50 protein-coding genes and 3 pseudogenes (1 of these 53 only partly in view) are annotated in these 56,850 nt (G+C 68.7%); 20 read left to right on the top strand and 33 right to left on the bottom strand.

The features are described 5' to 3' along the window. From HH310_RS39775 to HH310_RS39760, 4 genes and pseudogenes are all read right to left on the bottom strand, one after another. Positions 1 to 253 carry the 5' portion of a hypothetical protein gene (locus HH310_RS39775; protein ID WP_169180937.1) on the bottom strand. The gene continues 134 nt to the left of window position 1, outside the view, so the window shows 253 of its 387 coding nt (coding positions 1-253); it begins with the start codon at positions 251 to 253; the stop codon falls past the left edge of the window. Positions 254 to 338: 85 nt separating this feature from the next. Then, positions 339 to 809, bottom strand: a pseudogene (locus HH310_RS39770) (DsrE/DsrF/DrsH-like family protein); the annotation flags it as partial. Between the two features lie 32 nt (positions 810 to 841). Beyond that, a complete protein-coding gene (locus HH310_RS39765; RefSeq protein WP_169180936.1) occupies positions 842 to 1,156 on the bottom strand; it encodes a TusE/DsrC/DsvC family sulfur relay protein in 315 nt (104 codons plus the stop codon). Between the two features lie 7 nt (positions 1,157 to 1,163). After that, a pseudogene (locus HH310_RS39760) lies at positions 1,164 to 2,403 on the bottom strand (NAD(P)/FAD-dependent oxidoreductase). Between the two features lie 246 nt (positions 2,404 to 2,649). Between HH310_RS39760 and HH310_RS39755 the strand changes: the two are divergent. From HH310_RS39755 to HH310_RS39730, 6 genes and pseudogenes are all read left to right on the top strand, one after another. Next, the gene (locus HH310_RS39755; protein WP_169180935.1) at positions 2,650 to 3,162 is read left to right on the top strand and encodes a pyridoxamine 5'-phosphate oxidase family protein; all 513 of its coding nucleotides are present in this window, start codon (positions 2,650 to 2,652) and stop codon (positions 3,160 to 3,162) included. Between the two features lie 241 nt (positions 3,163 to 3,403). After that, complete coding sequence (locus tag HH310_RS39750) at positions 3,404 to 3,970, top strand: hypothetical protein (RefSeq protein ID WP_169180934.1); 567 nt, start codon at positions 3,404 to 3,406, stop codon at positions 3,968 to 3,970. 78 nt (positions 3,971 to 4,048) lie between these two features. Beyond that, positions 4,049 to 4,948 (top strand): universal stress protein, encoded by a 900-nt coding sequence (locus HH310_RS39745; protein WP_169180933.1) that lies wholly within the window; start codon positions 4,049 to 4,051, stop codon positions 4,946 to 4,948. Positions 4,949 to 5,030: 82 nt separating this feature from the next. After that, positions 5,031 to 5,426 carry an Hsp20/alpha crystallin family protein gene (locus HH310_RS39740; protein WP_169180932.1) on the top strand — a complete coding sequence of 132 codons (396 nt, stop codon included), beginning with the start codon at positions 5,031 to 5,033 and terminating at the stop codon, positions 5,424 to 5,426. Positions 5,427 to 5,654: 228 nt separating this feature from the next. Further along, positions 5,655 to 6,653, top strand: a complete 999-nt coding sequence (locus tag HH310_RS39735; RefSeq protein WP_169180931.1) for an Acg family FMN-binding oxidoreductase — start codon at positions 5,655 to 5,657, stop codon at positions 6,651 to 6,653. After that, a pseudogene (locus HH310_RS39730) lies at positions 6,650 to 7,912 on the top strand (universal stress protein); the annotation flags it as partial. The gene HH310_RS39735 and the pseudogene HH310_RS39730, both read left to right, overlap by 4 nt. A gap of 66 nt (positions 7,913 to 7,978) precedes the next feature. On the opposite strand, the gene HH310_RS39720 reads toward HH310_RS39730, so the two are convergent. Continuing rightward, entirely contained in the window at positions 7,979 to 10,360 is a 2,382-nt protein-coding gene (locus HH310_RS39720; RefSeq protein WP_169180929.1) for a phosphoketolase, read from the bottom strand. A gap of 85 nt (positions 10,361 to 10,445) precedes the next feature. Then, entirely contained in the window at positions 10,446 to 11,030 is a 585-nt protein-coding gene (locus HH310_RS39715; protein WP_169180928.1) for a DoxX family membrane protein, read from the bottom strand. A 155-nt stretch (positions 11,031 to 11,185) separates the two neighbouring features. Between HH310_RS39715 and HH310_RS39710 the strand changes: the two genes are divergently transcribed. Beyond that, positions 11,186 to 13,780, top strand: coding sequence for a cation-transporting P-type ATPase (locus HH310_RS39710; protein WP_169180927.1), 2,595 nt, complete (start codon positions 11,186 to 11,188; stop codon positions 13,778 to 13,780). Positions 13,781 to 13,816: 36 nt separating this feature from the next. Here the strand turns inward: HH310_RS39710 and HH310_RS39705 are convergent, their stop codons facing one another. From HH310_RS39705 to HH310_RS39680, 6 genes are all read right to left on the bottom strand, one after another. Beyond that, complete coding sequence (locus HH310_RS39705; protein ID WP_169180926.1) at positions 13,817 to 14,683, bottom strand: universal stress protein; 867 nt, start codon at positions 14,681 to 14,683, stop codon at positions 13,817 to 13,819. Positions 14,684 to 14,697: 14 nt separating this feature from the next. Continuing rightward, positions 14,698 to 17,358 carry a GNAT family N-acetyltransferase gene (locus tag HH310_RS39700; RefSeq protein ID WP_169180925.1) on the bottom strand — a complete coding sequence of 887 codons (2,661 nt, stop codon included), beginning with the start codon at positions 17,356 to 17,358 and terminating at the stop codon, positions 14,698 to 14,700. 96 nt (positions 17,359 to 17,454) lie between these two features. Beyond that, the gene (locus HH310_RS39695; protein WP_169180924.1) at positions 17,455 to 19,875 is read right to left on the bottom strand and encodes a cation-transporting P-type ATPase; all 2,421 of its coding nucleotides are present in this window, start codon (positions 19,873 to 19,875) and stop codon (positions 17,455 to 17,457) included. 1 nt (position 19,876) lies between these two features. Beyond that, the gene (locus HH310_RS39690) at positions 19,877 to 20,110 is read right to left on the bottom strand and encodes an SHOCT domain-containing protein (protein ID WP_169180923.1); all 234 of its coding nucleotides are present in this window, start codon (positions 20,108 to 20,110) and stop codon (positions 19,877 to 19,879) included. An 85-nt stretch (positions 20,111 to 20,195) separates the two neighbouring features. Then, positions 20,196 to 22,079, bottom strand: a complete 1,884-nt coding sequence (locus HH310_RS39685) for an amino acid transporter (protein WP_211193231.1) — start codon at positions 22,077 to 22,079, stop codon at positions 20,196 to 20,198. A gap of 104 nt (positions 22,080 to 22,183) precedes the next feature. Continuing rightward, positions 22,184 to 23,467 (bottom strand): GAF domain-containing protein, encoded by a 1,284-nt coding sequence (locus HH310_RS39680; protein ID WP_169180922.1) that lies wholly within the window; start codon positions 23,465 to 23,467, stop codon positions 22,184 to 22,186. Between the two features lie 158 nt (positions 23,468 to 23,625). Here HH310_RS39680 and HH310_RS39675 point away from each other — a divergent pair, with 158 nt between their 5' ends. Beyond that, positions 23,626 to 24,555, top strand: coding sequence for a universal stress protein (locus tag HH310_RS39675; protein WP_169180921.1), 930 nt, complete (start codon positions 23,626 to 23,628; stop codon positions 24,553 to 24,555). 117 nt (positions 24,556 to 24,672) lie between these two features. On the opposite strand, the gene HH310_RS39670 is transcribed toward HH310_RS39675, so the two are convergent. Both HH310_RS39670 and HH310_RS39665 read right to left on the bottom strand, forming a co-directional pair. Then, entirely contained in the window at positions 24,673 to 25,545 is an 873-nt protein-coding gene (locus HH310_RS39670; protein ID WP_169180920.1) for a universal stress protein, read from the bottom strand. Then, positions 25,542 to 25,742 carry a DUF1918 domain-containing protein gene (locus HH310_RS39665; protein ID WP_169180919.1) on the bottom strand — a complete coding sequence of 67 codons (201 nt, stop codon included), beginning with the start codon at positions 25,740 to 25,742 and terminating at the stop codon, positions 25,542 to 25,544. Before HH310_RS39665 ends, HH310_RS39670 begins: the two co-directional genes overlap by 4 nt. Before the next feature lie 471 nt (positions 25,743 to 26,213). Here HH310_RS39665 and HH310_RS39660 point away from each other — a divergent pair, with 471 nt between their 5' ends. Then, complete coding sequence (locus tag HH310_RS39660) at positions 26,214 to 26,591, top strand: hypothetical protein (protein WP_169180918.1); 378 nt, start codon at positions 26,214 to 26,216, stop codon at positions 26,589 to 26,591. A gap of 49 nt (positions 26,592 to 26,640) precedes the next feature. Here HH310_RS39660 and HH310_RS39655 read toward each other — a convergent pair whose 3' ends face one another. From HH310_RS39655 to HH310_RS39645, 3 genes are read right to left on the bottom strand one after another with little or no spacing between them, the layout of a single operon-like run. Beyond that, entirely contained in the window at positions 26,641 to 27,150 is a 510-nt protein-coding gene (locus HH310_RS39655; RefSeq protein WP_169180917.1) for a flavodoxin family protein, read from the bottom strand. A gap of 13 nt (positions 27,151 to 27,163) precedes the next feature. Then, positions 27,164 to 28,057, bottom strand: a complete 894-nt coding sequence (locus HH310_RS39650) for a class I fructose-bisphosphate aldolase (RefSeq protein ID WP_169180916.1) — start codon at positions 28,055 to 28,057, stop codon at positions 27,164 to 27,166. A 51-nt stretch (positions 28,058 to 28,108) separates the two neighbouring features. Then, on the bottom strand, positions 28,109 to 29,584 hold the full coding sequence (locus HH310_RS39645; RefSeq protein ID WP_169180915.1) for an AAA family ATPase: 1,476 nt from the start codon (positions 29,582 to 29,584) through the stop codon (positions 28,109 to 28,111). A gap of 135 nt (positions 29,585 to 29,719) precedes the next feature. Here HH310_RS39645 and HH310_RS39640 point away from each other — a divergent pair, with 135 nt between their 5' ends. Then, positions 29,720 to 29,995 (top strand): DUF1876 domain-containing protein, encoded by a 276-nt coding sequence (locus tag HH310_RS39640; RefSeq protein WP_169180914.1) that lies wholly within the window; start codon positions 29,720 to 29,722, stop codon positions 29,993 to 29,995. Positions 29,996 to 30,006: 11 nt separating this feature from the next. Here HH310_RS39640 and HH310_RS39635 read toward each other — a convergent pair whose 3' ends face one another. Genes HH310_RS39635 through HH310_RS39625 form a run of 3 tightly spaced genes read right to left on the bottom strand, consistent with a single transcriptional unit; the run spans position 30,007 to position 32,922 of the window. Continuing rightward, positions 30,007 to 30,969: an Acg family FMN-binding oxidoreductase gene (locus tag HH310_RS39635; RefSeq protein ID WP_169180913.1), complete on the bottom strand. Its 963-nt coding sequence runs from the start codon at positions 30,967 to 30,969 to the stop codon at positions 30,007 to 30,009. A 2-nt stretch (positions 30,970 to 30,971) separates the two neighbouring features. Further along, positions 30,972 to 31,949, bottom strand: a complete 978-nt coding sequence (locus tag HH310_RS39630) for an Acg family FMN-binding oxidoreductase (protein ID WP_169180912.1) — start codon at positions 31,947 to 31,949, stop codon at positions 30,972 to 30,974. A gap of 10 nt (positions 31,950 to 31,959) precedes the next feature. Beyond that, positions 31,960 to 32,922, bottom strand: a complete 963-nt coding sequence (locus tag HH310_RS39625; protein WP_169180911.1) for an Acg family FMN-binding oxidoreductase — start codon at positions 32,920 to 32,922, stop codon at positions 31,960 to 31,962. A 254-nt stretch (positions 32,923 to 33,176) separates the two neighbouring features. Between HH310_RS39625 and HH310_RS39620 the strand changes: the two genes are divergently transcribed. Further along, complete coding sequence (locus HH310_RS39620) at positions 33,177 to 33,407, top strand: histidine kinase dimerization/phospho-acceptor domain-containing protein (RefSeq protein WP_169180910.1); 231 nt, start codon at positions 33,177 to 33,179, stop codon at positions 33,405 to 33,407. On the opposite strand, the gene HH310_RS39615 is transcribed toward HH310_RS39620, so the two are convergent. After that, on the bottom strand, positions 33,397 to 35,025 hold the full coding sequence (locus HH310_RS39615) for a GAF domain-containing sensor histidine kinase (RefSeq protein ID WP_169180947.1): 1,629 nt from the start codon (positions 35,023 to 35,025) through the stop codon (positions 33,397 to 33,399). The two genes, HH310_RS39620 and HH310_RS39615, sit on opposite strands and share 11 nt — an antisense overlap. Before the next feature lie 179 nt (positions 35,026 to 35,204). Between HH310_RS39615 and HH310_RS39610 the strand changes: the two genes are divergently transcribed. Next, the gene (locus HH310_RS39610; RefSeq protein ID WP_169180909.1) at positions 35,205 to 35,849 is read left to right on the top strand and encodes a response regulator transcription factor; all 645 of its coding nucleotides are present in this window, start codon (positions 35,205 to 35,207) and stop codon (positions 35,847 to 35,849) included. Between the two features lie 28 nt (positions 35,850 to 35,877). Further along, a complete protein-coding gene (locus HH310_RS39605; protein WP_169180908.1) occupies positions 35,878 to 36,747 on the top strand; it encodes an alcohol dehydrogenase catalytic domain-containing protein in 870 nt (289 codons plus the stop codon). Here the strand turns inward: HH310_RS39605 and pflA are convergent, their stop codons facing one another. Together pflA and pflB are read right to left on the bottom strand one after the other, a co-directional pair. Beyond that, on the bottom strand, positions 36,748 to 37,482 hold the full coding sequence (gene pflA, locus HH310_RS39600) for a pyruvate formate-lyase-activating protein (RefSeq protein WP_169180907.1): 735 nt from the start codon (positions 37,480 to 37,482) through the stop codon (positions 36,748 to 36,750). Continuing rightward, the gene (gene pflB / locus HH310_RS39595) at positions 37,479 to 39,707 is read right to left on the bottom strand and encodes a formate C-acetyltransferase (protein ID WP_169180906.1); all 2,229 of its coding nucleotides are present in this window, start codon (positions 39,705 to 39,707) and stop codon (positions 37,479 to 37,481) included. The genes pflA and pflB overlap by 4 nt, the downstream gene beginning before the upstream one ends. Positions 39,708 to 39,878: 171 nt before the next feature. On the opposite strand from pflB, the gene HH310_RS39590 reads away from it, so the two are divergent. Then, positions 39,879 to 40,721 (top strand): universal stress protein, encoded by an 843-nt coding sequence (locus tag HH310_RS39590; RefSeq protein WP_169180905.1) that lies wholly within the window; start codon positions 39,879 to 39,881, stop codon positions 40,719 to 40,721. Positions 40,722 to 40,738: 17 nt separating this feature from the next. Here HH310_RS39590 and HH310_RS39585 read toward each other — a convergent pair whose 3' ends face one another. From HH310_RS39585 to HH310_RS39565, 5 genes are all read right to left on the bottom strand, one after another. Continuing rightward, positions 40,739 to 41,491 (bottom strand): FAD:protein FMN transferase, encoded by a 753-nt coding sequence (locus HH310_RS39585; protein WP_169180904.1) that lies wholly within the window; start codon positions 41,489 to 41,491, stop codon positions 40,739 to 40,741. A 29-nt stretch (positions 41,492 to 41,520) separates the two neighbouring features. Then, the gene (locus tag HH310_RS39580) at positions 41,521 to 41,988 is read right to left on the bottom strand and encodes an FMN-binding protein (RefSeq protein ID WP_169180903.1); all 468 of its coding nucleotides are present in this window, start codon (positions 41,986 to 41,988) and stop codon (positions 41,521 to 41,523) included. Positions 41,989 to 41,996: 8 nt separating this feature from the next. After that, complete coding sequence (locus HH310_RS39575; RefSeq protein WP_169180902.1) at positions 41,997 to 43,394, bottom strand: ferredoxin reductase family protein; 1,398 nt, start codon at positions 43,392 to 43,394, stop codon at positions 41,997 to 41,999. Positions 43,395 to 43,517: 123 nt separating this feature from the next. Further along, positions 43,518 to 44,717, bottom strand: a complete 1,200-nt coding sequence (locus HH310_RS39570; RefSeq protein WP_169180901.1) for a HAMP domain-containing sensor histidine kinase — start codon at positions 44,715 to 44,717, stop codon at positions 43,518 to 43,520. Then, positions 44,714 to 45,370: a response regulator transcription factor gene (locus tag HH310_RS39565; protein WP_312034628.1), complete on the bottom strand. Its 657-nt coding sequence runs from the start codon at positions 45,368 to 45,370 to the stop codon at positions 44,714 to 44,716. Before HH310_RS39565 ends, HH310_RS39570 begins: the two co-directional genes overlap by 4 nt. An 80-nt stretch (positions 45,371 to 45,450) precedes the next feature. Here HH310_RS39565 and HH310_RS39560 point away from each other — a divergent pair, with 80 nt between their 5' ends. Continuing rightward, positions 45,451 to 45,939 carry a DUF2231 domain-containing protein gene (locus HH310_RS39560; RefSeq protein ID WP_169180900.1) on the top strand — a complete coding sequence of 163 codons (489 nt, stop codon included), beginning with the start codon at positions 45,451 to 45,453 and terminating at the stop codon, positions 45,937 to 45,939. Positions 45,940 to 45,990: 51 nt separating this feature from the next. Here the strand turns inward: HH310_RS39560 and HH310_RS39555 are convergent, their stop codons facing one another. After that, positions 45,991 to 47,400, bottom strand: a complete 1,410-nt coding sequence (locus HH310_RS39555) for a DUF4389 domain-containing protein (protein WP_169180899.1) — start codon at positions 47,398 to 47,400, stop codon at positions 45,991 to 45,993. A 344-nt stretch (positions 47,401 to 47,744) separates the two neighbouring features. Here HH310_RS39555 and HH310_RS39550 point away from each other — a divergent pair, with 344 nt between their 5' ends. Next, positions 47,745 to 48,743 carry a zinc-binding alcohol dehydrogenase family protein gene (locus tag HH310_RS39550; RefSeq protein WP_169180898.1) on the top strand — a complete coding sequence of 333 codons (999 nt, stop codon included), beginning with the start codon at positions 47,745 to 47,747 and terminating at the stop codon, positions 48,741 to 48,743. Between the two features lie 94 nt (positions 48,744 to 48,837). On the opposite strand, the gene HH310_RS45100 is transcribed toward HH310_RS39550, so the two are convergent. Continuing rightward, on the bottom strand, positions 48,838 to 48,960 hold the full coding sequence (locus HH310_RS45100; protein ID WP_282438658.1) for a hypothetical protein: 123 nt from the start codon (positions 48,958 to 48,960) through the stop codon (positions 48,838 to 48,840). A gap of 68 nt (positions 48,961 to 49,028) precedes the next feature. Beyond that, entirely contained in the window at positions 49,029 to 49,613 is a 585-nt protein-coding gene (locus HH310_RS39545; protein WP_169180897.1) for a DoxX family membrane protein, read from the bottom strand. A gap of 212 nt (positions 49,614 to 49,825) precedes the next feature. Between HH310_RS39545 and gap the strand changes: the two genes are divergently transcribed. Genes gap through HH310_RS39530 form a run of 3 tightly spaced genes read left to right on the top strand, consistent with a single transcriptional unit; the run spans position 49,826 to position 51,867 of the window. After that, entirely contained in the window at positions 49,826 to 50,836 is a 1,011-nt protein-coding gene (gene gap, locus HH310_RS39540) for a type I glyceraldehyde-3-phosphate dehydrogenase (protein WP_169180896.1), read from the top strand. A gap of 4 nt (positions 50,837 to 50,840) precedes the next feature. After that, the gene (locus tag HH310_RS39535) at positions 50,841 to 51,467 is read left to right on the top strand and encodes an HPP family protein (RefSeq protein ID WP_169180895.1); all 627 of its coding nucleotides are present in this window, start codon (positions 50,841 to 50,843) and stop codon (positions 51,465 to 51,467) included. 1 nt (position 51,468) lies between these two features. Further along, entirely contained in the window at positions 51,469 to 51,867 is a 399-nt protein-coding gene (locus HH310_RS39530; protein WP_169180894.1) for a hypothetical protein, read from the top strand. A gap of 20 nt (positions 51,868 to 51,887) precedes the next feature. Here the strand turns inward: HH310_RS39530 and HH310_RS39525 are convergent, their stop codons facing one another. Together HH310_RS39525 and ppdK are read right to left on the bottom strand one after the other, a co-directional pair. After that, on the bottom strand, positions 51,888 to 52,763 hold the full coding sequence (locus tag HH310_RS39525) for a universal stress protein (protein WP_169180893.1): 876 nt from the start codon (positions 52,761 to 52,763) through the stop codon (positions 51,888 to 51,890). A gap of 92 nt (positions 52,764 to 52,855) precedes the next feature. Next, entirely contained in the window at positions 52,856 to 55,504 is a 2,649-nt protein-coding gene (ppdK, locus tag HH310_RS39520) for a pyruvate, phosphate dikinase (protein WP_169180892.1), read from the bottom strand. Between the two features lie 143 nt (positions 55,505 to 55,647). On the opposite strand from ppdK, the gene HH310_RS39515 reads away from it, so the two are divergent. Further along, entirely contained in the window at positions 55,648 to 56,688 is a 1,041-nt protein-coding gene (locus HH310_RS39515) for a zinc-dependent alcohol dehydrogenase family protein (RefSeq protein ID WP_169180891.1), read from the top strand. Positions 56,689 to 56,850: the final 162 nt, after the last annotated feature.

The raw sequence follows: 56,850 nt of genomic DNA, 5'->3' as shown, positions 1-56,850 counted from the left end.
CCGTGAAATCGAAGGGAAAAACTTGCCATAGCCGCGCGAGGACGCCGATTCCGAGCCCGGTCGTGACGATGCCGCCGGCTGCGATCAGCCACGGCGGGTCATGAATGAGGTAGATGAAGTTGACTACCGCCCCGGCTGCCAGCGAGACGTTGAGGATCGTCAGCACATGAACCGTGTCGGTGGTGAGGAACGGCAGCGCCGACCACCCCGGACGGCCGTTGACCAAGTACAGCAGGATGACGTTGAGGAGCATCGCGATGGTGTAGCCGGTACGGTGGGTGCCGGCGGACTTGCGGCTCCTCGTTTCCGCCGATTTCACGACGACCTCCCCATCGGGATCAGATGAACAGCAGTTGGGCACCTTCGGTTTTCTCGACGAAGTCGGCGGCACTGATGATGCCCTCGACGCTGTCGTAGAGGTCGGATTCGTCGAGGTGCATCATGTCGGCCGACATGCGGCAGGCCCACAGGTGGCCGCCGGAGTCGACGATCTGCTTGAGGAATTCGGGCACCTCGGGCACGCCCACCTCGGCGATCTGCCTCTTCATCGTGTGCGTCGCCAGCGCCGTCACTCCTGGCAGCCCGCCGAGGCCCTGCGGCAGGTGGGTGGCGGTGTTGCCGAGTGGGGTGAACTTGAGCTGAGTCATGCGCGACTTCGTGATCATGTCGAAGCCCCAGAACGTAAAGAACAGGTGCGTCTCGACACCCTCGCCGAGCGCCGCGTTGGCGAGCACCAGGCCGGGGTAAGCCATGTCCAAGTTGCCTTTGGAGCAGATGATGGCAAGCTTGCGGCCGGTGGTCTCGTCGTCGAAACTTCGGGACGATCATGAGGACGTTCCTTTCAGACGCAGCCCTGAGGCTTGGGCAGGCCGGCGATGTACGCCATCTTCTTCGCGGGCTTCTTCGGAAACAGCGTGAACAGCTCCTTGGTCGGGATGCCGGCGCCGTGCGACACCCGGCGCAGTCCTGGAGTCTCCGCGCGGGCGGCGTAGTCCTCGCGGAGGAAGGTGATCGCGGTCCAGTGCCGGTCGGTCAAGTCGACGCCGATCTGTTTGGCGAGTTGCTCGGCCAGTTCCGGATCCCACTCGTCGTAGTTGGTGAGGAATCCCTCCCCGTCGACGTGGATGTCGCGGCTCGCGATGGTGGTGACGGGCATGATTGCCTCATTCCTCGGAAGTGGGTATCCGCTTGCCTGCCATGGACATGTGTGCGGGCAGCGGTATCGGACGGCCGGGCAGCAGCGCATGCCAGTACAGCTGGCGGAACGCACGCTTGCCCCAGTGGTTGACCGCGGCCTCGCTGAGCAACCGGAACGGTCCGAGTCCGGGCAGCGGATACGCCCCGGGCAGCGGCTCGGTGACGTAGTTGAAGTCGATGAGCAGGGCCTTACCGTGGCCGGACTCGACGAAGCAGTTGGCGTGCCCGTCGAATCGGGCGGTCATCGGCTGCCCGGAGGCGTACGCAAGGAAGTTGGTGGTGAAGACCTCGGCCGCGAAATGCGCGACCGAGCCTGCCTTCGACGTGGGGATGTCGTTGGCGTCGCCGATGGCGAAAACGTTGTCCCAGGCGCGCCAGCAGTGTGCCGCGATCGACCGGTACGAGGTTCAGCTCGTCACCCAGACCCGAGCGAGCAACATACTCGGCGCCCATGTTCAACGGCACGGTCACCAGCAGATCGAACGGAACACGGCGGTCGTCGTACGAGACGAGGGCCGTGTCGTCAACGCGTTCCACTAGAAAATCGGACTCCAGTGCGATGTTCCGCTCGTCGAGCATCGTTCCCAGGCGCGCTGCGGCGATCGGCTTGGTGAAGGCACCGGGCAGCGGCGTGGCGTACGTAAGCTCGATTTTGTCTCTTGTCCCGCGGCGACCGAAGAAATCCTCTGCGAGGAACGCGAACTCAAGAGGGGCGACTGGGCATTTGATCGGCATGTCGGTGATGTGCACGACCAACCGGCCGGCGTCGAAGTTGTCGAGCGCCTTCGCGAGGGCCAGGGCGCCGTCGAAGGTGTAGAAGTCGAAGATGCTACGTCGCCATTGACCGCCGTCGAGCATGCCCGGCGTCTGATCCGGACGGGGGCTCACGCCGGTCGCGATGACTAGATAGTCGTATGGAAGCGAACGGCCATCGTGCAGCAGCACCCGGTTCTCTGCCAGAATGACCCGGTCGACCCGGCCGCGGATGAGGTCCACGCCGCGGGTGATCAACTTGCGGACGGGCTTGGCGACCTGCGCCGGGGTGTAGCCGCCGAACGGCAGGAACAGATAGCCGGGCTGGTAGTAGTGCCGGTCTGTGGCCTCGACCACGGTGACCCGCCACTGCGACCGGGGTAGTCGGCGCCGCAGCTTGTTCACGACCGTCGTGCCCGCAGTACCGGCGCCCAGAACGAGGAGCCGTCGCATCACAGTCCACCTCCGAATCCGACGGTAAGGACGAGGGCGGCCACGCCGTAGGGCATTAAGTCCCGACCGCTGGATTAGGGGCTTCAGCCCGCGCGAACTCGGACCTGTGGCCCTGCCCGCCGTGAAGGTTCGCGCGGCGACATTCCCTAAAATTTTCCGATGGCGTTCGGGACGGCGACATGGGACCTCCGGCCCTGCCGCGCATCGCCGCACCCGCTGTATCCCTGGAAGAGAAGGGGTGACCTCATGCCGATCCCAACCAAGAGGCGCAGCGGACACGTCGAGCATGGCATCGCACGGCCGACCGCACCGGATGTCTGGCGGGCCCTGTCCCATCAGTCGTTCGCGGTCCTCAGCCACATCACCCCGAACGGCGCACCACGCTCCAGCGGCGTCGTCTACGGAACATCCGGCGATCGCATGTTCGTGGTCGTCGCCGCAGACAGCTGGAAGGCCCGGCACATCGCCGTCGACGGCATCGTGGCGGTGACCGTCCCGATCCGCCGCGGCGGCGTCATGTCGCTGCTGTTCCCGATCCCGCCGGCGACCGTGAGCTTCCCGGCAGTGGCGGTCGTCCACCTGCCGTCAGTGCTGGACAACCTGCCCGATCTGGTCAAGCTACTCCCGGACGAGCGCCGTAGCGGATGCGTGGTCCTCGAGATCCGTCCGACCGGACACTTCGTGACCTACGGTCTTGGCGTTCCGCTGTCCCGGATGCGCGATCCCGAGGCTTCCCGGGCCCGGATTCCGATCGGGTGACAACCGTGGACGCCGCGATCCGGACGCACTCACTGACCAAGCGGTACCACGGCCGTGCGGCGCTATATGATCTTGACCTTACCTGAGGCGGGTTTGCCATGAGCCAGGACGGTGGGAGCGCTGGGGCGCAGCGAGCGGGTTCGCCGTTGTTGCCCTGGGCATCGCGGCGTCAGCGTTCGAACGCAACCCCGCGACAGCCGCAGATTTCGCCGCCGACCGCGCGGCGCTGGTGACCCAGAGCATGCTGTTTCTGGCCGGTGCCGCGATGAGCCTGTGGTTCGCCGGTAGCCTGCGCGCCCGCCTGCTACGCGCGGAGAAGGGAACGGGCCGTCTGTCCGCGGTGGCCTTCGGTGCCGCCGTTGCCTGGGCAGCGCTCAACATGCTGGCCCAGGCATTCCAGGTGGGCGCCGCAAACGATCCGGCAGGTCAGGCACCCGCCGCTCTGCTCGAAACAATGACCGCGGTGTTCGCCGTCGCCAATCTTCCGCTGGTAGTCATGCTGGTGGCAGTCGCGGTGGTATCGCTGCGCTACCACGCCTTCCCCAAATGGGTGTCCTGGTTGGCAGCCACGGCAGCTGCGGCTCAAACACTGCTCTGGGTGTCGACGATCATTCAAAGCGGACCGCTCGCACCCGGTGGTTGGCTGAGCTTCGTGCTCTATCCCTTTTTCCTGATATGGCTCCTGCCGGCCACCGTGATCATGACGAGGTCGGCGTCACCACGGACCCCGTCGGCGCACGACCACGAGGCCAGGCAGAGCCCATCCGGCAATAACAGCTATGTGGCCCCAGGCAAACTTCCGCGGTAGGCGGGACCAACGGCCCTGGTGAGGCGGGTGCCGCCGCGACTGTTATGGAAGGAGAACAAGGGTCCGGGGAGGCCGGCCATGACTGATATCGAAAAGCTCCGGACAGAGAGCGAAGCCCGTCACACGTTTGCCGAGCGCAGGCACACCACACGCTACGGCGCGGCCGTGAACCGCTACCTCGGGGTGATCGGATACCGTTCCGACGAGCAATCCGCTCCGCCGGTACAGCCGAAGGCTGTCACCACGAAGACGGGCGTGGTGTTGGTCGGCGTGGACGACAGCCCGATCAGCTACACCGCCGTGGATCATGCCGCGATCGAGGCCGACCTGCGTGGTTGGGATCTGCGGATCCTTCACGTGCAGCGCCCGCGCGGCGACCGGGACGCGGGCGCGAGCCTTCTGCAGCGGCTGACCGACCGGGTGCACGCCTGCGCGCCGGCGGTTCCGGTGGCCGCACGCCTGATCGTGGGTTCGGCAGCGCCGCTGCTGCTGGTCGAGGGGCGCAAGGCTGATCTGGTCGTGGTCGGGCATCGTCATGGCACGGCGGGCACAGTCTTCGGCGTCAGCGTCGGCGATCGGGTGGCCGCGGACCATACCGGTGTGGTGCTGGTCGTCCGGGTTCCCGGGTGGCCGCCCGGGCCGGGATTCGGCAGCCGGCCGATCGTCGTGGGTGTCGACGGGGACGACAGCCCCGCAGTCGGCTTTGCGCACCGCGAGGCTCGGGTACGCGGCTGCGACCTGGTGCTACTGCATGCCGGGAAGGCCGCACGGTCCGGGTCGGTCGACACTGTTGGCGGAGTCCGCATGCACCGCCGGTTCGTCGCCGGCGACCCGGCCACCGCGCTGATCGAAGCCTCGGACGAGGCCGCCGCACTGGTGATCGGGCGGCACGGTCCGGCAGGTGTTCCGGCCGGGATTCTGGGATCGGTGAGCCGGTCGGTGATCAAGCACGCGTACTGCCCGGTCTTCCTGGTCTGAGTTCGGGCCTTTCGGCCCTGACCGGCCCCACTCGCCCGAGGTCCGATGGAAGGGAAAGGCAACCTCGGAAGGAGAAGAGAAGATGAGTGGACTCTTGCCGCGATTGTTCGACGATATGACCGACTGGTTTGAGGTCGACTTCCCGCGGCCGTTGCCGGTCATCCGCTTCGAGGACAAGGTCGCTGACCAGGAGTACGTTCTGCGCGCCGAACTGCCCGGGCTGGACCCCGAGAAGGACATCCGCATCTCCGCATTGCACGGCGTGCTGACCGTGAAGGCTGAGCGCCGGGAGGAAGAGACCAGCCGGCACCGCACCGAGTTCCGGTACGGGTCGCTGCAACGCTCGGTGCGCCTGCCGCAGAACGCTGACGAGGACGCGATCAAAGCCACCTACCGCAAGGGAATCCTCGAGATCACGGTGCCGCTGACCGCGCCGCAGCCGGCCGGCCGGCAGATCACCGTCACCCCGGACAAGTGAATCCCTCGCTGACCGGCCGGCGGCCTTTGGACCGCCGGCCGGTTCGTGCCGCTCGGCTCAGGCGTAGGCGTGTGATGCGTTGAGCACCGCACCGAAGAGGTCACAGGTCCCGCCCGCAGTGGTTTCGCCACGCCGGTCCCGGCTACCTCCCAAGGCCGAAAGACCCTGGTCGGCGCCTTGTTCCCGCGGTGTGGTTGAGGTGACGGAAGTTTATGACGAGGAGGAGCGATGGCCACGACGATTGGTCCGCCCTCACGCAAAGTCCTCGCCGACTGCGTCCGTAGCGCCACCGCAGCGCCTTCTCTGCACAACAGTCAGCCGTGGCTGTTCCGTGTCGAGCGGGCGTCGGTCGAGGTGTACACGGATCCCCGCCGTCGCCTGGAGGTCATCGATCCGGACGGCCGGGAGCAGCTCATCAGCATCGGGGCGGCGTTGTTCACGTTGCGGCTGGCGATCGAACAGGCCGGATATGAGACACGGGTGACGTTGTTCCCCGCCGCAGAGGCCTCGCACCTCGTCGCACGCGCGACCATCACCGGGACAGCGCCGGTGACCGCCGCGACGGAGGCTTTGTCCGCGGCGATCCCGCACCGGCACACCAATCGCTGGCCGTTCGCGCACACCCCCGTCCCGCAGCAGGCCTTGGAGCAGATGCGCGATGCCGCCCGCCGGGAGGGCGCCGTGCTCACCGTGGCCTCCGCGCCCGCGCGGGACAGAATTCTGGCCTTGGCGATGTCGGCCGACCGCTGGCTGCGTGCGCGGCCTGGGTACCGTGACGAGATCGCCCGTTGGACCGGCGGTGTCCGGCACGACGGGGTGCCGCTGTGGGCGGTCGGGCCCTGGGACGCCCTGGAGACTGTGCCGATCAGAGACTTCGCCGAGCTTTCGGAACTGCCCCGGCCGACCGAGAAATTCGAGCCATACCCGACCATCCTGATCCTCGCCACCGAGGGCGACGGACATTGCGACTGGGTCCGCGCCGGCCAGGCTTTGCAGCGGGTGCTTCTCACCGCGACGTGGCAAAATCTCGCCACCACCCCGATCAGCCAGCCGGTTGAGGTGCCGGCCGTGCGCCAGGTGCTCACCGATCCTGACGGTGGCCTGTCAGCGCAGATGGTGCTCCGCGTCGGCTATGGCCGGGTCGCGCCCAGCACACCGCGGCGCCCGCTCACCGACGTCCTGCGGTCCGCCGAGGACAAGCTGTGCGGTCCGGGAGGTGGGCGATGACCGAGACGTCCGTACAGGCGATGGTGGGCTACGACGGGTCGCTCGCGGCCGGCGCGGCCATCGGCGTCGCCGCCGAGCTGCTGCCACGGGCGCACGCCTTCATTGTCAACGTATGGTCGCCGCCGTTCGCCGACGAGGCCATGCGCCGCCGGCTCTGGACCGGCCATCACCAACTGGACGAGTTCCTCGCGGCGATCGAGTGTGAAGGTGCCGCCGAGGCCGGTCGTGTGGCGAATCAGGGTGTCTCGCTCGCGGCCGCCGCCGGCTGGGCGGCCGAGCCGGTGGTATCACGCAACTACGGCGGAGAGGGTTTCCAACTCGCCGAGCTCGCCGCGAAGCTGACGAGCGACGTGACCGTGCTGGGATCCCGTGGGCTCGGCGGCGCGCGGGCGGTGCTGGGCAGTGTGTCCGACATGGCCGTGCATTACACGCCCGGGCCGGTTCTGGTGGTGCCGTACCCGTTGTTCGTAGCCGAGCGCCGTGCACAGCATGACGGGCCGGTCCTGGTCGGATGGGACGGCTCGGCGGGTGCGTCGCTGGCCGCGCGAGCCGCGCGACAGCTCTTCGGTAGCCGTCTGATCCGCTATGCCTATGTCCGCGACGGTAAGGACTCGCCGTGTCCGCCGGCGGGATACGAGCTCCTTAATTGCCGGATGGTGGACGGACACGTCACGCCCGCTCGCGCAGTGGCCGCGGCTCTCGACCGGCAGGCGAGCGAACTGGGTGCCGCCGTCACCGTGGTGGGGTCCAGGGGTCGTTCGGCGGTGCGGGAGATCCTGCTCGGCAGCGTAGCGATGGCCACCCTGCATCACACCCAGCGACCCGTTCTCGTGGTCCACGACAGAGGAGACGACATGACCGACATCATGGACAAGCCCACGGTGGTGGAACTACATCGGCGCATCGTGGTGGGCGCCCGCGAACGCGTCCCCGTCGGTGAGCTGCCCGCGTTCTTCGCGCGGGCGATCCCGGCCGTCCAGCACGAATTGGACCGGCAGGGCATCAAACCTGCCGGACCGCCGGTCGCGATCTACCGCAAGGAGGTTGGCCAACGCTTCGAGGTGACGGCCGGCTTCCCCGTCAGTCGCGCGCCCGCGCCACTGCCCGGTGGCCTGCTCGTCGTGGACGACCTTCCGGGCGGACGGGCACTGTGCGCCGAGCATGTGGGTCCGTACGAAACCCTGCCCGAAACCTATGAGGTGCTGAGCGAGTGGTTCAAGCAGCAGAAACTCACCCCGCCGCCGATGATGTGGGAGGAGTACCGGGTCGGACCGGGTGAGGCGGCCGAAACGGCATACCGCACCCGGATCGTCTACCCGGCTGATCTAAAGAGCCCAGTCCCGCACTTCCGGCATGTCTTCGAGGTGTTCCACGACGTACGCCTCATGGCGCCGCAGTTGGCTCTCGCACCAGGCCTTGAGTTCGGTGGCGCCGCGGGGCAGCCGCCGCGCGTTGTTGATCGCGTCCATTACGAGGTGATAGCGCGACGCCCTGTTGCGCACGGTCATGTCGAACGGGGTCGTGGTGGTGCCCTGTTCGATGAAGCCGCGCACCCGGAACCGGTCGGCGTCGGGCCGGCCGTGCACGAGCTGGTGGATGCCGCCGGGGTAGCCGTGGAACGCGAAGACCACGTCCACCGTGTCAGTGAACAGCTCGGTGAACAGTGTCTCGCTCATGCCATGCGGGTGGTCCTTCGGGCGAATCAACGTCATCAGGTCGACCACGTTGACCACCCGGACACGCAGGCCGGGCAGACGGTCGCGCAAGATCTGCGCCGCCGCCACCGTTTCCATCGTCACCACGTCGCCGGCGCAGGCGAGCACGATGTCCGGGTCCGAGGAGCCGTCGTCGGTGCCGGCCCATTCCCAGATCCCGGCGCCGCGGGTGCAATGGGCAACCGCCTCGTCCATCGTCAGGTACTGCAGTTGCGGCTGCTTGTCGATCACGATCAGATTCACGTACGACCGGGACCGGAAACAATGGTCGGCGACCGAGAGCAGGCAGTTCGCGTCCGGCGGCAGATAGACGCGGGCCACGTCGCCGCGCTGGTTGAGGACCACCTGAATGAGCCCCGGCCCCTGGTGAGAGAAGCCGTTGTGGTCGTTGCGCCACGCGGTCGAAGTGAGCAGCACGTTAAGGCTCGGCACCTTGGCCCGCCACGGCAGATGTGCCGCCTCCTGGAGCCATTTGCCATGCTGGACGGTCTGCGAGGCGCTGACCATCGCGAAGGCTTCATAGGTGGCGAACAGGCCGTGCCGCCCGGTGAGCGTGTAGCCCTCGAGCCAGCCGTGGCAGTTGTGCTCGCTGAGCACCTCCATGACCCGCCCGTCCGGTCCGATAGCTACGTCGTCCGGCGTCACCCGTTCCATGAACGCGCGGTCGGAGACCTCGAAGACGGCGCCCAACCGGTTGCTGTTAGTCTCGTCCGGCGAGAACAGCCGGAAGGTGTCGGGATTACGTGTGTAGATCTCCCGCATCAGTTCGCCGAGCTTGCGGGTCGACTCGGCCCGGCTCGTCGCCGGCCGCGTCACGTCCGCCGCGTAATCGCGGAAGTCCGGGATGTCCAGCGCCCTGGTCAGCAGCCCGCCGTTGGCATGCGGGGAGGCGCTCATCCGAAGATCTCCGCTGGGTGCCTGCTCAAGCACGGCGCGGACGGGCACGCCGGTCGCGTCGAAAAGATCTTGCGGGCGGTACGCCTCGAGCCAGCGCTGCAGCATGGCGAGGTGCTCCGGATTTTCCCGTACGCCCGCGAGCGGCACCTGATGTGAGCGCCACGTGCCGGTGACCTGAACTCCGTCGACCTCCTGCGACCCGGTCCAGCCCTTGGGCGTACGCAGGATGATCAGAGGCCACCGCGGACGGCTGCCGTCGCCTTCGCCACTGCGGGCGGCCATCTGGATGTCGCGGATCTGTCCCCACGCGGTGGCCAGCGCCTCCGCGAAGCGGACATGCATGCCGGGCAGGTCGTCCCCGCCGACCTCGATGACGTCATAGCCATGTCCGTGCAGCAGCGACCGCACCTCCTCGGGGTCCTTGCGGCCCAGTACGGTCGGCCCGGAGATTTTCGCGCCGTTGAGGTGCAGGATCGGCAGCACGGCCCCGTCGCGTACGGGATTGAGGAAGGAAATGCCCTTCCACGACCCCTCCAGGGGACCGGTCTCGGCCTCGCCGTCCCCGACCACCGCCACCGCGAGCAGGTCCGGGTTGTCGAAGACCGCGCCGAACGCGTGGACCAGCACGTATCCGAGCTCGCCGCCCTCATGAATCGAGCCGGGCGTAGTCACCGACACGTGGCTGGGGATACCGCCGGGGCTGGAGAACTGGCGGAACAGGTGCAGCATGCCGGCCTCGTCACGGCTGACGGCCGGATAGATCTCGCTGTAGGTGCCCTCCAGCCAGCCGGCCGCGACCAGCGCGGGACCGCCGTGGCCCGGTCCCGCCAGATAGATGGTCTTTTGCCCTGTGTGCCGGATCAGCCGGGACATGTGCGCGTAGACGAACGACAGTCCCGGGCTGGTACCCCAGTGGCCGAGGAGCCGCGGCTTGATGTGTTCGGGCCGTAGCGGTACGCGCAGCAGCGGGTTCGCCTGCAAATAGATCTGACCGATGGTGAGGTAGTTGGCGGCCCGCCACCAGGCGTCGACGCCGGCCAGTTCCTCATCGGTCGGATGCGCCAGGATCTCATCGTTGTGTGCCAGCGTGGTCACGATTGCTCCCTACGGTCGCGAGCGGTGTCACTCCATAATGTGAGCCGGCGGCCCGAAGGTCGCCGGCCTTTGGTGGTCCGCGCTGTCAGATGAGCCACCGGTTCTTCTGCACGAGCGGCAGCTTCGTCCACCGGCGGCCGAGGCCCCAGGTGTGCCCGGCGTAGGTGAATGCCAGGGCGATGGCGCTGACGGCGTAAATGAAGTGGTAGTCGGTGATGGGGTTGGTGGACATGCTCGGCTTGCCGGCGCTGGTGTGCTGGGCGAGCGGGTACTCGGCGACCCACATGAACGCCATCATCACGACGGCCGCGCCCGCGGCCAGCCGCATGCCGATGCCGAGGATCAGTGCGACGCCGATGCCGAGCAGCCCGAGCATGAACAGCCAGTCGGCCCAGGCGTCGCCGGCGATGTTGTGGAAGAAGCCCTGGAACGGGCCCACGTCCACGCCGGACAGGAAGCCCTTGGTGGGCGAGCCGCCGTTGATCCAGGCCCTGGCGGACGGGGTGGCGTAGCCCCAGCCGGAGGTCTTGTCGATGAATGCCCAGAGGAAGACGAAGCCTAGCGAGATGCGCAGGACGGCGAGTGCCTTGGCGGCGTTCTTGGTCAGCATGGAGCCGGGCGCCTCAACGTTCTCGAGATGCGCGGTGGTATCCCGGCCGATGGTCGTCATGATGTCCTCCTTGTTCGATGTCCGATGCCTTGAGACTGCCGGAACGATGTCCGTCGCAACCGGGCACAAACTCCTGATCCGAGCGGGACCAAAGTCCTGTCCTGAGTGCGCCATCGGCACTGCCGGGGCCGCCGGCAGCGGTCGACGCTGAAACCATGACCGAGACGATGGCGGACCAACGACGCCCGCCGCCCGAGCTGTTCCGCGACCTGCGTACGTCGGCCGGGGGTCTGCGCGCCCGGGAGGCGGCGCGCCGGCTCACGGTGTACGGCCCGAACGAGCTGACCCGCCGCGCGGGCCGGTCCTGGATCGCGGAGTTGCTGGCCCAGTTCACTCAGCCGCTCGCGCTGCTGCTGATGCTTGCCGCGCTCCTCGCCTGGCTCGGCGGGACGCCTGCCCTGGCGGTAGCGGTCGTGGCCGTGATCTTGTTGAACGCGGGTTTCGCCTTCGTTCAGGAGCGGCAGGCCGAACGAGCGGTCGAGGCGCTCGCCGCCTACCTGCCGGTCACCGCTCACGTGATCCGCGACGGCGTGCTCAGCGAAGCGCCGGCCCGGGAACTGGTACCGGGCGATGTGATGGCCCTGGGCGAGGGTGACCGGATCTGCGCCGACGGCCGGCTGATCGAGGGCGCCGTGTCGGTGGACATGTCGTCGCTCAACGGCGAGTCCGTGCCGGCCGGCCGGGCCGCGGACGCTGAGATCGTGCCGGGCCCGCTGCTCGAGGCGCGGGAGCTGGTGTTCAGCGGCACGGCCTGCACGGCGGGGCAGGCCCGCGCGGTCGTGGTCCGGACCGGAATGCACTCCGAGATAGGGCGGATCGCGGCCCTCTCGCAGCGGGGCCGTACCGAGCCGAGTCCGCTGGAACGGCAGGTACGCCGCGCGACCTGGGTCATCGCCGCCGCCGCGGTCGCCGCGGGTGTGGCCTTCCTGCCCATCGGTGTGGTGGCCGGGCTCGGTTGGGCCGCGGCGATCAGCTTCGCCATCGGCCTGATCGTCGCCAACGTGCCCGAGGGCCTGCTGCCGACGATCACGCTCGCGCTGGCCGCGGGCGTTCGTGAGCTGGCGCGCCGCGGCGCGGTGGTCAAGCGGCTGTCCGCCGTCGAAACGCTCGGCTCGACGACGGTCATCTGCACCGACAAGACGGGGACGCTGACCGAGAACAGGATGCGTGTGACCCGCCTGTGGCTGCCGCAGGGCGGCGAATGCGACGTGGCCGATCCCATCGCGCAGGAGCTTGTCCACGCGGCCGCCTCGTGTACTACAGCCCGTCTGGCGCATGATGGCGTGGCCGAGGACACCGGTGACCCGACCGAGCTTGCCCTGCTGCGGCTTGCCGGGCGCCGTGGTGAGGAGGTCTCCGCGGCCGACCGCGACCTTCGTGCGTTGTACGCTTTTGACCCGCGACTCAAGCGCATGACGGTTATCGACGGTGATCGTGTTTACGCCAAGGGCGCCGCGGAATCCATCCTGCCGCTGTGCGCCGGCCGGACCGATCCAAGCCTGCCGGAAACGGTGCGGCGCTTCGCCTCGTCCGGACTCCGCGTACTAGCGATCGCGAGCCGGCCGTGGACTGGACCACCGCCGGACGACCGCGACGTCGCCGAGGGGGGAATGACGCTGCTCGGTCTGGTCGCGATGGTGGACCCGCCGCGGCCGGAGGTGCCGGACGCTGTCGCCGCGGCGCATCGGGCCGGCATCCGGGTGCACGTCATCACCGGCGATTACGGGCCGACGGCGGCCGAGATCGCCCGCCGAACCGGCATCGGTGGCGGCCGCGTGGTCAACGGCGACGAACTCGACCGCATGAGCGAGGCCGAGCTGGACACCCTTCTCACCACCGACGGCGAGATCGTCTTCGCCCGTTCCACACCCGAGGGCAAGCTGCGGATCTGCGAGGCGCTGCGGGCCAACGGTCAAATCGTGGCGATGACCGGCGACGGCGTGAACGACGCGCCCGCCCTGCGGCACGCCGACATCGGGGTGGCGATGGGCCGTTCCGGCACGGACGTCGCCCGCGAGGCCGCCACGATGGTGCTCACCGACGACAACTTCGCCACCATCGTGCGAGCTGTCGATTCCGGGCGCCGCGTGTTCGACAACGTCCGCAAGTTCGTGCTCTACATCTTCGCCCACGCCGTACCAGAGGTGGTCCCGTTCTTGGTCTTCGCCCTGTCCGGCGGTGCGGTGCCACTGCCGCTGACGGTGCTGCAAATCCTGGCCATCGACCTTGGCACCGAGACCGTGCCGGCCCTCGCCCTAGGGCGCGAACCCGCCGAGCCCGGCTTGATGGAACGCCCGCCGCGGTCTCCCAAGGCCGGCGTGATCGACAAGCGATTGCTGCTCAGAGCGTGGGGGTTGCTCGGCGTGGTCTCCGCCGTGCTCGTCATGGCGGGGTACTTCTGGACGCTATGGCGTGCCGGTTGGCATCCCGGCGGCCCGGTCGATGCGAGAGGCGTGCGTGAGGCCACCACGATGACGTTCGCCGGCATCGTCGCCTGCCAGATCGGCACCGCCTTCGCCGCCCGCACCGACCATGCGTCGCTGCGCACGATCGGCCTGTTCACCAACCACCTGCTGCTCGCCGGTATCGCCTTCGAACTGGTCTTCGCCGCGACCCTGATCTATCTGCCGCCGCTGCAGGACATCTTCGGCACGGCCGCACTCGGGCCCGCCCAGCTGGCGTTCCTGCTGCCGTTCCCGCTGATCGTCTGGGGAGCCGACGAGTTGTACCGAGCCGGGCGGCGGCGGTGACGAAAGTCCCCGGAGGCGATGCCTCCGGGGATCTTCTCAGACCTCGCGGTCGTGGGCGACCGCGACCGTGCACGCCGCGTTGCGCAGCAGGTGCTGGCTCACCGAGCCAAGCAGCATGGCCCGTACGGAACCGCGCCCCCGGGTGCCCACCACGAGCAGCTGCGCGGTCTTGCTCGCCTCGATCAGGGCGTTGGCCGGGTGGTCGACGACGGCCTCGGCCGTGATTGGCAGGTTGGGGTACTTCTGTCGCCAGGTGGCCACGAGCTCGTCGAAGGCATGCCGTTCGGACTCGAGAACGGTGCGGGTCTCCATGGGCGTACCGGCCCACAGCCCGGTCACCGGCGTCCAGGCGCGGACGATGCGCAGTGGGACGTTCCGAGCCGCGGCTTCTCCGGCGGCGAAGACGAGCGCGGTGTGCGAGCTCGGCGAATCGTCCACGCCGACCACCACGGGAGCGGTGGGTGAAGGTTCTCCTCGCACCACGATCACCGGGCATTGCGCGCGTGCGGTGAGGGCGGTGCTGACTGAGCCGAGTAGGTTCGTCACGGCGCTGTGCCCGCGGCTACCGACAACCACGAGCCCGGCGTGGGCCGAGCGGTCAATCAGCGCGAGTGCGGCGCTGTTGTGCAATAACGAGATCTTCGTGCGCACGTCAGGATGGGTGCTGAGGGCGGTCGCGACGGCCTCGTCCAGGGCTTGTTTGATGGCGTGGTCGGTTGCGGTGTCCGGCCACACGGATGTCGCCGGGACCATGGATGCGGCGGGCAGCCATTCCGGCCATTCGTAGGCGTAGAGGAATTCGACGGCGGCCCCCGTACGGGCAGCCTCGTCGAGCGCCCATGCCGCAGCGAGCTTGGCTTCGACGGATCGGTCGTAGCCGACGACTATTGGGCTCGGGGACATGATGTCGCTTCCTTTCAGGAGGGTGGCTCCGTGTTGAGCCGGCGGAGTGTTGGGTCCGGCTCCGCGCCGATCGGTGCGAGCCGGAGCTTGGCGTCCACGGCGACCACGCCGTCGGGTCCGGCGAGCACCGGGTTGAGGTCGAGTTCGGCGACCTCGGGCAGGTCTTCGGCGAGCTGGCCGAGCCGCAGCGCCAGGTCCTCGAGGGCGTCCGTGTTCACCGGCTTCGCACCTCGGTATCCGGTGAGTAGCGGCGCGGCGCGCAGTTCCCGCCACATTCGTCCGGCGTCCAGGTCGGTCAACGGGACCAGGCGCAGCGCCCGGTCGCCGAGCAGGTCGGTGTGCACGCCGCCGAGTCCGAGCAGGACGACCGAGCCGAACTGCGGGTCGTGGGCGATGCCGGCGACCAGCTCGACCGGCTCGGTCATCTGCCGCTGCACGAGGACCCCGGTGCCGGGCTGCCCGGCGGCGGTGACCGCGGCGAACGCCTCACGGACCTCGTGAGGGCCGGTCAGCCCCAGCCGTACGCCACCCCGGTCGGTCTTGTGCACGAGCGCGGGGTCGGCGGATTTCAGGACAACCGGGTAGCCGAGGCGGTTCGCTGCCGCGACCGCGACGATCGCCGAGGTCGCGGTGAGCGTCGGGACCAGACTGATCCCGTACGCCCCGAGAATCTCCTCCGTGCGGGCAAAGGACTGCCAGCCGTGGCCCTCGGCGAGCGCCCGATCGACCGCGGCGCGAGCCCGTTCCATGTCGATGTCGCGGAGCACGGGCCGATGTCCCAGCGGCTGCCGCCGCCACCGCGCATAGCCGGCCGCGTGGGCGAGTGCCCGTACGGCGCGTTCCGGCAGGTCGTAGACGGGAACTTGGCGGGCACCCAGACGCGCGGGCCGGTCGGCGGCGATCACGACCGCCGCAACCGCGAGGGCCGGATGTGCGTCGACGACAGGGCTGAGTGCCCGCAGAATGGCGGCCGACGAGTTAGTCCTGGTGCCGATCACCACCAGCAGCAGCATGTCGGCCTCGCCGCTGTCGGCGACAGCCGCGGCGGCCGCGGCAAACTTTTCCGGCGTAGCTCCGGCTCCGAGATCGAGCGGGTTGGCCGGCTCCAACGGCGCTACGGTCACGCCGTCCGCTTCCGCAGCGTCGGCGGCCAGCACATTGAGGCCGCCGGCGTTGCCGACGATCGCTAGCCGATGCCCGGTTGGCAACGGCTGACCGGTCAGCATTCGGGCGGCGTCCATAAGCTCGCCCAACCCTTCCGGACGGATGACCCCAGCCTGGGCGAACAACGCGTCCACGGTCGCGGCAGGCGCCGCAGCGGCGGCGGTGTGCGAGGCGCCCGCCCTTCTGCCCGCGCTCGTCCGGCCGCTCTTGAGAGCGAGTACCGGCTTGCGGCGGGCCAGCGCGCGTACGGTCCGGGCGAACTTGCGCGGGTTGCCGAAGGACTCCAGGTAGAGGGCGACGGCGTCGGTTGCCGGGTCGTCGTACCAGTAGGCGATGAGGTCGTTGCCGCTGACGTCGGCCTTGTTGCCCAGAGAGACGAAGGTCGAGACGCCGTGGCCGGAGCTGGCGGCGTTCTCCAGCAGGGCGATGCCGACCGCGCCGGACTGCGCTGCCACGGCAAGTCCACCGGCCGGCGGTGCGGCGGGGGCGAACCCGGCGTTGAGGCGTACGTGCGAATCGGTGTTCAGTACGCCGAGGCAGTTGGGGCCGACCAGGCGGATGCCGTGCTCGCGGGCGAACCGGACGAGTTCGTGCTGGCGCCGGCGGCCGTCCGGGCCGTCCTCACCGAAGCCGGCGCTGAGCACGACGGCGGCCCGCACCCCCACCGTCGCGCCGTCGGCGAGCACGCCGGCGACCTGGTCGGCGGGCACGGCGATGACCAGAAGATCGACCGGGGCCGGCAGATCGGCGACCGAGCGATACGCGGTGATTCCCTCGACCGGCAGGCCGCTGCGGTTGACCGCGTACAGGGAGCCTTTGAATCCGTACTCGCGAAGCGCCATCAGGGTTTCGTGACCGACACCGCCGGCATGGCGTCCCGCGCCGGCGACGGCCACCGAGCCGGGCCTCAAAAGGGCCGCCAACGACGCACGCTCGGCGGCGCGGTCGCGTAGATCGACCGCTCGTTCGGAGTCCTCGTCGCCGTTGGTGTTGAGGCCGACGTCCACGACGCCGTCGTCGAACCGTGACCAGGCGTGGCCGCTGAGGTCGCGGGCGACGCGCAACATGGGGAAGTTGCTGGGAAGCACCTCGCCGACGAGTTCGGCGATCCCGCGGCGCCGGGCCCGGGCCGCAAGATGTTCGAGCAGGAGTGTGCCGATGCCTCGGCCACGGGCGTCGTCTGAGACGAACACCGCGAACTCGCCTCGCCTGTCGATCTCGTGGGTCCGTTCGCACGAGGCGACGCCGACAAGGCGGTCGCCTTCGTGGGCGACGACGGCAAGGTGCCGGTCCGTCTCCGGCCGGCATAGCCGGTCGGTCTCGGCGGCCAGTGTGCCCGAGCCGGGGATCCCGAAGAACCGCATGCGCAGGCTGTCGGGAGTCGCCGTGGCGTACAGAGCGACAAGTTTGTCGTGGTCGGCCGGCCGCACCGGCCGAATGGTGACGATGCCACCGTCGACGGCGAGTGCGTCGGCGCTTTCGTTATCGCGCTGCTCAACCGTCGCGGTCATGGTGGTGCTCCCTTCGCTCTACTTCGATCGTGTGGCAGGCACGGCGTGCGGGGCAGAGGCGTTGGGTCCCACGGGAAGGGGCCGGAAGTCCCGGCTTCAGGCTCGCCCACGGCGAACAACGCGCAGCAGCAGCCCGGGGACGATCGCGATTAAGGCGCACCCGATCAGCTCCGAGCCGGTCAGCGCCCGCGTGCCTAAAAGCGTCTGCAGGGGTGCCAGCTGCGCGCCGGCCACTTGCAGCGCGGCGGACAACGAAACGGCGGCCAGAAGCCAGCGATTACGGCTAACGCCGGGTGCAGGCTTGGCCCGTACGGCGAGCGCGACGCCGAGCTGCGCGAGCCCGAGCACCACGAACATGATCGACTGCCATGGGCGGCCGGTCTGACTCGCGAATACCCCGGCGGCGAGCGTCACCGCTGCTACGCACAGCCCGCCGCCAAGCACCCCGGCCAGCAAGCCGCCGCCAAGTACGGACTCCTGGGGCGAGCGTGGCCGGCGGTCCAACACGTCGGCCTCGGCCGGTTCGGCGCCGAGGGCCACGCCCGGGACCCCGTGGGTGAGCAGGTTGACCCAGAGCAGCTGAGCGGGCAGCAGGGCGAGGGGCATGCCGAGCAGTGGGCCGCCCAGCATGACGATGAGCTCGGCGACCCCGCCGGACAAGCCGTAGCGCAGGAACCGCCGGATGTTGTCGTAAATGCGCCGGCCTTCGCCGATCGCCGTGGCCACCGTGTCCAGGTTGTCGTCGACCAGAATCAGATCCGCCGCCTGCCGGGCGACCTCCGTGCCACCGCCCATGGCGACGCCGATGTCCGCCCGGCGCAAGGCAGGGGCGTCGTTCACGCCGTCGCCGGTCATCGCCACCACCTCGCCGCGTTGCTGCAGCGCGGCCACGATGTCCAGCTTTTGCTCCGGCCGAATGCGTGCGTACACCCGGGCATCATCGGTCGAGGGGTCAGTGGCGACATGGTCCGACGGCCGCATGATGCCGAGCCGGGACCCGATGGCCGCGGCGGTCGCGGGGTGATCTCCGGTGATCAGCAGCAGCCGCACGCCGGAGCGTTCAAACGCCCGCGCGGTGGCCACGGCGTTATCACGCAACGGGTCGCCGATACCCAGCAGCCCGGCCGGGCGGCCCGATTCTGTCACGGCCAGCACCCGCAATCCCTGCTCGGCCATCGCGCCCGCCGTGGTGAGTAGCTCACCGTCCAAGACAGCTTCCGGAGCGCCTTTGACAACCGTCAGACGGCTGCCGTCGTGTCGCCGGTGCACGCTCGTCATGCGCCTCGTGGACTGATCGAAGGGCTGCTCCGCGATGCGGGGCGCCGCCGCGCGCTCGGCGGCCGCGTCGAGTCCGCAGCGCCGCGCGAACGTGACGAGGGCGGCCTCCATCGGGTCGCCGGCAGCCGTCCACTCTGCGTCTGCGGTTCGCGGTGGGATCAGATCGGCGTCGTTGCACAGAAGCGCGGCCCGCGCGAGGTCGCGAACGTCATCACCCGGCTCCGGCCGGATCTCACCCTCCGGCGAGTATCCACGGCCGGTAACGGAATACCAGGTGCCATCAGGCGTGACGGCCAGCTGGACCGACATCCTGTTCTCGGTGAGCGTTCCGGTCTTGTCCGAGGCGATCACCGTGACCGACCCGAGCGTTTCGACCGCATGCAAGCGGCGCGGGATCGCCCGGGCCCGGGCCATCCGGCGAGCGCCCAGCGCCAAGGCGAGTGTCACCACGGCCGGTAAGCTTTCCGGAACCGCGGCGACGACCAGGCTGACTGCGGTGATCGCCATGCGCACCAGGGGCTGGCCGGACAACACACCGAGCGCGAAGACGATGCCTGAGACGGCGACCGCTGCGACGCCCAAAATGCGGCTCAGCTGGGCGATGCGGTTCTGGAGGGGTGTCGACGCGGATTTGGTGTGGGATACCAGATCGGTGATACGGCCCAGCGAGCTTGCCGGGCCGATGCGCACCACGACGCCCGCGGCCCGTCCGGCGACGAGCACGGTGCCCGATCCGGCCTCGTCACCCGCCTCGCGGGCGACCGGCACCGACTCGCCAGTCAATGCGGATTCGTCGAAGGTGGCGCGGTTTGCCTTGGTCAGGCATAGGTCGGCGGGGACGACGTCGCCGGCCTCGAGGCGTACGAAATCACGCTGGACAAGTGTCGCGGCCGGCACGATCAGGTCGTGACCGTCGCGCACCACCCGGACGGTTGGGGCGGCGAGCTTGTCCAGTGCTGCGATGGCCGCGTCCGCGCGTACCTCCTGCACGACGCCGATGACCGTGTTGACCACGATGACCAGCGCAATGATCGCCGTGTCCGGCAGGTCGCGCAGTACGCTGGTCACCACGGCCGCGGCGAGGAGCAGAGCGACGAGGGGGTCGGTCAGCTCATGAGCGACGCGGGCGGCAAGGTGCCGTCGTGTCGGGGTGGCGACCACGTTAGGGCCGTACTTCTCCAGCCGCGCGGCAGCCTCGGCCGAGGTCAGCCCGGCTGGATCCGCGAAGACGGTGGACATCTCAGCGCCGTGTCGACCGCAACGTGGCCAGACGCCGTTCGTACTCTTCCGAGTCGATCTCGCCCCGGGCGAAACGGTCCGCCAGCACCCGCTCGACATCCGATCCCGGCGGCGATGACGGCTGGCGGAAATGCGCCATGATCAACGCGACGGACAACAGCATGGTGGGCAGCACGATGGCGAAGATGACCAGCGCCCAGATCGCGCTCATTCCGGTGCCGGATCCGTACAACATGGCTTCGCTCCTTCCTAGCGTCCCGCTTTGAGCGTGTGACATCCGGGAGCGGTCCGGCACGAGGCGAAAGACCCGTTCTTGCCGGTCAGCCGGCATGCACGTGCGGACGCAGACCCCGGTCGGGCACGTGGCGGCGCAGGATCTCCCGAGTCACGGGCGCTACCTCGCCGTGGCCGAAGAACAAATAACGCAGATAGTTGAGAGCTGGGTTGTCCTCGCTCCACCGGAAGTAGACGTGCGGCCGGTGGCCGGTGCGGTCCCGAATGTGGATGAGCAGCGCGGCGAGCGCGTTCGGCACCGCGGAGCTCTCCAGAGTCAGCACCCGGTATCGGTGGTGTCGGACGATGCCGTGCACCAGCAACTCGTCCTCGAAATCGGACGGATCGGCGACGGTTACTTCGACGAAGACGACGTCGCCCGCATCCGGCAGGTCGTTGTCCTGCACGGTGCGGTTGAGCAGCGAGCGGTATTCTGCTTCGCTGCTCGTCTTCGCCTCATGGGCGATCAGACGTAGCGTGCGGCGTGAGCACTCGCGGACGAACCCGTCGGCGACCGGATCCAGTTCGACGCGCGTCACCCGCAGGTCGAGCGAGCGGTGGATCCGCGAGATCAGCGACACCAGCAAGATGGCGCCGATGAAGCACCCACCGATTTTCACCCCATCCGGCCGCTCGACCACGTTGACGACGGTCGTATAGCCGAAGACCGAGGTGATCGCGGCGAACGCGATGGTGGGACCGCGACGCCGGTGGTGCGCCTGCACCAGGGTCACCGCGGCCGCCGCCGAAGTGATCAGCACGAGTACGCCAGTCGCGTACGCGCCGCCTTGCGCGTTCACGTCCGCCCGGAACAAAACCGTCACCAAAGCAGCGACTCCGGTCAACACGAGCACCAGCGGCCGCGTCGCACGGGCCCATTCCGGGGCCATGCCGTATCGGGGCAGGTAGCGAGGGATCAGGTTGAGTAGACCGGCCAGCGCTGACGCGCCCGCGAACCAGAGAATCGCGATGGTGACGGCGTCGTAGGCGGTTCCGAATACCGGCCCCAGATTCTCGTGGGCCAGATAGGCCAGCGCCCGGCCGCTCGCCGGGCCGCCCGCTTGAAGTGCCGCCGGTGGGATCAGCATCGTGGTCACGACGCTGCTGGTCAGCAGGAAGCCGCTCATGACCAGGGCAGCGGTGGTGAGCAGTCGCCGGGCGCCGCGGATTCGCCCGGCCGGGCGTTCCTCGGTGTCGGTCGCGTCCCCGCGGATCTGCGGCATGACCGCCACCCCGGTCTCGAAGCCGGACAGCCCAAGGGCCAGCTTAGGGAAGATCACCAGGGCGGCGCCCGCCGTCAGGAAGGGATCACCATGTTGGCTGATCAGCGCCGTTCCCCAGCCGGCGACCGTCCTCGGGTGGGTCACAATCACTGTGAGTCCGTCCGCGATGACCACCGCGTTCAATGCCAGATAGGCGCCGACCAGCACCACCGCGATCCCCATGGCGGCGCGGAATCCACGCAGGAAGACCGCGCCGAGCAGGGCCAGCAATCCCAGCGTGACGATCACCTGATGGCCCTGCAGCGAGGTGGGCCAGTACGGGTTGTCGTCCAGGTGCTCGGTCGCGTCCGCGGTGGACAACGTCATCGTGATCATGAAGTCGGTGGCAGCGAATCCGAGTAAGGCGAGGACGACGAGCTTGCCTCGCCAGTACGTCAGTCGGCGCACCAGGATCGCGATCGATCCTTCCCCGTGCGGGCTTTCGACGGCGACCCGCCGATAGACCGGCAGCGCGCCGAACAACGTGACGAGGATCAGCACCACGGTCGCGACGGGGGACAGCACACCGGCGACCAGCGCGGCGATGCCGGGTTGATAGCCGAGCGTGGAGAAGTAGTCCACACCGGTCAGGCACATCACTTTCCACCACGGGTGTCCACGGCCCCGCTCCGTGGCGTTGTGCGGCGCGGGTTCGGCGGGCTCGGCCATCAACCACGTCCGCAGGGTGGTTTCGGTGCTCACCCTGTCGAGGGTGGGCGATGTCCACCCGTCGACGGAGGGGCACAAAGTCCTGCCTGGCCGGGCCGAACGGTTCAGTCGTCGGTGCCCATGGTGAGGATCGCGTCGCGCAGGTCGCGGATGATGGCGTCCACCTCGCCGATCTGCTCCTGTAGGCGCTGGGCGACTTCCGGCCGGAAGGCCCGGTCCGCCGCGCCTTGCAGGGCCAGTCCGTGCCGGAACAGCCGTTCGATCACGCGTTCACGCAGGTCTTCGCCGATCTGTTCGCGATCTCGCAGCCGTCGAAGAAGCTCGTTGTCGCGCCGCGCGTCGGCGAGCCGCAAGACCAGGGCGGCCTGGCTTGCCAGGCCCGTCATGATGTCCCGGTCGAGGCTGTCGATCGGTTCGTGCTGCGTGTCTCTGGAGATGAGCAAGACGCCGATCGTGTCCTGCTCGCCCGCCAGCGGCAGCGCAATTGACTGCCCGACCGCGGGACGGCCGGACTTGATCACGCCTGCTGGTAGCCGTGACGGCTCCGCGACGACCGGCTCGCCCTGGGCGATCGCGTCGTCCAGCAGTGAATCAGCGATGGATAGCTCATTACCGGTCCGCCCCTCGTAGACGCCGTCCGTGGCGATGATCCGGAAAAGGGTCGGATCCTCGGTCGGGACTGCCGCGAGGGCTCCTGAGCCCTCCATCGCTTCCCGTGCGCTCCGGACGAGCCGCCCAAGGACCGCCTTGAGGTCGGCCTCGCCCAGCAGGTCGGTCGCGACCTCGACCATGGCGTTCTCGATCGCGACCCCTGCCGCCGCGGCCAAGGCCAGCAGAAGTTCCTCGTCATCGGCGGTGAACGAGTTTCCGCCGTTTTTCTCGGTCGCATAGATGTTGCCGAAGATGCGGTCGGCGACTCGGATCGGCACGCCGAGGAAGGTCGTCATAGGTGGGTGATGCTCGGGGAAGCCGACCGAGGCGACATGGTCACCGATGTTCAGCAGGCGCAGCGGTTCGGGCCGTTCGACCAGCAACCCAAGCACTCCTTTGCCCTCGGGCAAGTGACCGATCTGCTGGACGGTTTCGATGTCCATGCCGGAGTGGATGAAACGGACAAGGCCTCCGCCAGCCACCACGCCGAGGGCGGCGTAGCGAGCATCAACGAGGGCGCGGGCCGCCTCGACGATGTGGCGCAACACGTCGTCCAGATTGTCGGCCCGGGCGACGGCCAGGTAAGCCCGGAGCAGGCCGCGTAGCCGGCCTTGAGTGGCCTGGACCTGACGGGCGCTGTCCACCAGTTGTTCGAGGATTTCGTCGAACTGCAGTCGCGCGGCATGGGCGAATGAAAGACCGGAGACGGGATCGCTCGTATCGTTGGGATCTGTCATGGCGTACCGCCTCCGTAGGGCGGCTTCCCAAAAGGCGCCGCCGCCGACGAGTCTTCCACCGGCGGGCCCCGCGGGGAATGGCCGACGGGACCAAAGGCCTTGCGAGACCTGTCGACCGGCCGTGCCGCAGCTTGCCGTACCGCCCCTAGCCTGCAGATATGCGCAACGACGTGTCGGTATCCGAGATTCTGCCCGTCGTCGTCGGGGTGGACGGTTCACGAACCGCCCCGGCAGCCGTGGATCTTGCCGCGGCGGAGGCGGCCCGCCATGGAATCCCGTTACTCATCGTGCACGTCTGGCCCGGCCAGTACACCGGCGTGTTCCGAAGCCGCGGCGTGGTGCCCTCCCGAGCGGACGGCCTGCGCCTGCTTGAGGTGTCGGCTGGCCGCGCCCGCCTGTCGGCTCCCGGCCTGGATATTCGTACCGAAATGCTCGACGGGGGTACGGCTTCAATACTGACTCGCTTCTCCGAGCGTGCGCGCCTGCTCGTAGTGGGGCATCGGGACGATGTCATCACCCGACCCAGCTGGGGTTCGACGACCGCCTACCTGGCACATCACAGCGCATGCCCGCTGCTGGTGCACCGCGGCGTCGTGCCGTCGCGCGGGCCGGTCGTCGTCGCGACGTCCGCCCGTCCAGCCGGCGACAGTACGCTCGGGTACGCGTTCGCTGAGGCAGAGCTCCTGGAGAGCCGCCTGGTTGCAGTACACATGTGGACCAGGCCGGGCGCCGCTGACAGCGCACCGCCAGTGATGAAGCCCGGTGGGTACGCCACCGAGCGTGGCGCGGCCGACAACAGGCTCGCTGAAGTGCTTCAGCAGTGGTCCGCGCGGTTCCCCGGCGTACCGGTGGATCGCCTCGTCGTCCACGATCTGGACATGGCGTACACGATCCAACGGGCGTCGCGGCGGGGCCGCCTGCTGGTGGCCGGCATCGGGGAGAGCGGCCGCTTCGCGGAACTGCTGTACGGGTCCGCTAACCGCAACGCTCTTCATCAGGCGACCTGCCCGGTTGCGCTGGTCCCGGGCCGGTGGCTGTCACCAGAGAGACCCGGTCAGCCGGTCCTCCGCGGCCGGAGCGACCATTAGCGGACACGTCGTTTCATGCACGAGTTGGCGAGTCGTGGCGCCCAGCCAGGCGGGATCGGCCGGCAGCCGCAAGGACGCCGCGGCTCGTTTCCACGAGCCGCGGCATGACGGTCATCGTCAGCCCCGGTGGCGGACCACCGCCGTCGGGCAGGCCGCATGATGGACGAGATGGCGCCCGACCGAGCCCAGCACCACGCTGGTGAGGCCACGGTGTCCGCGGGTGCCGACAACCACCAGCTGAGCTGACCGTGACCAGTCGCCCAGCAAGCGGCGAGCCGATCCGTGGCGCACCTGACGGCTGATCCGCAGGTCCGGGTACTTCTCGGCGAGGCCGGCAAGCGACTCGGCCAGGACCCGCCGCTCTTCGTCGCCGTCCGACCAGAACTCGGAGGTCATCGGCAGGTTGTCGTTGAGCTCGGTGTGGTTCGCGCGGTCCCAGGCGTGCAGGGCGACCATCTCGGCGCCGCGCAGGTCCGCCTCCTCGGCCGCGAACGCCAAAGCCTCGACGGAGTCGGGTGACCCGTCTACGCCCACCACGACCGGACCGTCCGCCCGGGCATCGCCTCGTATGACCAGGACCGGGCACGTGCCGTGCGTTGCCAGTCGCAGCGCGACCGGGTCGATCACCAATTCGGCCAGCCCGTTGTTGAGGCTGCGGTCGCCGATCACGAGGAGCGACGCCCGCCGGCTCGCATCCAGCAGGACGATTGCCGGGCCGCCGGGGACGACTTCGCAGGTGACCGCCACCTGTGGCGCGCATCGCGCGGCCAGAGCGACGGCCTCGGTCACGAATTTCTCGCCCTGTTCGTAGGAGAAGCGGTGCACCGGAAGAGAGGTGGAAACGCCCGCCGGTACCCAGACGAGGGCATGCACGATGTGCAGCGGGCGGTGGCGCAGAGCCGCCTCGGCGGCGGCCGCCTCAACGGCGGCCAGCCCGCGGTCGGAACCGTCGACGCCGACGACGATCGGGGCACCGTTGAACGCGGTCATGTCGGCTCCCAGGAGCGATGCTCGATGCGTGCCTCGGCTCCCGGGAAGATCAGGGTGGTGCGACCAGTGTCGAGCCACTTGACCTGGTACGGCGGGGCGCCGTCGGCGTGGCTCAGGGCGGTGATCACGCCAGCACGGCGCGTGTCGCCCAGATGGGTCGCTTCAAGGACGATTCGGTCACCGACCTGCGCGATCATGACTGACCACCTCCTGTGGCTCCAGGGCCCACCGGGATGCCGTCCGAGGCCGGCCGTTGTCCGCCTTGGCGACGGTGGGCCGCACGGCTCGATGGCCGTCTCTTCTACTCGGTCGCCTCGTTCTCCGGCACTCCGATGGGCTCACTGCAAGCATCGTCGAGGGCGGCAGGCATTGTCAGAGTCATTGGTCCCGACTCGGGCCGGACAGTCGGCACTGGTGGCCGAGTGTCCTTCGAGGTGCGCTGTAAGCAGGGCACAAATCGGAGGTCACCGATGATTCGCAGCCTTCTCGCGATGGCGATTCTGGCAGGATTCCTCACGGGCTGCCCCGGCGCGCCGGCAGGAACCCCGCCGCCGGCAAGTCCCGGCACACCGTCACCGGCGGTCACCTCAACCGCCCCGACGCCTGGGACACCGCCACATTGGGGCTCCAGCCCGCGAACCGTCGACCACCACCCCGCGGTCCCGCCCGTGCCGGTGTTGCTGCGCGTCCGCTCCGCCGCACACTCCGAGGAAGGCTTCGACCGCATCGTCTTCGACCTCAGCGAAGCGCTACCCGGTTACTCCGTCCGCTACGTCTCTCGCGTAACCGCGGATCCGTCCAGCAAGGCCGTTGCCGTGCCGGGTCCGCACCACCTGCTGGTCGTCCTGCACCCGGCTCAGGCGCACCTCGACAACGGCACAGCCACCGTGTCCGGAGTGCACCCTCTGAACCTCCCGATGCTCCGGTCGTACGCCATCGTCGGAGACTTCGAGGGGCATGTCTCGATCGCGCTGGGCATTGAGGACCGAGCGGGCTATCGGGTCGGGGAGCTGCCGGGCCGGATTTATCTGGATGTCGCGCATTGACCCTAAGCCGTCACCGGCCCCGGCAAGGGGCCGGTGACGTATGCCGCTATCAGACGCGATGCCGTTCGGTCTTCATCGCCTCGCCCAGCTCCGCCGCCCAACCTCGTGCGCGTTCCACCTCGCCCTCCAGCAGCGGACCGGGCGTGCCGGCGACCCGGAAGCTCTGCGGGGCGGCCAGCATCCGGCAGCCCAGCCTGCGTAACTGCCGGTGCGCCTTGCTTGCCGCGGATCCCGGCACGAACCGCTGTTTGACCTTGGTGTCGAACGTGGCCGCCGCTACGCCGGTCAGCATCGGTGACACGTCCAGGTACTCGCGCAGACCAGCGTCGGCCGGCCGGGAGCTGCCCTGCTCGACCGCGGCTTGCCGGGTCGCCGCCCGGCTCAGGCCGAACGCGTGTGTTGGTCCGCCGACAACGATCAGGTCGTATTCCGCGGCCGAGGGCATCGTGCGAGCCTCGGCGATGGTCACCTCCAGTACGTCGCCGAGCCCGTCGGCGATCGCCCGGGCGATCTTCTCAGTGTTGCCGAACATGGATTCGTAGACGACCAGTGCCTTCATCGCAGGTCTCCGTTCACGGCGTCGGGTACTTGGCGAGGATTTGCCGCAACCGCTCGACGAAGCGCAACGACTCCTCGTGATCGCGCTGCCAGACGTTGCGGCCGAAGATCAGGCCGGTGGCGCCGGCCGACATCGACTCCTGGGCCTTCTCGAACATGACCTCGTCGCTCGCCCGGCTCCCGCCGGAAACAAGCACCATGGTCCGGTTCGCCGCCCGCACGACCTCGTCGATGGCTTCTTGGCTGCTGAACTCGCTGCCGTACTCGGCGGGGACATCGGCGTGCTTCTCCGGGTGCGGGAAGTTCACCTTCACCACGTCGGCTCCCAGTTCGCTGGCGACCCGGGCGGCGTAGTGCACGGCGTAGAACGAATCCTTTCCGCCCTTGTGTTCGATGGCCTCGCCCCTCGGATAAGCCCACACGATCAACGGCATGCCAAACCTTTGCGCTTCCTGCCGTACGCCTCGGAACTGCGCGAAATCGTCTTGCTGCGCTGGAGTCCCGACGTAGAGCGTGTACCCGACCGCGTCCGCGCCGAGGCGTACGGCATCCTCGACCGACGCGTGCAGTGGTGACAGCGCGCTGGCGTCGCTGGGAATGTCGGTCTTGCCGTTGAGCTTGAGGATCAGCGGAACCTCGCCGGCGTAGTCCCAGTAGAACTTTTCGGCGAGCCCGATCTGGATGGCGATGCCGTTGAAGCCGCCTTCGAGCGCCAGCCGCACGATGTACTTCGGGTCGCTGGCGATCGGGTCGGCGAAGAAGTCTCGTGGACCGTGTTCCAGTCCTTGGTCGTACGGCAGGAACAGCGCTGTCCCGTTGCCCAGCCCGTGCTTGTAGAGAATCCGATGCAGCCTGGCCTTTTTCCCGGCGCTCAGACCACAGATCGCGAGCCGCATCCGCGTACTCATGGCGGTCTCCCTTCCTCCGTCTTCCACGTTGCCGTCCGTGCCGGGCGCGGGTCAGGGCCGGAGGACCTGCAATGGCCGTCCGAGTGTCACGTCGGCGAGGGCGCGGTCGAGGATGTCGTCGACGGGCTGATCGGTTGCCACGTCGGTGGCTTGCGGCCATGGGGCTACAGCGGCTGCCATCGCGGACGCGATCGCGGCGTCCGCGTCCGACATCCCGCCGGCGCGACGGGCCAGCCGCTCGTTGACAGTCGCTCGGTCCGCCGTGCAGCGAATCTCGCGGACCCGGCTGTGTGTAGCGGCGCCGAGCGCACGTGCCGCCTCGCGGTGCCGTTCGGCCGTCCACGACGCGTCAAGGATCACTGTCTCACCGCGCCCCAGCAGTCGCTCGGCGCGGTGCAGCAGCTCGCGATAGGTTCGATCGGTCCACTCGGTGGTGTAGATGCCGTGGCGGTACGCCGCGGACGCGCTCATCTCGGGTGCGAGACCCGCCAGCTCCTTGCGGATCCGGTCGCTCGACAACACGACCGCGCCGAGCCGATCGGCCAATGCGCCGGCCAACGTGGTCTTGCCGGTGCCCGGGCCACCACCGACCAGCACGAGACGCACCGTCCCGGCGCGAAGATGACGCAGCGTGAGGTCGGTGTAGGTGGCGACGTCGGCCGTCGCGGACAGGTCACCCTGTTCGTGACGCAGGCACGCGACCTTGGCGCGGACGAACGCCCGGTAGGCGATGTAGTGGTCGCGCAGTGCCGCCGGGGCCGGGTCACCGCTGAACTCCGCGTACCAGTCGAGGAACAACCGTGCCAGGTCGTTGGCGCCGAGGTGCTCGATGTCCATCGCGAGGAACGCGGCGTCGTCGAGGGCGTCCAAATATCGCAGCCGGTCGTCGAACTCGAGGCAATCCAGCGGGCGGGGCCCGTCGTCGAGGCAGAACACATCGTCGGCGATCAGGTCGCCGTGGCCGTCCACGATGCGGCCGTGTTCCACGCGCTCGCCGAACAGCGGTTCCCGCCCGGCCAGAAACTCGTGAGTCAGATGCTCGACCTCGATGGCGGCGCCGGCGTCCAGCACCCCGTCGTGAAACGGCCGCAGCTGGGCGAAGGTGGCGTCCCATCGACCGCGCAAGGCTGCTCGCGTGCCCTCGGCGGCGATCACCGGGCTGCGGTCGGCAGTGGCGTGGAACCGCGCCAGCAGACGGGCCAGCCGGCGCAGGTCGTCCTCGACTGGCGCCCCGGCTCGGATCAGCGTGGACAGCCGGCGCTCGGGCGGCATCCGCCGCATCACCACCAAGTGGTCCCAGAGCTCGCCGCCGGGGCCGTGCACGTCGGCTACGCCGAGGTAGACGTCGGCGGCCAAGCGGCGGTTGAGCTCGACCTCACGGTGGCAGACGGCATTCCGGTCGGTGCGGTCGCGAAAGTCCAGGAAGCCGAGGTCGACGGCCTTCTTGAGCTTGTATGCCCGATCGCCCAGGAAGAGCAGGATCGCGGCGTGCGTCTCGAGCACCTGCGCGCGGTATGCCGGTCCCATCACGCGCCTCCCTTCGGTCAGCTCCTGCCCTCACCTTCTCTTTCGCGGCCGTTGTCCGACCAGGGACCAATGGCACTGGTTGAGGCGGTGGTTCAGGTTTGCGATGGAGGTGAAGCAAGCGAAGGAGGTGCCGTCATGCTGCACACCCGGGCATGGACCGTGGATGTGACGATCACGGAGGACGAGAAGAAGCGGCTCACCCATGCGGCGGCTGTACTGCACACCGATGCCCGTGCGCCCATCCGGGGCGAAGGCGAGGCCCGCCGCCGGCCGGCCGACACCGAGGTGCCGGAGATCGGCGACGAACTGGCCACCGCGCGGGCGCTGGCCGATCTGGCCTACAAACTGCTCGACGTCACCGCGGGCGACATCGAGCAGTTCACGCACCGGCCCGTGCACCTGACATCGTGATCGGACGGCGCTCAGGCGTACGTGATGAACTCGATGGGCCTCAGACGGGGAGTGGCCGGCGGCACCTCCCCGGCCATTTCCATGGCCAGCCGCAACACCAGGTGCGGGTAGCCGGACCAGTTCAGCAGTCCGCTGATGCGGTCCCGGCTGCCGGCGACCTCGGTGACGACGCTCAGCGGCAGGACGGCCACGTCGAGCGCGGTCGCGGTCAGCCATCCGGCGGACAATGCCTCCCCGGCCCGCAACCAGTCGACCCCGTCGTCGTCAACGGTGTGCAGGACGGCGAAAACGGCGGAATGCTGGTAGGACTGCTCGATCAGCACCGTCCCGGCACCTCGCAGGGTGCGCACGGGCGCGGTCAGCAGGTACGGGTCAGCGGGTAGGGCGGTGGCGGGCACGCCAGTGCGTGACGGCCGGTCGCCGCCCACCCATGCGGCGACCTCGACCTGCCATTCCGGATCAGCCGCCTCGACCTCCTGAGCCTTCTCGGCCGCCTCGGCCAGCACGAACAGCTGCCGAGGCAAGAGCTTGGTGAGATCCGCCCCCTCGCCGCGCACGGCCCGGCAGATGCTTTGCACGCGGTGCAGATCGATCGGCGCGCCGGGATGGCCTCGGCGGTCGGTGTGCCGGCGGGGAATCTGCCGCAGCAGACGCGCGGCCTCGTTGTCGGTCGATGTGCGCCCGCGGAGCTGGAGGCGGGCCAGCAGCAACGGGTCTCCCGGCGTCCGGATGACGTCGGCGGACCAGCCGTCCGCCGCCAGCTGCAAGCGGGCGTGATGCAGGGCCGCACCGCAGCTCAGGATCGCCAGACGGGCCTGCGGATCGGTGGCCCGCAAGACCCGCCGGGGGTCGAGGCGCAGCTCGAGCGAGTCCTTGCCGACGGTCCAATGCCACGGCTGGCTGTTGTGCAGCGACGGCGCCCGCCCGGCCACGATGGCGGCCTGGCCGAGCGCAGCGGAGGGTTCTGCTGTCATGGCTACGCCTCTCCTCCGTCCTCGTCGATTTCCACGACATCAGCCACGTCGCGCCGTGGGGCGGAGTGGCCCGGGGTGCCGTAGCCGAACCGAATCGTGATTTGCGGCCAACCCGTGCGGCCCAGCGACCGGCGCAGCTGTTCGCGCGCGGAGGGCACCTCGATCGGCTGGCTGATCATGGAGGTGTCCAGGCCGGCGTCGGTGGCGGTGAGCAGTACCCGCTGCAGGGCCTGCCCGGCTGCGGTGTGGTCGATCGGCTGGTCGCCGGAGACGCCGAGGATGCCGACCAGCGGCTCCGGCTCGTAGTCGCGGCCGGGCGCCCGTGGCCGGTCGTTGAAGAAGCGTTGCGGGAGCAGGTCCTGCGGTTCCGGCAGCGGCGCTCCGGCGGTCACCGGGATGCCGTCGCGGGCGCCGTTCACGTGCGTCCATCCGGCCAGTTGCATCTGGTAGGCGGTGTCGCGGCGGAGCACCCGATCGGCGCCCTGCGCGATTTCCGAGAACGCGGTCAGCGCCGTCATGCCGACCAGCAGGTCGAGCCAAGCCCCCTCGTCGCGGGCGGCGTCGAGCAGCCGCACCCGTGTCACGGTCGGAACCTGGGCAGGCCAGAACGGGCCTCGGTTGCTGTGGCGGCGCGGGATCGCCGCGTGCAGGTCCCGTTCGGCATAGGTCGGTGGACGGGGTGGGCCGGGCGTAAGCCGGGCCACAAGGTCGCGATCGTCCGGGTCCGGGTGGAGTGTGACGCTCGCCGGCCGGCCCGCGGCGGCCAGGGCGAGGCGAGCGTTGTATGTCGCAGCACCGCAAGCGAGGCGGGCCGCCCACCCCCGCTCGTCGAGGTACCTGAGCCGCCGTCCGGGGTCGACATGGACCTCGATCGCGCCGTCGCGGAGCCGAAACAGCCATGGCTGGCTGTTGTTGAACGAGGGCGCCTGGATGCCGGCCTCCGCGGCCTGAACGAGGTCCTTCTCGTAGTAGGCAGACACCCGCCCGCTCCTATTCGATGATGGTGATGACGTCACGGGGATCGCGGCGCGGTGCCAGCGGCGCTGGATCCTGCCCGACGGGGAGGTAGCCGAGCCGGACGGCGATGTACGGCTCACCGATTCCGGCCAGCAGCCCGCGCAGCAGGTGTTGCGGCCACTCGACTTCGACGGCGTCGCTGAGCGGCGCGGTTGCGAGCCCGTCGGCGGTAGCCAGCAGCAGCAGGGCGGAGAGGGCCTCGCCGCCGCGCAGCAGGTCCACCGGCTGATCACCGGTGCCGAAGACGACGACGTAGGCGGCGCCCTGGTCGTGGGCACCCCCGGCGTCGAGCCCGGCGGTTTCATCGGGCGCGAAATCGCGTATGGGAACTCGGCGAAGTTCAGATTTCACAGCCGTCGCCGGCGGCACGCCGTCACCGGTGAACGACGGGCGGTGAGTCCAGCGGTACAGTTCCGCGCGGTAGTCAGGGTCGTCGATTTCGGCGCCGGCCGCCAGTTCGGCGGAGATGGCCAGCTGAGCGATCTGGTCGGGCCGCACGACGTGCAGGTAGGCGCCCTCAAATTCGACGAAGCGCCGCAGCTTGGTCAGTTCGAATTCGGTGACCTCGCGGTCGCCGAACGAGCGCCGGTCGGTGTGCCGGTGGTAGATGGCGGCGGCCATCCGCTGTGCCTCGGGATCGGGCGGCACCGGGTGGAGCAGCCGGATACGGGCCAGGAGCTGGGTTTTCGCGGGATCAGGCATTCGTTCGACCGTGGCGGACCAGCCTGCGGCGTTCAACGCCGTCCGCGCGTGATGGAGGGCGGCGCCGCAGCTGATCAGCAGCAGGCGGCCGTCCCGGTCCGCGGTGGTGAGCTGCCGCGACGGGTCGGCGTACAGCTCAAGCGCGTTGCCGGTCAGGCGCCAGCTCCAGGGTTGGGTGTTGAAGACCGAGGGAGCATGTTGCGCGGCGCGAGCGGCCTCTTCGAGCGGTGTCATGGCGAGAACCTCCGTGTGTGCTGTCTCCACTCACGGTGCCGCTGGCGTCCTTCGACGATCAGGGCCGAAAGTCCCCAATCGGCCGGTCAAGACGGCCCGTCCCGGAGGGTAGATATCCGTCGATGATTCCCGATGCCTGTCCCGTTCGGGACCTAGGTCCTGACCCGGTGAACCTTCCTCATGCACGTCCGCCAGTTGACCGATGGTCAAGCTGTCGCGGTGGACCCCCGCCGCATGGACTGATCGGAGAGGCCATGGACTCAATGCTGAAAAGCTGCGTCGTGCGACTCGATGACGAGGCTGTCATCACGCTCAACCACGAGGTCAGAACCCCATTGGCATCGATCGTAGGGAATCTGGACATCCTCATGGGGGCGCCGGATGCGGTAGATCCGCAGTATGACCGGGCGCTCTTCGCGATCGCTCGGGGCGTTGAACGTCTGACCGATGTCGTGGACGAACTCCTTCGGCAGGCTAGCCGCTGAGGGGGACCCGCCAGGTCAGGATCGTCCCGGTGCCGTCCGGTGCCGGACCGACCTCGAACGAGCCACCCAGGTCGTGTGCGCGCTCGCCCATGTTCGCGATTCCGCCGCGGGCCAGCGCGGGATCGATGCCGACGCCGTCATCCTCGACCCGTAGCAACATCTCGTCGCCGGTCGCGCGCAAGGACACGCGCACGGTCCGTGCGCCGGCGTGGCGGGCGACGTTCGACAGCGCTTCTCGCAGCACCGCCAGGAGTTCCGGAACGATGTCATCGGGGATGGCGGTGTCCACGGGACCCGTGGTGTCCACCACGGGGACGAAGCCGAGGGCCGGTGCTGCCGCCTCGACGGTCTCGCGTAGTTCGGCGCGCAGCGACGGTCCGGCCGGGGCACGCAGTTCGAAGATCGAGCGGCGGATGTCGCGAATGGTGGCGTCAAGGTCGTCGACGGCGGCGTTGATGCGTTTGGCCGCCTCGGACTTGCCGGCGTGTGGCACGGCTCCCTGCAGATGCATGCCGGTCGCGAACAGCCTTTGAATGACCACGTCGTGCAGATCGCGGGCGATACGCTCTCGGTCCTCCAGCACGACAAGTTGCTCGCGCTCCTCCTGGGCACGAGCACGTTCCAGCGCGAGCGCGGCTTGTCCGGCGAAGCTGGACAGCAAAGTGGCGTCCTCGTCGCCCGCGGGTCGTCCGTCCGCCGCCGTCACGATGAGAACGCCTTGCAACATATCGGATACTGCCAATGGGGCGGCCAGCGCCGCGGTGGCCGGCACGGGTCCGGGCCAGTTGGCCGAGTTCTGCAGGTCATCGACGATTCGATACTTCTCTTTGCCGAACTCGGCTGCCGCGGTGCTGTCTACCGCGATCGTCTTCCCCACGAGGCTCTGTATGGCGGTGTCGGAACTGTCGACCACCTCGATGGTGTGGCGGGCGTTGTCGGCGTTGTAGAGCAGTACCATGACCAGACCCGCGCCGGAGACCTCACGAGCGCGCCGGGCGATCAGCCGCAACGCTTCCGTACGCCGTACCGTGCCCAGCAGCACGCTGGTGATCTCCGCGGTCGCCGCCAGCCACTGCTCCCGGCGGCGGGCCAGGGCGAACAGGCGCGCGTTGTCGATCGCGATGCCCGCCGCAGCGGCCAGCGCCACCACGATCTCCTCGTCGTCGTCACTGAACTCCGGGGCACCTTGCTTCTCGGCTAGGTAGAGGTTGCCGAAGATCTGGTCGCGCGTGCGGACGGGAACGCCGAGGAAGCTGTGCATCGGCGGGTGGTTTGGGGGGAATCCATACGATTTTGGGTGCTTTTTGATATCGGGCAGGCGTACCGGGTGCGGGTCGGTTATAAGCAGGCCGAGCAGGCCGCGGCCGTGCGGCAGATCGCCGATCTTCGCATGTGTGGCGGGATCGATTCCGTGGGTGATGAAGTCGATCAGATCGGTGCGGTCGGCCCCGATCACGCCCAGGGCGCCGTAGCGGGCCCCGGCCAGCGCGCACGCTGACTCCACAATGCGTTGCAGGGTGCTGCGCAGGTCGAGATCGCTGCCGATCCCGACAACGGCGTCCAGCAGCGCGCGCAGACGCTCTCGACTGGTCATGACCTCGCCGACCCGGTCGAGCATCTCGGTCAGCAGCTCATCCAGGCGGACCCGGGACAGCGGCCGCAAGCCCAGCGATGGCCGGTCGCTCGCGACCGGTTCTTCGTCCACGTAGTCGAGATTAGCGGCGCGACCGGCGCGAAACACGCCCGGCGGGACTTTCGGCCCTTGGTACAGAGGCCGCACAGCGGTAGGAAGAGGAAGTGATTCGAGTCTTCTTGCTGGACGACCACGAGGTGGTCCGCCGCGGTCTGGTCGATCTTCTGCAGGCGGCCGGCGACATCGAGGTGGTCGGCGAGTCCGGCTCCGCGGTCGAGGCGACGCACCGCATCCCGGCGTTGCGGCCCCACGTGGCGATCCTGGACGCGCGCTTGCCCGACGGCAACGGCATCGATGTGTGCCGGGATGTGCGCGCCATCGACTCGTCGATCAAAGGGCTCATACTCACCTCGTACGAGGATGACGAGGCCCTGTTCGCCGCGATCATGGCGGGCGCGTCCGGTTACGTGCTGAAACAGATTCGTGGCACCGACCTGATCGACGCCGTGCGCAGGGTCGCCCAGGGCCAATCGCTGCTCGACCCCGCGTTGACTCAGCGGGTGTTGGAGCGGATCCGGCACGGCGTGGAGCAGCCGCGCGAGCTGGCCGCGCTGACCGACCAGGAACGCCGGATCCTCGAGTTCGTGGCCGAGGGCCTGACAAACCGCGAGATTGCCGGGCGCATGTTCCTCGCCGAGAAGACGGTCAAAAACTACGTGTCGAGCCTGCTGGCGAAACTCGGCCTGGAACGCCGTACCCAGGCGGCCGTACTCGCCACCCGGCTGCTCGGCGAACACCCCCACGGCTGAGGTTGCCACCCCCGCCTGACCTGCGAGTATGGTCACCAGAGGCCCCAGTGACGGGCCCATCGCGTACGGGCAAGACGTGGGTACTGCCGTCGGCGCTCAGATCTTGGGCGACTCGTGCCGACACTGCGACTATTGCGTACGCGGTGACCAGATCCTGTGTCCGCAGAAGCACTTCACCGGCATCATGATCGACGGCGGCTACGTCGAGTACGCCGTCCTCAAGGCCGATTTCGTGACGCCGCTGCCGCAGGGCCTGGATCCGGTCGGCACGGCTCCGTTGATGTGCGCGGGCCTGACCGCCTTCAACGCCCTGCAGCGCGCCGGGATCAGGCCCACGTCCCGCGTCGCGGTCATCGGCGCTGGGGGTCTCGGCATGCTGGCGATCCGTTACGCCGCCGCCATGGGAGCCCGCGTGGCCGTCATCGGGCGCTCGGACAGGGATCTGGCATCGGGCAAGCAGGCAGGCGACGAGCTTCTCATCTCCACCCAGGACTCCGACCCGGCCGAGGCACTGAAAGCCTGGCACGGCGGCGCCGACGTGATCCTCAACGCGTCGCCATCCACCGCGGCTGCCACGGCGGCCTTCACCGGACTCGCACCCGACGGCACCCTCGTACTTTGCGGGTATGGATCCGATCCGCTCATCCTTCCCACCGAAGCCATGGCTCTGCGCCGGCCACACACGATGATCAACCCCTCTGGATCACCGCACGACGCTCGCGACACCCTCGCCTTCTCCGCGGCGCACGGCATCCTGCCAGAATTCACCCCCATCGGGTTACGCGACGCCGGCACGGCGCTTGACGCCATGGCGCGCGGCCAATCCGGCCGAGGTCGATCATCATCTTCGACTGACCAGATGACGCCTAACCGTTTCAGGCGTAGCGATCGTGGCTAATTAGTACACCGTCAGCCCATGGTCGCGAAATTGGCTGTGCACCCGTTGCAGCAGGGCCTCGCTCGGAGCCGGCGTATCGGCGAGTGCGAAGGGCAGGCCGAGCGAACTGTACTTGGGCGCTCCAAGCCGGTGGAAGGGCAGCACCTCGAGCCGCTCGACGGTCGCCACGGATGCCGCGATATCTGCGACCGCGTCCACATTGGCGCGATCGTCGGTCAGGCCGGGCACCAATACGAAACGGACCCAGATCGGCATGCCGCGATCGGCGAGGCGGTGTGCGAATCGAACGGTCGGTGACAGCCGCCCGGTTCGGGTCACCTTGCGGTAGGTCGCCGGGACGCCGGACTTGATGTCGAGCAGCACGAGGTCGGTGGCGTCGAGCAGCCCGTCGTCGGCTCGGTCGCCGAGGAAGCCGCTGGTGTCCAGGGCGGTGTGCAGTCGCATCTCCTTGCAACCTCGCAAGACGTCGCGGGTGAACGCGGCCTGCTGCAACGGCTCGCCGCCGCTTATCGTGACCCCGCCGCCGGCGACCTTCAGGAAGCGCTCGTACCGGCGCACCTCGGTCAGCAAGGAATCGGCCGAGACGCGCTGGCCGCTGCGACGGAACCAGGTGTCCGGGCTGTGGCAGTACTGGCAGCGCAGTGGGCAGCCGGCCAGGAACGCGACGAAACGCGTTCCCGGCCCGTCGACACCGGTTGAGACGTCGAAGGAGTGCAGGCTGCCGGTGACGGTCATAGCGAACCGTGGAACGTGCGGGAAATGACGTCGCGCTGCTGTTCGACGGTCAGCTTGACGAAGTTGACCGCGTATCCGGAGACCCGGATGGTCAGTTGCGGGTACCTCTCCGGATGGGACATGGCGTCGAGTAGGGTCGACCGGTCGAGCACGTTGACGTTGAGGTGGAAGCCGCCGGCGTCGGTGTAGCCGTCGAGGACTCCGACCAGGTTCGTGACGCGTTCATCACGGGAGTGGCCGAGTCCATCCGGGGTGACCGAGGAGGTCAGCGAAATCCCGTCGCGCGCCGACCGGTACGGCAGTTTCGCCACCGACAGAGCCGCCGCGACGAGACCATGACGATCGCGCCCGTTCATCGGGTTCGCGCCTGGTGCGAACGGTTCCCCGGCTCGCCGCCCGTCGGGCGTGTTCCCGGTGTGCTTGCCGTACACGACGTTTGAAGTGATAGTCAGGACCGACATGCTCGGCTCGGACGCGCGGTAGGTAGGCTGCCGCCGGATCCTCTCCATGAACCGCGAGACAAGGTCGACCGCGATCTCGTCCGCACGATCGTCGTTGTTGCCGAACGTCGGGAAATCACCGTCGATCGCGTAGTCGACGACCAGGCCGTTCTCGTCGCGCAGCGCCTTGACATGGGCGTACTTGATGGCGGACAAACTGTCCACGGCGACCGACAGTCCCGCGATGCCTGTCGCCATGAACCGGTGCACCGGATAGTCGTGCAGTGCCATCTCGAGCCGTTCGTAGGCGTACTTGTCGTGCATGTAGTGGATGACGTTGAGCGCGTCAACATAGGTCTCGGCGAGCCAATCCAACATTTCCCCGTACGCCTCGACGACCGTCTCGTAATCGAGTACGTCGTCGGCGATCGGCGGCCGCGAAGGCGCAACCTGATCGCCGGTCATCTCGTCACGGCCACCGTTGATGGCGTACAGGAGGGCCTTGGCGAGGTTGGCGCGAGCACCGAAGAACTGCATGTCCTTGCCGACGCGCATGGCCGATACGCAGCAGGCGATCGCGGTGTCGTCGCTGTACGCCGGGCGGATCAGCTCGTCGTTCTCGTATTGAATGGCGCTGGTGTCGAGCGAGACCTGCGCGCAGAACCGCTTGAAGCCCTCGGGCAGTGCTGGCGACCAGAGCACGGTGAGGTTCGGCTCCGGTGCCGGTCCCAGGTTGTAGAGGGTCTGCAGGTAGCGGAAGCTGGTGCGGGTGACCAGAGGCCGCCCGTCGCAACCGATGCCACCCAACGACTCGGTCACCCACGTCGGGTCGCCGGAGAAGAGCTCGTCGTATTCGGGGGTGCGCAGGAAGCGGATGATGCGCAGCTTGATGACGAAGTCGTCGATGAGCTCCTGCGCCTGCTGTTCGGTGAGCCGGCCTTCGGCGATGTCGCGCTGTAGGTAGACGTCGATGAAGGAAGACGTACGCCCGAGCGACATCGCGGCGCCGTTCTGTTCCTTGGTCGCGGCCAGATACGCGAAGTACAGCCATTGGATCGCTTCGCGTCCGGTGGTGGCCGGCCCGCAGATGTCATAGCCGTACCGGTCGGCCATGAACCGCAGTTCTTCCAGCGCGCGGATCTGCTCGGCTAATTCCTCCCGGTCGCGGATGACCGTCTCGGACGACAGGTCGGCGTCGAGAGCAGTCTTGCGGGCGCGGCGTTCTTGGATGAGCCTCTCGACGCCGTAAAGCGCCACGCGCCGGTAGTCACCGATGATCCGGCCCCGCCCGTAAGCGTCGGGCAGTCCGGTGATGATGTGCGAGCGTCGGGCGGCCTTCACATCTGCGGGGTAGGCGTCGAAAACACCGTCGTTGTGCGTCTTGCGGTACTGGCTGAAGATCGTCTGCACGGTCGGATCGAGGCTGAACCCGTATGCCGCCAGCCCGGCCTGCACCATGCGCAGACCACCGTTCGGCATGATCGCGCGGCGCAGCGGGGAGCTGGTCTGCAGGCCGACTATCAACTCGTGGCCGCGGTCGATATATCCGGGCGCGTGCGAGGTGATGGTCGACGGGGTGTGGGCGTCGACGTCGTAGATCCCGCGGCGGCGCTCCTCGACGAACATCCGCTGTAGTTGCCGCCAGATCCGCTCGGTGCGGTGGGTGGGGCCGGTCAGAAACTCCGGTCCGCCCGCGTACGGCTCGATGTTGTCGTGGATGAACCCGGCGACGTCGATCGTCTCGCGCCAGCCGGTGCCGCGGAATCCGCGCCAGGCGTTGCCCATGGCTCCTCCTACGTTCCCCCTCCAGCCTGGCCGGGCACCGGTCCCGCCGGTTAGGGCCAGAGGTCCCTGTTTCGACAGCGTCAACGCTCCGAAGGACCACTCTGAACAGGGCTTCCGGCACTTTCGTCGGATTCCGTGCCGCCCGACGATCGAGGCGAGAGGAGAGCCGCCATGAAACGCCAAGCCATCGTCGTCGCCGCGGACGGCACCGAATCGAGCGGATCCGCCGTGACGTGGGCGGCCCGCGAGGCCGAGCGCCGCAACCTACCGCTGCGCGTGGTGCACGTCTTCGACTGGGATTGGAGCGAGGCACGCTACGACTACAGAAACGACTACTTGAACCAGGCCCAGCGCGTGGCCGAGGCCATCACCGGCAACGCCGTCCGGGCCGCCTTGTCGATCGCGCCCTACCTGGAGATCGAAGGCGATCCGCTGATCGGGCACGCCACCGCGCGGCTGCTCGGCGAGTCCAGCACTGCTGAGATGCTGGTGCTCGGCAGTCGCGGCCGGGGTGGGGTCGGCAGCCTGCTGCTGGGCTCGGTGAGCCAGCGCGTTGCGACGCACGCCGCCTGCCCGGTAGTCGTGGTCCGGGGCCGGGGCGACATTGTCGATGGGCCGGTCGCTGTCGGCGTCGACGACTCGCCGCTTGCAGATCACGTGCTCGACGTGGCGTTCGAGGAGGCAGCCGGGCGAGGTACCGCGGTTCTGGCGGTGCGGTCTTTTCCGTTGTGGCCCGGTGACCCGGACGTGGTGGGCGCCGAGGCGGAGGAGAGCGCTCGGTTGGACGAGCAGCTCGCGCCGTGGCGGGACAAGAACCCCGACGTGCCGGTTGGTATCTTGCTCACGCATGAGAACCCGGCCGCCACATTGGTCGCGGCATCGGCCGACGCGCAACTGGTGGTCGTCGGAACCCGTGGACGCGGCGTGCTCAGCGGAACCCTGATCGGATCGACCGGTCTCCATCTGCTGCATCATGCGCACAGTCCGGTGTACATCGCGCGTCAAAGGTCGTGAGGATCAGGCGTCCAGCCCTACGACCCGACCTGGTGCCCGGGCCATCCAGCGGTGGCACGCACCAGGCCGCGGACGGTGACGAGCAGGCCTTCGTACGCCTCGACACCGTGCAGCCATTCCACCGCCGTCGTCCCGCGGGCGGCCGTGGCGGTCGCGTACACGTCGGCCCAGAGCAGGCTGGGGCCGGTGACCGTGACCGATCGGCATGCGACAGCGGGCAGCCGGGTATGCGGGTCGATGATGTGGCTGCCGCGGTGGGTGCTGCCCGAGGTAGCCACCGCCCCGGAGCGGAGGTCGACGACCTGCATGACCCGTGTCGGGTCGAGAGGGTTCTCGATGCCGATTCGCCAGGGTGGCTGGTCATCGGGGGCGTACACGAGGATGTCGCCACCGGCGTTGACGCACCACCCATGACCGGCAAGGTCGGCCAGGTGCCGCGCGGCACGCTCGACCGCCCAGCCCTTGACGAGCCCGGACGGGTCGTAGCGCGGGTGGCCGTCGCGAGGGTCGGGCAGGCCTCGCGGGTCGAACCATCCCTCGGTGCGTTCGTGCGCCTCGTCGCACAGCCGCACGACGTCGTTCAACAGCGGGTCGGTCACCGCTTCGCCGCGCGCCCAGCGGGCTAGATCGCTGTCGTCGCGATACGGACTGCACACTCGGTCGATGCGGCGCAGATCGGCGAAAAGAGCCGTGACACAGTCGTCAATGGTCGGCGCGAGGTGCCGGCTGCGGATGTGGACGCTGATCGGCAAGCCCATGATCTGTTGCACCCAAGCACGCCGGACCGGTGTTTCGGTCGTCATGACAGGTGGGCGGCGTCGAGAGCGGACTGCAGCGACTGCAGGTACCCGTCGCTGGTGACGGTGGCGCCCGAGACGGTGTCGATGTTCGCGTTCTGCGCGGACAGGGTCTCCTGCGTCAGGATCGGCAGGGCGTACCCGTTGATCTCCTCGTCGCGGCCGTTGCCGTTGGGATAGACCGGTACCTGTACGTCGCTGATTTTGCCGTTAGTGACGGTGATGGCGACCTGGACGTCACCCCAGCGCGTGTTCGCCGTCGATCCGGTGTAGGTCTTCGTCCCCAACGTCGGTTTCGATGCGCTGGGCGCGGTCGTCTCCGGGGACGCGCTCGTGGCCGGGGCCGACGGGACGGTCAAGGTGATCGGCTCGGCGGCAGCATTGCCGCTGCCGCCGGTGCTGGTCCGGTAGCTGAACAACAGGACCAGGGCGGCGACGGTGGAGAACATCCACAGGGTGATCCGGCGCATGGGGCTCCCTACCAGGCGAACAGTTCGGTGTGCAGGTTCTCGGCGCGCACGCCGGCGGTGCGGGCCGCCGTCCGCGCGGCGTCGGTCCAGGCTTCCGGGCCGCACAGGTACACGTGGGCATGGACGATGTCGGGGACCATCGCGCGCAGCGCGTCGGCGTCGGTGTGACTGGCGTATTGCGCGGGCAGCCACGACGGCCGGCGTGCCCGGGATCCGAACAGATAGATCACCCGGACCCCGCGCTGGGCGGCGAACCAGTCGATCTCGCCGCGGAAGGCGATCTCGGCTTCGGTACGGGCGCGGTAGATCAGCGTGGCCGAACCTGGGGCGTACGACAGTTCGCCGAGCAGCGCCAGCAGCGGCGTGATGCCGATGCCGCACGCCATCATGACGACCGGACCACCCGCGTGGGACTCGCCGGTCAGTTTGCCGTACGGCCCTTCGATCAGCGTTTTCGTGCCCGGCTTGAGCGCGGCGACCCGAGCGCTGCCGTCTCCGAGATCCTTCACCGTGATCCGTAGCCCCGCCCCGTTCGGGGTGGCCGACAGCGAGAACGGATGCGAGCGCGACCAGCCGGGACCGTCGAGAAACCGCCAATGGAAGAACTGCCCGGCGCGCACCGGCAGCCGGTCGAGCCGCCGGCCGGTCAGGTAGATCGAGGTGAGCCCGGGGCCCTCCGGGACGACCCGGTCGACCACCAGGCGGTGGCGAAGATTGCGCCACAGCGGCAGGACGATCCGGTACGCCACGACTCCGCCGGCCGCCACCGCGTACAGCGTCCACCAGTACGCCGTCGCGGCGCGCGAGCCGATGAAGTCGGTGCCGGTCCACAGCTGGTGCGGCAGGGCCAGTCCGACGCCGACGTACGCGTAGAGGTGCAGCAGGTGCCACGACTCGTAGCGCAGCCGGCGTCGCGCCGCCCGGATGGAAGTGACCACCACCATGATCATCGCGAGTGTGCCGGCGGTCGCGAGCAGCATGCCGGGATAGGTCCAGATCATCTCCCACAGCTCGGCGAACGCGTTGGCATGTGCGGCGCCGGCGTAGCCGAGGGTGATCAGCACGATGTGCGCGATCATCAGCCAGAACGAGGTGAAGCCGGTCCACCGGTGCCAGCGCGCCAGGCGGTCCTGGCCGAACGCGCGCTCGACCAGCGGGATGCGGGCCAGCAGGAGCACTTGCAGCAGCAGCAGGTCGGCGGACCACAGCCCGGTCAGCCGCCCGGCCGACGAGACGGCATCCGCGCCGCCGCCGATGAGCTGCCGTACGCCGCCGCCGGATACCCACAGCGCTGTGACAATCAGCAGGGTCACGCCGGCCGTGAGCCCTGCGGCGTCGGCCCACCACTGGGGCGTGGCCCGGCGGTCGCTTGCGGCGCGCGCCATCGTGACGGTGGTGATTGCCATCTCCGTACCATCGACGGCAAACCTGCCGATGGGCCGTCCGGAACCTGTGGATTTCCTATGAAGCGGAGGGGTCGCTCTCACCGCTGAAGCGTTGCCCGCTGAAATGGGAAAATTCCCAGAAGGTCAGCCGAGCGAGGGCAGGCGAATGGTGAAGACCGCCCCCTGTCCCGGGGTGCTCGCAGCCTCGATCGTGCCTCCATGTCCGGTTACCACCTCGCGCGCCAAGGCGAGTCCCAGCCCGAAGCGGTGACGGTCGTCGTGGCCGCGGGCGAACCGGTCGAAGATCCGCTGAGTGTCGGCCGGGTCAAAGCCGCTGCCGTCATCGCGGACGACCATGGTCACGCGACCGTCGTCCGTGCGCAGCTCGATCGCGACGTGCCCGCCGGCCGCCGTGTGGCTCAACGCGTTGTCTACTAGGGCGGTCACGACCCGCCGCAGCGCGGTCGGGCGTCCCCGCACCAGCGAGGGCTGGTCCGGGTCCGGCTCGAGAACCAGTTCAACGCCCAGCTGGCTGGCCCGGTCGTTCATCGAGGTGACGACCCCGGCGGCGAGGACCGCGAGGTCGACCTCCTCGCCGACGCTGTCCACGGCCGGCAGCTGGGTGGACAGCAGCAGGTCGTCCACTACGTCGCCGAGCTGTCTCGTCCCGGCCAGCAGGTGCTCCACGTCCGCCCCGATGTCCTCGGCTGTGGCACCGGCTCGCATGTCGCGATCCAGCAACTGGACGCGGGTATGCAACTGGGCGAGCGGGGTGCGCAGCTCGTGCCCGGCGTCCGCGACGAACCGGCGCTGCCGGGCGAGCGCGTCGCCGAGGGGTGCGATCGCACGCCGGGCGAGCAGGATCCCGGCCGCGGCCGAAACGCCCAGCCCGAGCACCTCGGCGGCACCGAGCGCTACGAGAAGCCGGCGCCGCTCCGCCTCCGACGCCGCCAAGCTCCCCACCACCTGCACGGTCATAGTGCCCTTGCGCCGGGTTTCGACGAGATACGTGGTGCCGTCGATCTCTTTAGTGCTGAGCCCGCCCGGATCCCGGAGCGCCGCCACATCCGGGAAGCCCGCCGGCGCACCCGGTGTCGCCTGGAGTCGTCCGGCGGCGTCCAACCGGAAGATCCAGCTGCCGATGGGCGGATCGGTGACGTCCTCCTCGGTGGCCGCGGTGCGTTGCAGCGAACGTTCCAGCGCCCGGCGGCCGCTGTGGCTGACCACGATCAATGCCACGGCTCCCACGATCAACAGGACCAGCGTGATCGCCGCGGCATTCTGAAGCGCCAGCGTCCGGCGGGCCCGGCGCAGCAGCAGCCGATCGGGGTCCGCCCGGTTCACAGCGTGCCGAGCCGGTAGCCGGTGCCGCGGACCGTGGTCACCACGCCGGCGCCCAGTTTGCGGCGCAGGTAGTGCACGTAGGTGTCGGCCAGCGACTCGGTCGCCGACTCCGGAAAGACCCGGCTCACGATCTCGCCACGGCTGAACACCCGGGCCGGGCTACCGGCGAGCAACCGCAAAAGATCGCTCTCCCGCCCCGAGAGTGTCGTGACACGCCCGTCCGAAGCCGTCACCGTACGGGTGATCAGGTCGAACTCGGCGTAGCCGATCGGCAGGCAGTTGTCGACCGGCGGCCGACGGCGCAGCAAGGCGCGCACCCGGGCCAGCAGCTCGTCCACCTCGAAGGGCTTGACCAGGTAGTCTTCGGCGCCGCTGTCCAACCCTGCGACCCGATCGGCGACAGTGCCGAGCGCCGTCAGGACGATGGCGGGCGCCTGCAGCCCGGCCCGGCGCAGCCGCCCGATCAGGTCCAGCCCCTCGATCGCGGGCAGGCGGCGGTCGACGATCAGCAGGTCGGGGCGGCTGGTGAGGGCGAGATGCAGCCCGGCCTGCCCATCGCGGGCCAGGGCGGCGGCATACCCGGCCTGCCGGAGCAGGCGCAGCAGGAGCTCGCCGAGCTCACCATCGTCCTCGACGACCAGCACGCTGGTCACCCATACCTCCTTCACCCGTACGGGAATTGTCCTCGACGCACCTGGGAGAACTCGAAGAATCGTCTCCTAGCGTCCGGGCCGTGACCACCGTGAACGGGCTGCCCGCCCACGTCCTGTTAGTGCACGCCGTCGTCGTGCTGCTGCCACTGGCCGCCTTCCTCCTGGCGCTGACCGCTGTCTCGCCGGCGGCCCGGCGCCGGCTGGCCGGCCCCAACGCGATTCTGTCCCTACTCGTCGTGGTGCTCGTGCCGGTCACCACGAGCGCCGGGGAATGGCTGCAGAACCGCGTGCCCCAGACGGCCTTGCTGAACCACCACACCGAGCTCGGTGACACGGCCATCTACTACGCGATCCCGATCGCTGTCCTGGCCCTGGTCGTGTGGTGGCGAACCCGCGAAGAGCGGGTCGCCTCACCCGGCGGCCACACCTACCTCGCGCCCCGCTCGACCGCCGTGACCAGCCTGGTCGCGGTGCTGGCGCTCATCGTGGCCGCGGCCGGTGTGTTCGGCATCTACCGCATCGGCGACTCCGGCGCGAGAGCAGCGTGGAGTGCGAGCGCCGGTCGCTGAGCGGGTGGTCCCGGCGCCATCGCCCCTCGGTGCCGGGACCACCCGCTCAGATCAGTTGCTGGCCGGAACCGGCGGCAGTTGCTCTGGCACCCGGCCGCCGGGTCCGCCGACCGGCGGAGGCGGTGGGGTGTGCCTGCGACCCAGACCGACGCCACCGAGCACGATCAACCCGACCGACAGCAAACCGATCATGATGCCGGCCGCCAACAGGCCGGCGCCGATCGCGGTCAGATCGGGCACCTGGATCGCGCCATGAACGTTCGCCACGACGCCCGGTGAGCCGTCGGCGTTCGCGACGACCACGGCGTACCGGCCGTCGGTAACGTCCCACCGCATCGTCACCTCGTCGGATCCGCTGGCGGTGGCGACCCAGAACGACTGTGTAGCCGGGTCACTGACCGCTCGTGTTACGCCGGGTGCGCGCTCATACCGGGCGGTGCCGGAGACCAGGCCGGTCATCTCGTCGTGCGCGGTTCCGGCCAGCCAGCCGTCAACCGCGCTTTGCGAGGCGATGCCGACGAAGATGTCCTGGCCGTTCGCCGAGCGGGCAGTCACCCGCAGGCCGCCGACGTCGGCGACGTCCCGCGTCCACAGGTCGGTGTCGGTGATGGTCAGGTTTTCCGCGGTGATCGCCGCGGTGCTCGTGCTCAGGGCCAAGGTTGGGCTGGTGACGTACCCCGCTCGATCACGGGCGGCATCCAAGCCGAGCAGCACGCCGTCGCCGACGCCAAGACCGGCGGCAGGAGCGAGCAGCAGTACCCCCGCCACGAGCGCAAAGACGTAACCGCCCGCGGACGCGGCCGGCGATGGCGCCCGGTCCGGCGGGTCCGGCGACGGCTCCGGCTCGGCTTCGCCCTGATCCAGCCGGAACGGCGGGTAAGGGGTCAGCAGGATCAGGTAAGCCATCACCCGCAGCCCCCATCGGGCCATGCCGACCAGCAGATCATGCAGCCCACGCGGATAGTGGCCGGTGAACAGCAGCGCCAGCGCGGCGACGAGCAGCACGGCCGCGATCACGCTCACCGGCGCGCCATCACGCCGGGTCGCCGCACCGGCCAGCGCACCCAGAATGACCAAGTGCGGGAAGGCGAACAACCACGCGACCAGCGGCAGCCAGCGCTTCGGTTGCTCGTGGGACTCAAGTCGGAGGCGCGCCGGATAGTCAGGCACGTCCGCAAGCGTGAACGGCGGGTACGTATCGGTGCCGAGGGCCTGGTAGCCGTAGTAGCCGACGCGCCACGTCCAGCGCAGCACGCCCATGTTGTAGGCGCGCACCGGCTCCGGGTAACGGCCGGTGACCAGCACGGCCAGGTAGGCCACCAGGGTGAGCACCACCAGGCCGGTCCATAGCACCAACAGAACGATGTAGTGCGGGATCAGCAGCAGCCATTTGACGAGCCAAAGCCAGCGGCTCAGCCTCGGATCGGGGTGCGCCTCGACCCGTACGGGATAGCGGTTCACGATGCCTCCTCTCAGTTCACGACCCGGATAGTCGCGGTGGCCTCGCCGGAATACCTCCCTCGACGATCAGGGCCGTTCCGGTCCGGCAACCAGGGTCCGATGACGCGTCCTCGAGGTCCGAACGTCCCAGCCGTCGGGTCGGGACCAATGGCCCTGGTCGGATCCGCACACCACGGGCGACGATGGCAATGAAGCCCACCGGTACCTTGGCGAAAGCCTTGGACGGCGGCTCGGCGCGACCGTTCGGTGTCCGATCAGCGCCCCCTGCCGCCGCGGGTTGCCAGAGCGCCCCGCCGGTGGGCCGCTACTTGATCCGGACCGTGCACGGACCGGAGGTGCGAGGAATGTACGGCTGGCAGGTCGAGGCACCAGGCCCCGACATCCACCGGGCCATGACGCGGGTGGCGATGACGGCACCTCGCCCCGCTCCCGGTGAGCTTCTCGTCGCGGTCGACGCATGTGGGGTGTGCCGGACCGACCTGCACGTGGTCTCCGGTGACCTCCCGGTGCATCGCCGCGGCGTCGTGCCGGGGCACGAGATCGTCGGTCATGTCGTGGAACTGGGCGCAGGGGTGACCACCTTCAAGCCGGGCGATCGGGTCGGTGTCGCCTGGCTGCGAGAGACCGACGCAACCTGTCGCTACTGCGTGCGTGGTGCCGAGAATTTGTGCCCCGCATCGCGCTACACCGGCTGGGACGTCGACGGTGGCTATGCCGACTACACCACCGTGCGCGCCGACTTCGCCTACACCCTTCCCGACGGTTACTCCGACGTCGAACTGGCTCCGTTGTTGTGCGCCGGCATTATCGGCTACCGGGCGTTACACCGCGCGGACCTGCCGGAGCACGGCGTTCTCGGCATCTACGGTTTCGGTGCGTCAGCGCATCTGACCGCCCAGGTGGCGCTTGCCCGGGGTGCCCGTGTACACGTGTTGACCCGATCACTGCAGGCACAGAAGCTGGCGCTCAAGCTCGGTGCGACGTCAACCGCGGGCGCGTATGACGCGGCGCCTGAGCCACTGGACGCGGCCGTGCTGTTCGCGCCGGTCGGCGACCTTGTCCCAGTGGCATTACAAGCCCTGGACCGCGGTGGCACGCTGGCGATCGCCGGGATCCACTTGAGCGACATCCCGGCGCTGAACTACGACCGCGATCTGTTCCAGGAACGGACTGTCCGCAGCGTCACCGCCAATACCCGCGAGGATGGGCGCGACCTGCTGGCGTTCGCGGCTGAGCACCATCTTCACGTCGCCGCCACGCCTTACCCGATGGAACGCGCGGCGGAGGCACTCGTAGACCTTGCCGCGGACCGGGTGAACGGGGCGGCCGTACTGGTCCCGTAGCCGAGGAGGACGTCATGAGCGGCATCTGCGCCCGGCCATCGATCTGATCGGCGCACTGGGCGGCAACCCGAATGGGTCGCCGCCCGCGCGATGTTCAACGGTGAGGGTGATGTTGGGTTAACGCGCCGATCGCGGCGGCCACGGTCACGGTGACCACGGCGGACACCGTCGGCAGCAGCGCGGCGTATCCCATGGCGATGAGCTGACGTTTCCACATGGCTTCCTCCTCTCCACGATTCGGCGAATGGCCGGCGGCCCCGAGGCCACCGGCCATTACGCGAAACTTCAGATGAGCCAACGGTTCTTCTGCACCAGCGGGAGCGATGCCCACCAGCGGCCGAGCCCCCAGGTGTGCCCGGCGTAGGTGAACGCGAGGGCGATGGCGGCGACGGCGTAGATGAAGTGGTAGTCGGTGACCGGGTTGGTGGACATCGACGGTTCCCCGGCGCTGGTGGTGCGGTCCGGCGGGAACTCGGCGAACCACATCAGCGCCATCATCACGGTGGCCGCGACGGCGGCCAGGCGCATGCCGATGCCCAGGATCAAGGCCACGCCGATGGCGAGCAGCCCGAGCATGAACAGCCAGTCGGCCCAGGGGTCGCCCGCGATGTTGTGGAAGAAGTTCTCGAAGGGGCCGACCTCGACACCGGACAGGAAGCCTTTGGTGGGGGAACCCCCGTTGATCCAGGCTCGGGCGGACGGGGTCGCGAAGCCCCAGCCGAAGGTCTTGTCGAAGAACGCCCACAGGAAGACGAAGCCGAGCGAGATGCGCAGGACGGCGAGTGCCTTGGCGGCGTTCGTGGTGAGCATGGAGCCGGGCGCCTCAACCCGTTCGAGGTGGGCGGCGGTGCCCCGGCCGGTGGTGGTCATGGTGTCCTCCTTATCGATGTCCCGTTGACTCCGACACTGCCGGAACCGCGCCGGGAACACCGGGGCCTGAACGCCCTATCGACCGGGACCAAAGTCCCGACTTCGGAGGGGGCTATCGCCCTGTCGATCCGCGCGCCGGGACCTTCGGCCCTGCCTGACCGGGCGGTTCGGCGCAACGCTGACGGTAGGAACTTCTCTGTGGGAGGACGATGATGACCTACCGAATTGCTATCAACGGTTTCGGCCGGATCGGCCGGAATTACCTGCGCCGGCTCAGCGACAAGAAGCTGGCGAACGCGGGCCTTCAGGTGGTGGCGATCAATGACTTGTACGACGCCGCGACTCTGGCCCATCTGCTGCAGTACGACTCGACGTTCGGCCCCCTCGATGCCGAGGTCGACTATGACGACGGCACGCTGACCGTCGGCTGGCACACGATCCCCACCTTCTCCGAGCGGCGGCCGGACGGGCTGCCCTGGGCGGACCTTGGTGTGGATCTGGTCATCGAGTCGACGGGCAAACTGCGTACGCGGGAAGACGCCGCACTGCATCTCAAGGCCGGCGCCAAGCGGGTTTTGATCTCCGCGCCCGGCAAGGGCGTCGACGCGACCCTGGTGCCCGGGGTGAACGCGGACTCCTACGACCCGGTGCACCACCAGATCGTGTCCGCCGCGTCCTGCACGACCAACTGCGTCGCACCGCTGGTCAAGGTGATCCACGAGGCGTTCGGCATCGAGCACGGCTATCTGACCACCGTGCACGCGTACACGAACGACCAGAACGTGCTGGACGCGCCGCACAAGGACCCGCGCCGTGCGCGCGCGGCCGGGGTGAACATCATCCCGACCAGCACGGGCGCGGCAAAGGCAGTCGGCCTGGTGCTTCCGGAGCTGGCCGGTCGGCTCGATGGTGTCGCTCTGCGTGTTCCCGTTGTGGACGGCTCGATCAGCGATCTCACGCTCGAGCTGGGTGCCGAGGTCACGGCAGCACAGATCAACGAGGCTGTGGCCGTCGCCGCCGGCCGGGAGATGCGGGGGATCATCCGGTATGCCGAGGCCCCGCTGGTGTCCACCGACATCGTCGGCGACCCGGCGTCGTGTGTGTTCGACGCCCGTCTGACCCAGTCGCAGGGCCGGCTGGCGAAGGTGTTCGGCTGGTACGACAACGAGTGGGGTTACACCAACCGGCTCGTCGACCTGACGATGCAGATGGCCGGGAGGTGACGTCATGCGAGCCAGGGACATCATGAGCAGCCCGGTGCATACGGTCGAGCCGACCACCGCCGTGGAGGCGGCGGCCGAGCTCATGGGCAAGTACGCGGTGACGGCTCTGCCGGTGGTCGACGACAAAGGCCACCTGCTCGGCATGGTCAGTGAAAGCGACCTGCTATGGCACCACGTCGCGTCGGACCCGACCGCTCACATGCGGCGTTATCCGGACCTCGACCCGGCGGACCGGCCGAGTGTGGTCAGCGAGGTCATGTCGCCATACGTCGTGAAGACCTACCCCGGCGCTGACGTGGCCGAGGTGACCGAGAGCATGCTCGATCACGACGTCCGGAGCGTACCGGTCCTGGACGACGGTGTGCTGGTGGGCATCATCAGCCGGCGCGACATTCTGCGTGTGATGGTGCGTAGCGACGAGGTGCTCACCCGCGAGGTGCAGCACCGTCTCGACGAGTACGCCGGCGACAGCCCCCGATGGACGGCCACTGTCGAAGAGGGCGTCGCCCGGATCGCCGGAACGTTCAGCGACGACAATGAACAGGCCATCGTGGCGATCCTCGCCCGCACGGTGCCCGGCGTCGGCGGGATAGATCTCGAATCGGGACCCGAGGCCACGAAAAGGAAATGAGATGACCCGGGAGAGGACGGGACCGGCGAACTCAGGCGGTCCCATCCTGGCTGGAATCCTGGCGGCGCCGACTGCCGAGGACGTGCTGCGATACGCCTTCGAGGAGGCGTATCGGCGCGCGCTTTCGTTGCGCATCCTGGTCGCCGGGTTTGGCCTCGATCACGTGGGCGACACCATCGCGCTGTGGGCGGAGAAGTACCCGGATGTGGCGCACACCATGTCGGCCCGTCCCGGCCTGGACGCGGCGATAACGCTGACCGCCGCCTCGCGCGACTGCAGCCTTGCCGTGGTGGCGGAACCGGACGATGCGCACTCGGCGGCCGTATTGCGGGCGGCGGCGCGTCGGGTGCATTGTCCGCTCACCGTGGTTCCGCACGCAGCAAAAGGCCCGAGGCGATAGCCCCGGGCCTTCGGTTGCGATCAGTCCTCCGGACGCGCTCGGACGATCATGACCGGCGCGTCGGCGTGGTGCAGCAGCTGCAGGCCGGCCGAACCGAGCAGGGCGCCCGCGACGACACCGTGGCCGTGGCTGCCCACGATGACGAGCCGGCCGCGCTGCGAGGCCTCGACGAGGGCCGCTGCGGCACTGACGTGGGTGAGGACCACCTCTACAGGGACATTGGGGAACTTCGCCCGCCACGGCGCGAGTTGCTCGTCCAGACTGGTCCGCTCATTCTCGTCCTGCTGCGCGGTGGGCACATCCGAAGGCCGGACGTTGGCCAGCCACAGCGGGATCACCGGCAGATAGGACCGCACGACGAGCAATGGAGCCGCCTGCCGGTCCGCCGCCTCGAAGGCGGTCTCCAACACCAGATCGGCCGCCGGCGAGTCGTCGGTACCGACCACCACCGGACCGTCCGCGGCCGGACGACCGCGCACGACGACGACCGGGCAGCTCGCGTGCGTGGCGACGCGGCGGCTGACCGAGCCGAGCATCAGCCCGGCGAAGCCGCCTCGTCCGCGACTGCCGACGACCATCAGCCCGGCTGTTCGCGATGCTTCGATCAGAAGCGGGGCGGCGTGCCCGATCAGCGTGTTTACTTCGATGTCGACGTGCGGCGCGAGCGCGCGGGCTTGCCGGTAGGCGGCGTTGGCGGCTTGGTCGGCGAGCTGGCGGGCGACGTCGACGTATTCGGTGCCGATTTCGTAGCGAGACTCGTGCCAATCCCAGTCGTACGCGTAGATGATCCGTAGCGGCAGCCGGCGGCTTTCCGCCTCGGTAGCTGCCCATTGCACGGCCTTGGTGCCGCATTCGGTGCCGTCGGTTCCGACGGTGATGACGTCCCGGTGGCTCATGACGTTCTCCCTTCGATCTTCTTCTGATCGTCAGGCTTTAAATGGCCACCGGGTCAGGGCGTCAAGTCCCGAACGGGCGGGACGAAGGTCCTTCAGCGGCTGTCCGAGCCGGCCGCGGCGCAGGCCGCGCGGCCGGCTTCAAGCCGGGCGATCGGGACCCGGAACGGCGAGCAGGACACGTAGTTCAGGCCTGACTCGTGGAAGAACCGCACCGAGGCCGGGTCGCCGCCGTGTTCGCCGCAGACGCCGACGGTCAGTGCCGGGCGCACTGCCCGGCCGCGATCGACGGCCATACGAACCAGTTCGCCGACGCCGTCGCGGTCCAGGGTCTCGAACGGCGACGCCGGGAAGATGCCCAGGTCGAGGTAACGGCCGAAGAACTCGCCCTCCACGTCGTCGCGGGAGAAGCCCCACGTCATCTGGGTCAGATCGTTGGTGCCGAATGAGAAGAACTCCGCTTCCAACGCGATCTGCCCGGCGGTAAGAGCCGCTCGCGGCACCTCAATCATGGTGCCGACCCGGATCCTTGGCGCGCCGACTACCTCGCTCAGGATGGCCTCGGCCTCGAGGCGTACGGTCTCCAGTTCCTGCACCGCACCGACCAGCGGCACCATGATCTCCGGCTGGGGATTGCCGCCCGCCGCAACCCGGGCCGCCGCGGCCTGCGCGATCGCCTTGACCTGCATCGCGAACAAGCCAGGAACAACCAGCCCCAGCCGTACGCCTCGAAGCCCGAGCATCGGATTGGCCTCGTGCATGCGGCGGACCGCTATCAGCAGCTCGCCGTCACGGCCCGGGTCCTCGCCAAGCGCCTCCGCCCGCGCCACCCGAGCGGTCAGGTCCTCCAGCGGCGGCAGGAACTCGTGCAGCGGCGGGTCGAGCAGGCGCACGGTCACCGGCAACCCGTCCATCACCGCGAAGAGCTCCTCGAAGTCCGTACGCTGCAAGGGCAGCAGCGCCGCGAGAGCAGCATCTCGTTCGGTTTCGTTCTCGGCGAGGATCAGCCTTTCGACCAGCACTCGCCGGTCGCCAAGGAACATGTGCTCGGTCCGGCAAAGCCCGACTCCGGTGGCTCCGAAGCGACGGGCACGCGAAGCGTCCGTGGCAGTGTCCGCGTTGGCGTGGACCGCAAGCCGAGCCTTACGGTCAGCATGGATCATGAGGCGCTCGACGGCGGACAGCAGCACGTCGCCGTGCGGCGTCAGTTCACCCTCGAAGTAACGCACCACGGGCGACGGCTTCACCGGCACCGCCCCCGAGTACACCCGGCCGGTGGTGCCATCGATCGAGATCACGTCACCGGCCCGCACGATATGACCGTTCACGGTGAAGACGGTCTCGCCGACGTGAATGTCCTCGGCGCCGCACACACAGGTCTTGCCCATCCCGCGGGCGACCACCGCGGCATGCGACGTCTTGCCACCGCGCGCGGTGAGAACGCCCTGCGCGGCAATCATGCCCGGCAGGTCGTCCGGGTTGGTCTCCCGGCGCACCAAAATCACCGGCCCGGTGGCGGCCGCGGCAGCAACCGAGTCGAAGACCACCGCACCGACGGCCGCACCCGGCGAGGCGGGAACGCCGGTAGTCAGCGGCGCTGGGGCGGCGGCGTCGTCGAAGTGCGGGAACATCAGCTGGGCGAGCTGCTCGCCGCTGACCCGTTGCAACGCCTCGTCCAGGCTGATCACCCCTTCGTCGGCCAGTTGCGCCGCGATCACGAACGCTGCGGCCGGAGTGCGTTTGCCGACGCGGGTTTGCAGCATCCACAGATTGCCGTTCTCGATGGTGAACTCGATGTCGCACAGATCCCGGTAGCGTTGTTCGAGGCGCTGCATGATGGACAGCAGCTGCCGGTAGCTGACCGGGTCGATCGTGGCGAGCTCGGTCAGGCTGATCGTGTTGCGGACGCCGGCGACGACGTCCTCGCCCTGAGCGTTCTGCAGGTAGTCGCCGTAGACGCCACGCCTGCCGGTCGCCGGATCGCGAGTGAAGGCGACCCCGGTGCCCGAGTCCGGTCCGCGATTGCCGAAGACCATAGCCATCACGTTGACCGCGGTGCCCAAGTCCTGCGGGATGCGTTCCTGGCGCCGGTAGAGCACCGCGCGTTCGGCGTTCCACGATTTGAAGACCGCCGCGATCGCCAGGTACAGCTGCTCGTGCGGTGCCTGCGGGAAGGCTCGGCCGGTGTGCGCGTAAAAGACCTTCTTGTACGCGTTGACCAAGTCTTCCAGCTCGGCCACCCCGAGCTCCTCGCCGCCGGCTGCCGCTCGGGCCTTTGCCAGTTCCGCGTCGAAGTCCTCGCCCGGCACGTCGTAGACCGTCTTGCCGAACATCTGGATGAGCCGCCGATAGGAATCCCAGGCGAAGTGCGCGTCGCCGGTGTGCGCGGCCAGGCCGAGCACGCTGTGGTCGTTGAGCCCGATGTCCAGAATCGTCTCCATCATTCCCGGCATCGAGAACTTGCCACCCGAACGCACCGACAGCAGCAGCGGATCGGCCGGATCCCCGAAGCTCTTGCCCCGGCGGTTCTCCACCAGTCGCAGATGTTCTTCCACCTCGCCGAACAGTCCGTCTGGCAGGTCCCCGGTACGCAGGTACTCGCGGCACGCCTCGGTGGTGACGGTGAACCCGGGCGGCACCGGGAGGCCCATGCGGGTCATCTCGGCGAGATTCGCGCCCTTCCCGCCGAGCAGGTCTTTCCGATCTTTGTGGCCTTCGAAGAAGTCATAGACATACCGGGACATGGTCGCCGCCCTCACCCTCGCGTCGGTCTTCTCTCTCGGTGGTAACCCGGCATCCGACCAGCTCAATAGGGCCAGAGGTCCCTGGTCACGAGGCCGATTCACGGCCAGCGTGAGAAGAGACCGACAAACGCTGAGGAGGAACCATGAAAGGCCTCGTGTACGGAGGACCTGGTGATAGGTCGTGGACCGAGATCCCCGACCCTCGAATTCAAGACCCGCGCGACGTGATCATCCGGGTCGACGCCGTCACCATCTGCGGCACCGACCTGCACATACTCGGCGGTGACGTGCCGGCAGTCGAGCCCGGCCGCGTGCTCGGCCACGAAGCGGTCGGCACCGTGACCGAGATCGGCGGCGCCGTCGCCGGCCTGCGCACCGGCGACCGGGTACTGGCCTCCTGCATCTCGGCCTGCGGCATCTGCCGGTTCTGCCGCGAAGGCGCGTACGGGCAATGCTTGGGCGGCGGCGGCTGGATCCTGGGCCACCGGATCGACGGCGTGCAGTCCGAACACGTCCGCATCCCGTTCGCCGACCTGTCCACCTACAAACTGACCGAGCAGGTCACCGACGAGCAGGCCGTCCTGCTGGCCGACATCCTGCCCACCTCGTACGAGGTCGGGGTGCTCAACGGCCACGTCCAGCCCGGCGAGACCGTCGCCATCGTCGGGGCCGGCCCGATCGGTCTGGCCGCCGTGGCCACCGCCCGGCTTTACTCGCCTGCCCACATCGTGGTGATCGACATGGCCGAGAGCCGATTGCAGGCCGCGAAGATGTTCGGCGCCGACATGGTCGTCGCGGCCGGTGAGGACGACCCACTCACGGTCGTGCGTGAGCTAACCGGCGGCCTGGGCGCGGATGTCGTGATGGAGGCAGTGGGCACGCCGCAGACCTTCGAGCTGTGCGCCACACTGGTGCGCCCCGGCGGCCGGGTAGCGAACATCGGCGTCCACGGCAAACCGGCCACGTTGCATCTCGAGGACCTGTGGATTCGCAACGTCACCATCACCACCGGCCTGGTCGACACGTACTCCACCCCGAAGCTGCTCGGCATGCTCCAGGCGGGACAGCTCGACCTAGGCCACATGGTCACCCACCGGTTCAAGATGGACGAGTTCATGCAGGCGTACGACACGTTCGCCGAACCGGCCCGCACCGGAGCACTGAAGGTGCTGCTGACCCGGTGAACAAGCCGCCGGCGGCGTGCTGGGAGCCGTTCCCCCAGCGATTCTGCGGCGCTGCCTGACAGGGGCAGCGCCGCATCGGAGGACGAGCAGACCCATCTTTTGGGGACCTAAGACCCTACGGCGGGCACCCGTTCGTCACCTAGCGTCAGAAGTGGAGATGAC

The sequence above is a fragment of the Actinoplanes sp. TBRC 11911 genome, from assembly GCF_012933445.1.
Classification (GTDB): domain Bacteria; phylum Actinomycetota; class Actinomycetes; order Mycobacteriales; family Micromonosporaceae; genus Actinoplanes.
The sequence above is the reverse complement of the archived record's forward strand: the minus strand, read 5'-3'. Positions and strand labels throughout refer to the sequence as shown.

Bases quoted from the DNA above. Each gene is read 5' to 3' on its own strand.
- HH310_RS39635 (WP_169180913.1), bottom strand. From the start codon at position 30,969: ATGACAGCAGAACCCTCCGCTGCGCTCGGCCAGGCCGCCATCGTGGCC.
- HH310_RS39695 (WP_169180924.1), bottom strand. From the start codon at position 19,875: ATGTCCACCGTCTTCGCGGATCCAGCCGGGCTGACCTCGGCCGAGGCT.
- HH310_RS39550 (WP_169180898.1), top strand. From the start codon at position 47,745: ATGTACGGCTGGCAGGTCGAGGCACCAGGCCCCGACATCCACCGGGCC.
- HH310_RS39710 (WP_169180927.1), top strand. From the start codon at position 11,186: ATGACCGAGACGATGGCGGACCAACGACGCCCGCCGCCCGAGCTGTTC.
- HH310_RS39530 (WP_169180894.1), top strand. From the start codon at position 51,469: ATGACCCGGGAGAGGACGGGACCGGCGAACTCAGGCGGTCCCATCCTG.
- pflB (WP_169180906.1), bottom strand. From the start codon at position 39,707: ATGGGCAACGCCTGGCGCGGATTCCGCGGCACCGGCTGGCGCGAGACG.
- HH310_RS39545 (WP_169180897.1), bottom strand. From the start codon at position 49,613: ATGACCACCACCGGCCGGGGCACCGCCGCCCACCTCGAACGGGTTGAG.
- HH310_RS39620 (WP_169180910.1), top strand. From the start codon at position 33,177: ATGGACTCAATGCTGAAAAGCTGCGTCGTGCGACTCGATGACGAGGCT.
- HH310_RS39655 (WP_169180917.1), bottom strand. From the start codon at position 27,150: ATGAAGGCACTGGTCGTCTACGAATCCATGTTCGGCAACACTGAGAAG.
- HH310_RS39590 (WP_169180905.1), top strand. From the start codon at position 39,879: ATGAAACGCCAAGCCATCGTCGTCGCCGCGGACGGCACCGAATCGAGC.
- HH310_RS39525 (WP_169180893.1), bottom strand. From the start codon at position 52,763: ATGAGCCACCGGGACGTCATCACCGTCGGAACCGACGGCACCGAATGC.
- HH310_RS39715 (WP_169180928.1), bottom strand. From the start codon at position 11,030: ATGACGACCATCGGCCGGGATACCACCGCGCATCTCGAGAACGTTGAG.
- HH310_RS39680 (WP_169180922.1), bottom strand. From the start codon at position 23,467: ATGACAGATCCCAACGATACGAGCGATCCCGTCTCCGGTCTTTCATTC.
- HH310_RS39765 (WP_169180936.1), bottom strand. From the start codon at position 1,156: ATGCCCGTCACCACCATCGCGAGCCGCGACATCCACGTCGACGGGGAG.
- HH310_RS39700 (WP_169180925.1), bottom strand. From the start codon at position 17,358: ATGACCGCGACGGTTGAGCAGCGCGATAACGAAAGCGCCGACGCACTC.
- HH310_RS39535 (WP_169180895.1), top strand. From the start codon at position 50,841: ATGCGAGCCAGGGACATCATGAGCAGCCCGGTGCATACGGTCGAGCCG.
- ppdK (WP_169180892.1), bottom strand. From the start codon at position 55,504: ATGTCCCGGTATGTCTATGACTTCTTCGAAGGCCACAAAGATCGGAAA.
- HH310_RS39690 (WP_169180923.1), bottom strand. From the start codon at position 20,110: ATGTTGTACGGATCCGGCACCGGAATGAGCGCGATCTGGGCGCTGGTC.
- HH310_RS39625 (WP_169180911.1), bottom strand. From the start codon at position 32,922: ATGACACCGCTCGAAGAGGCCGCTCGCGCCGCGCAACATGCTCCCTCG.
- HH310_RS39745 (WP_169180933.1), top strand. From the start codon at position 4,049: ATGACTGATATCGAAAAGCTCCGGACAGAGAGCGAAGCCCGTCACACG.
- HH310_RS39670 (WP_169180920.1), bottom strand. From the start codon at position 25,545: ATGACCGCGTTCAACGGTGCCCCGATCGTCGTCGGCGTCGACGGTTCC.
- HH310_RS39650 (WP_169180916.1), bottom strand. From the start codon at position 28,057: ATGAGTACGCGGATGCGGCTCGCGATCTGTGGTCTGAGCGCCGGGAAA.
- HH310_RS39740 (WP_169180932.1), top strand. From the start codon at position 5,031: ATGAGTGGACTCTTGCCGCGATTGTTCGACGATATGACCGACTGGTTT.
- HH310_RS39735 (WP_169180931.1), top strand. From the start codon at position 5,655: ATGGCCACGACGATTGGTCCGCCCTCACGCAAAGTCCTCGCCGACTGC.
- HH310_RS39665 (WP_169180919.1), bottom strand. From the start codon at position 25,742: ATGATCGCGCAGGTCGGTGACCGAATCGTCCTTGAAGCGACCCATCTG.
- HH310_RS39615 (WP_169180947.1), bottom strand. From the start codon at position 35,025: ATGCTCGACCGGGTCGGCGAGGTCATGACCAGTCGAGAGCGTCTGCGC.
- HH310_RS39750 (WP_169180934.1), top strand. From the start codon at position 3,404: ATGCTGTTTCTGGCCGGTGCCGCGATGAGCCTGTGGTTCGCCGGTAGC.
- HH310_RS39640 (WP_169180914.1), top strand. From the start codon at position 29,720: ATGCTGCACACCCGGGCATGGACCGTGGATGTGACGATCACGGAGGAC.
- HH310_RS39685 (WP_211193231.1), bottom strand. From the start codon at position 22,079: ATGGCCGAGCCCGCCGAACCCGCGCCGCACAACGCCACGGAGCGGGGC.
- HH310_RS39515 (WP_169180891.1), top strand. From the start codon at position 55,648: ATGAAAGGCCTCGTGTACGGAGGACCTGGTGATAGGTCGTGGACCGAG.
- HH310_RS45100 (WP_282438658.1), bottom strand. From the start codon at position 48,960: ATGTGGAAACGTCAGCTCATCGCCATGGGATACGCCGCGCTGCTGCCG.
- HH310_RS39705 (WP_169180926.1), bottom strand. From the start codon at position 14,683: ATGTCCCCGAGCCCAATAGTCGTCGGCTACGACCGATCCGTCGAAGCC.
- HH310_RS39580 (WP_169180903.1), bottom strand. From the start codon at position 41,988: ATGCGCCGGATCACCCTGTGGATGTTCTCCACCGTCGCCGCCCTGGTC.
- pflA (WP_169180907.1), bottom strand. From the start codon at position 37,482: ATGACCGTCACCGGCAGCCTGCACTCCTTCGACGTCTCAACCGGTGTC.
- HH310_RS39755 (WP_169180935.1), top strand. From the start codon at position 2,650: ATGCCGATCCCAACCAAGAGGCGCAGCGGACACGTCGAGCATGGCATC.
- HH310_RS39675 (WP_169180921.1), top strand. From the start codon at position 23,626: ATGCGCAACGACGTGTCGGTATCCGAGATTCTGCCCGTCGTCGTCGGG.
- HH310_RS39605 (WP_169180908.1), top strand. From the start codon at position 35,878: ATGGTCACCAGAGGCCCCAGTGACGGGCCCATCGCGTACGGGCAAGAC.
- HH310_RS39645 (WP_169180915.1), bottom strand. From the start codon at position 29,584: ATGGGACCGGCATACCGCGCGCAGGTGCTCGAGACGCACGCCGCGATC.
- HH310_RS39575 (WP_169180902.1), bottom strand. From the start codon at position 43,394: ATGGCAATCACCACCGTCACGATGGCGCGCGCCGCAAGCGACCGCCGG.
- gap (WP_169180896.1), top strand. From the start codon at position 49,826: ATGACCTACCGAATTGCTATCAACGGTTTCGGCCGGATCGGCCGGAAT.